The organism is Streptomyces sp. NPDC058000 (assembly GCF_042886435.1).
In the GTDB taxonomy this organism is placed as follows: domain Bacteria; phylum Actinomycetota; class Actinomycetes; order Streptomycetales; family Streptomycetaceae; genus Streptomyces.
Map to the genome: position 1 here is coordinate 1 of NZ_JBHVQS010000050.1, position 54,430 is coordinate 54,430.

The window sequence follows — 54,430 nt, forward strand, 5'->3', positions numbered from 1 at the left end:
GGGGGGGGGGCGCCCGCGGGGGGCCCGCCCCCCCCCCCCCCCCACGGCCCCGGCTCGAAGCTGCGCGTTCAGATGAGAGATCCGCGCTGACCGGCCGCCGGCCCGCCGGGCGGCGCCAGGTACTCAGGTACTCACCGGTCGCCGGGGGAGCGGGGAGGAGTACACCACGCTCGTGGTCACCTCGCCCAGCGCGCCGATCCGGCCCGACACCTCCTCCAGGTGCTTCATCGACCGCGCCGCGACCTTGAGGAACAGCGAGTTCTCGCCCGTGACGTGGTGTGCCTCCAAGATCTCCGGCGTCGCCGCCAGCAGGTCCCGGAACGGCTGACCGGTCGCCCCCGGCTGCCGCAGCCGGACGAACGCCAGCACCGGCAGCCCGACCCGCTCCGGATCGATCACCGCCGCGTACCCGGATATCACCCCGGACTCCTCCAGGCGCCGCACCCGCGCGGCGACCGCGCTCGGCGACATGTTCACCGACCGTGCCAGCTCGGCGTGGCCCACGCGCCCGTCGTGCTGGAGGACGTCGAGGATGCGCCGGTCGGCGTCGTCAGGGGAGTATCCGGTCATCCCCGCTGTCTAGCAGGGGAATCACCGGCAGAGCAAGGGTCCAGGGGTACCGGTTGTGACGGCCGCCGGGGCCGGGGCGGGGGCAGGTGTGCGGAGCCCACGACCCTCGCGGCCGGCCACCACGTGATCACCGGTGGCCGGCCCGTCCCGGACCCGCCGCCGCCGGAACGGGCCGGCGGCGGGTCCGGGACACCCCGGTCAGAGCGCCGAGAGTTCGGTCAGCAGATCGTCCAGGCCGAGCGAGCCCTGCGACAGCGCCGCCATGTGCCACGTCTTCAGGTCGAAGTTCGCGCCGTGCCGGGTCCGGGCGGCCTCCCGGCCCTGTAGCCAGACGCGCTCGCCGAGCTTGTAGCCGATCGCCTGGCCGGGGATGCCCTGGTAGCGGATGATCTCGCTCTCGACGAAGTCGGCCGGGCGGCTGCTGTGCTGCGCGAAGAACGCGTGTGCCAGCTGCGGCGTCCAGCGCTCACCCGGGTGGAACGGGGAGTCGGCCGGGATCTCCAGCTCCAGGTGCATGCCGATGTCGATGATGACGCGGACCGCGCGCATCATCTGCGCGTCGAGGTAGCCCAGCCGCCGCTCCGCGTTGGACAGGAAGCCCAGCTCGTCCATGAGGCGCTCGGCGTACAGCGCCCAGCCCTCGGCGTTGGCGCTCACCATGCCGACGGTCGTCTGGTAGCGCGAGAGCTGGTCGGCGACGTGCACCCACTGCGCCAGCTGGAGGTGGTGACCTGGTACCCCCTCGTGGTACCAGGTGGAGACCAGGTCGTACGCCGGGAAGCGGGTCTGGCCCATGGTCGGAAGCCAGGTGCGGCCGGGCCGGGAGAAGTCCAGCGACGGCTGGGTGTAGTACGGCGCCGCGGCGCTGCCCGGCGGGGCGATCTTGGACTCCACGCGGCGGACCCGCTCGGCGAGGTCGAAGTGGGTGCCGTCCAGGGTGTCGATGGCCTCGTCCATCAGCGACTGGAGCCACTGCCGGGTCTCCTCGACGCCCTCGATCGCCTCACCGTGCTCGTCGCACCAGGCCAGCGCCTCCCACGGCGTCTTGGCGCCGGGCAGCACCTTCTCGGCCTCGGCCTCCATCTCGGCCAGCAGACGGTGGAATTCGGACCAGCCGTACGCGTACGCCTCTTCGGGGTCGAGGTCGGAGCCGTTGTAGTAGCGGGCGAGCCGGGCGTACCGCTCGCGGCCCACCACGTCCGGCGCGCCCTCGACCGCCGGCGCGTAGACGTCCCGGAACCAGTCGCGCAGCTCCACCAGGGCGCCGGTGGCGGCCGTGGCGGCCTCGTCCAGCTCGGTGCGCAGCGCGTTCGGGCCGGGCGCGGTGAACTCGGCGAACCAGCTGCGGTCGGTGCCGATCCACTCGCCCAACTGGCCGATGACGGTGGCGACCTGGAGCGGCCCGCCGGGGAGCTGCTTGTCCAGGCCGGCCTGGAGAGCCGCGCGGTAGCCGGTCAGCGTGGCCGGTACCGCGCGCAGCCGCTGGGCGATCGCCGCCCAGTCGTCCTCGGTGTCGGCGGGGGTGAGGGTGAAGGCTTCCCGTACGGCGTGCAGCGGCGAACCGAGGTTGCTGACCGCGCGCAGTCCCTCGCCGGCGTCGTGCACCGCGAGTTCCGCGGTGAGCCGTTCGCGCAGCAGCCGTGCGCAGACCTGCTCGGCCGTGCTGTCCGCGCCCGGCCGGGCCTCGGCCTCGGCGAGCCTGTCCAGGGTGGTGCGGGCGAGCTGTGCCACCGCTTCCTGGCCTGTGGGGGAGAGGTCGGGGAGCCTGCCGGAACTCTCGGCGGCGCCGAGGAAGGTGCCGATGATCGGATCCAGTTCGACGAGGGCGTCGACGTAGGCGTCGGCGACCTGGCGGGGCAGCGGACCGCCCGCGGGAGTAGTGGTGTTGGACATGCGGGCCATCCTCGTACGGATGGGCCCGCCGCGTCACCATCATTCCGGCGAACGATCCTGTCGCGTCCGGGGCCCGGGCGCTCCGGTGCCGGGGGCCTCAGCCGTGGCGGGAGCCGTCCCGCAGGCGGATCGCCGTACGGTCCTCCCGGTGGGCCGGGGTGCCCGTCGGGCGCGCCGTGATCACCAGCGTGCCCTCCTCGATCTGGTAGTCGAGCGGCAGACCCAGGCCGCGCATCGCCGCCACCATGCCGGTGTTGGACGCCTGGGTGATGGCGTAGACGCTCTCGCAACGGGTCTCGGCGGCCATCGCGACCAGCCGCCGCAGCAGCTCCGCGCCGATGCCGCGCTGTTGCCAGGAGTCCTCGACCAGCAGTGCCACCTCGGTCTCGTCGCCGTCCCACAGCAGATGGCCCAGGGCCACCAGCCGCCCGGAGGCGGTCTCCACGGCCAGTGTGCGGCCGAACCGCGGGCTGAGCAGGTGCCCGAGGTAGCGGTCGGCGTCCCCGACCGGGCCGTGGTAGCGCTGCGCCAACGTCCGGTCCGAGCACCGCTCGTGCATCGCGCGGGCGGCGGCCAGATCGCCGGTGCCGGCGCGGCGGACCGTGATCTCGTTGCCCTCGGGCAGCGTGAGCACGTCACGCCGCGGCGGCACGCGCTGGCCGAGCCGGGTGTCCAGCTCGACCAGCGCGCGGACCCGGGCGAACTCGGTGGGGGTGAACGGCACCTGCGGCCTTTCGATGGTGAGCGAGCCCCCGGAAGGGTCGCGGAACTTCATGGTGTGCTCCTCCAGCACGCCCTCGGCGGGCACCTCTTCGGCCAGCGGCTGGCCGGTCAGTGACCGCGCGGGCACCGAGTGGATGGTGCAGCGCCCCAGCAACTGCCGCAGTGCCAGGGGGAGTTCGGCGGAGTCCAGGGCGGTGCGGGTGGCCATGCCCAGCATCCGGGTCGGCGCGTCGACCAGGTCGTGCGCGTCGGCCCGCTCCAGCCAACTGTGCGTGCCGCCCGCGCCGGCGACCGTACGGGTCAGCTCCGCGGGCGCCAGCCCGGCCGGCGCGCGCAGCAGGAACTCGTCGACCGTCCCCTTGGACAGCGGATGGGTCTGGAGGCTGAGGATGTCCACGCTCAGGGTGGCCAGTGCCGTGCACAGGGCGGCGAGGCTGCCCGGCTCGTCCCGGACGGTGGTCCGCATCCGCCACAGCACCGTCTCCCGGGCGCCGGCCGCGGGGGCCGGCGGTGCGGCGCCGGCGGCAGCGGTGTCCGTCGGTGGTGGGGCGTGTTCATGGCGGCGTGCCCACCAGACGTGGAAGCCCGCCGTGGCGAGCAGGGCGACCGCGCCGGCGCACAGCAGCACCGGCCCGGAGGGGCCGTGGGCGATCGTGTTGGCGACGGCGTCGGCCACCGCCACGGCGGTGAACAGGGCGGCGAGCTCGACGACGTCCCGGCGCCAGTGGTGGCGCCGGGCGGAACGGGCGGAGGTGGCTTCAGTCATGCAGACAGCCTCGCCGACGGGTGTTGCCTGGTCGCCAACACCTTGTGTCGGACGGGTAAAAGGCGCAATCGACGCATTGGCCTCTACTGTCCTACCCGTCCCGGTTGCAACGTCTTCGTGAACAAGACCTCTCCGCCCTCCTGGCGCAGCCGCACCGTCAGCTCCCCGCTTCCCCCGTCGATGTCGACCTCGCCGAAGTACTGCGGACTTTCCGCCGGGGAGACGTTCGCACGGTCCGGCGCCTTGAGGAACGGCTGCTCCGGCCCGAAGGTTCCATCCAGTTTCACGGCCGGGAAACCACCCGCGCTCAGCGGCCCGGAGACGAACTCCCAGAACGGCTCGAAGTCCTTGAACGCCGCCCGCTCGGGCGCGTAGTGCTGCGCCGAGGTGTAGTGGACGTCCGCGGTCAGCCAGAGGGTGCCGGTGATCCGCTGGTGCTTGATATGCCGCAGCAGCTCGGCGATCTGCAACTCCCGCCCCAGGGGCGCGCCCGGATCCCCCTGGGCCACGGCCTCGAAGTTCGCCGGGCCGTCCGTGACGACCAGCCCCAGCGGCATGTCCGAGGCGATCACCTTCCACACCGCCTGCGAGCGCGACAGCTCCCGCTTGAGCCAACGCAGCTGCTCGGCGCCCAGGATGCCCTGCGGGTCGTCGGTCTGCCGGTCGGGGGAGTTGGCGTTGCGGTAGCGGCGCATGTCCAGTACGAAGACGTCGAGCAGCGGGCCGTGCCGCAGGACGCGGTACACCCGGCCTCCCCCACCGTCCGGGCGGAGCGTGCGGATCGGGAAGTACTCACGGAAGGCGCGCAGCGCCCGCGCCGAGAGCACGTCGACGTCCTTGACGCGGTACCGGTCGTCGTCCAGCAGCTGGCCCGGGTACCAGTTGTTGTGCACCTCGTGGTCGTCCCACTGGGTGATCGTCGGAACCTGGGAGTTGAACCGGCGCAGGTTCTCGTCCAGGAGGTTGTAGCGGAACGCGCCCCGGAACTCCGCCAGCGTCTCGGCGACCTTGGACTTCTCCTGGGTCGTCACGTTCCGCCAGATCCGGCCGTCCGGGAGGGTCACCCGCTCCGGGATCGGGTTGTCGGCGTAGATGTTGTCGCCGCTGCACACGAAGAAGTCCGGATTCCGGCGCCGCATGTCCTCGAAGACCCGGTAGCCGCCGCGCTCGGGGTTGATGCCCCAGCCCTGCCCGGCCAGATCCCCCGACCACAGGAAACGGATGTCCTTGCGCCGGTCGGGTGCCGTGCGGAACGTGCCGGTCACCGGCTCGCCGGCGCGCTCCGGATGGTCGGGGTCGGCCAGCAGCACCCGGTAGTGGATCTGCTCCCCGGCCGGCAGCCCGTGCAGCGTGGTCACCCCGGTGAAGTCCGTACCGGGCCCGAGCAACGGCCCGTGCCAGGTACGGGCGTTGCGGAACGACTCGGTGGCGGCGGTCTGCACCACCATCCGGGCCGGCCGGTCGGACCGCGTCCACACCAGGCCGGACGACGCGGTCACGTCACCGGCCTGCACCCCCCAGTCGGCGCGCGGCCGCCCGCCGTGCACCAGGGCCGGGGCGGCCGCCGCCGGCGCGGCCCCGGCCGCCGCGGGCAGCGCCAACGCCGCGGACCCCGCCGCCGCGCCCTGAAGGACCGCCCGCCGTCCCACGCCGCCGCCGGAACCCTGCGTCATCTCGCACCTCCGTGATGCGTCCGATCTGGTCACGCCCCGTTCGTATCGCCGCCCGATGCCGGGCGGGCGAACTCCCGGTGAACAGCGGTCGGATGGGTCGTGGACCGGGACCAGGGTCGCAGGACCAAGGACCGATCGCCAGGAACCGGCCCGGACGTCTACGGTCCGGTAACGCGCCGCCGCCCGGCGGCCCCCACGGAAGGCGACACCCATGCCGGCCCTCGGCTCCGCACACCTCCGCCTCGCCCGCCCGTCCCGCGACCTGGCCGCCGCCGGCCACTTCTGGCGGGACGGGCTCGGCCTGCGCGAACTCCACCGCCACACCTCGGAGGCGGGCGAGCACTCCCTCCTGATGGTGGGATGGCCGGACGCCACCTGGCACCTGGAACTGACCCACGACCCGTCGGGCACGCTCCGCCCGTCCCCCACACCGGACGACCTCCTCGTCGTCTACCTGGGCGAGCCGGTCCCGGACGACCTCGTCGCCCGGCTGGAGCGCTGCGGCGGCTCCCGCGTCCCGGCTCACAACCCCTACTGGGACGAGTGGGGCGTCACCATCGAGGACCCCGACGGCTACCGGCTGGTCCTCTGCACCCGCGACTGGAACAACGCGCGAGCCCTGGGAACTTCCTGAACTCCCGCTCCTGAACGGCACGTTGAAGGGGCGGGGGTGGGGCCGGCACCGGCGACCACGGGGTCGCGCAGTGGGGCGGCAGCCTGTTGGTCGGCGTCGGAGTGGCCCTCGGGCCGGGCGTGCTCCGCCGGGGCACCGGACGAGCCCCGGCCGCGGGCACCGAACGCCCCGCAGCCGAGGAACCCCGCCAGCCGGCCGCACCGCGGGGCTGGCCCTACCGCACCGGACGACACGAGCCGACACGAGCCGACACGAGACGGAGGCAACACCCCGGGAACGCTCCGCCGATGCCGTTCCCGCTGGACAACGCACCATGCGCCCGCTGGGATGGGACGGTGCTGACCGATCCCGCCACCGAGGTCTTCGAGGCCCACCGTCCGCTGCTCCACGGCGTCGCCTACCGGATGCTGGGCCGGGCGGCCGACGCCGAGGACGTGGTCCAGGACGCCTGGCTGCGCTGGTCGGCCGCCGACCGGGCCGAGGTCCGCGAACCGCGCGCCTATCTGGTCCGGATCACCACCCGGCTCGCCATCGACCGGCTCCGGCAGGTCCAGTCGCGCCGCGAGTCCTACGTCGGGCCCTGGCTGCCGGAACCGCTCGCCACCGACGTCCTGGCACCCGGTCAGCCCGCCCCGGACACCGCCGAACAGGCAGTGTTCGCAGAGACCGTCACCCTCGCCGTCCTCGTCGTCATGGAGGCACTGTCCCCGTTGGAGCGCGCCGTGTTCGTACTGCGCGAGGCGTTCGGCTACCCGTACGCGGAGATCGCCGCGGGGCTGGAGCGCAGCGAGGCCGCGGTGCGCCAACTGGCGGGCCGGGCCCGGCGCCACGTGGAGGAGGGCCGCCCCCGGTTCGACGTCGATCCGGACCGGCAGCGCGAGCTGACCGAGCGATTCCTGTCCGCTGCCGCCGGGGGCGACCTGGACGGGCTGCTGAACCTCCTCGCGGCGGACGCCCGGCTGGTCGGGGACAGCGGCGGCAAGGCCAAGGCCCCGCTGCGGATCATCGAGTCCGCCGACAAGATCGCCCGGTTCCTCATCGGCGTCGTCCGGACCGTCCCGGCCGACACGGAGCTCCGCTTCGTCGAACTCAACGGCGGTATCGCGCTGCTGGTCCTCGCGGGCGGCTGCCCGGACTCGGTCTTCCAACTCGGTATCCGGGAGGGCCGGATCCAGACGGTCTACATCGTCCGCAACCCCGACAAGCTGGCGTCACTGGCCGATTAGGGCCGATCCGGTGGATCAGCCGCGGACCGTCCCGAGCCGGACCGCGGCCCGCAGGCCGCTGCGCGGGCTGGCCAGCACCGGCACGGCTGCGCCGGTGCCGAGCGGCCCGTGGTCCGAGAACCGTTCCGCGGCGGGTGCCATGGACGCCTGGGCCAGGACCAGGGCGTCGGCCCCGCCGGCGTCCCGCTCCCGCCGCACCGCGTCGGTGACCGCCGCCAGACTGCCCTCCTGGTCGCCGGCCTGGAACCGCTCCCAGGCGTCCGGAACGAGCACGGTACGCACCTGAACGGCGCGCCCGGCCCGGCGGGCCTCGTCGGCGATCAGCTCCGTGGTGGGCGCCAGGGTGCTCTCCACCGTGGCGAGGACCGTGATCCGGGGGCCGGCGGCGACGGCCTCCGCGGCCATCGGCCGGTCCACCCGCAGCACCGGCACGCCCAGCGCCGTCCCGGCCGCCTCGGCCACCGTGCCCAGTGTCGAGCAGGTGCACAGCACCGCCCGCGCCCCGGCGTGCACCAACGCGCCGAGCGCCTCGGCGACCTCCTCCGCGATCCCGTCGGGCCCGGTCTCCCGCGCCGCGGCCAGGAGTTCCGGCCGTACCAGATGCCGCAGCGGCAGCCCGGGGGCCTCCGCGTCGCGGAGCGCATCGAAGACGGGGACGTGAACTGGCGAAGTGTGCAGGAGAGCGAGCATGACCAGGAGGGTAACGGGCGCCCGACGGGTGACGGTGGCCGGGTGACGCCGCGGTGGGCGGGCGAAACGGTGCGGGATTGGTCTTGACCAAGGGTGGGGGTGGTCATATCGTCGGGATACTGCAACAACCTTTAATAAAGAAGCGCTCATTATGAGGGCCCGCCTGCGGGCCCGCGGCTTTGGGGGGTGGGGACCACGCAGCTCGAAACGGCTCCGGAGCCCAAGTACTGGCATCTCAAGACGGTGCTCAGCGATGCGCTGGACACCGAGTTCAGGGTCGGCGAGATCCTGCCCAACGAGCGGGACTTGGCCGCGCGGTTCGGCGTCGCCCGGGCCACGCTCCGGCAGGCGCTCGAACAGCTCGAACTGGAGGGCAGGCTCCAGCGCCGCCGCGGTGTCGGCACCACCGTCGCCCCGCCCCGGGTCGGCGTCGCCGTCGACCCCGCGCGCCACACCTGGCCCGGTGCCGCCGGCGACGACTGGCAGCCGGTCGCCGCCAGCGAGACCGACGCGGTCCCCGCCGCGGTGGCCCGCCTGCTGGAGTCCGCCCCCGGCGAGGCGGTCCACGTCGTGCGCCGCAGCCGGGTCTCGGCGGGCCAGCCGGTCGCCGCCGAACTCCTCTACGTCCGGGCCGACACGCTCCCCGACTCCGTCGACGAGGAAACCGTCGACCCGGGCGTCCGCGCCCGGGCCGTGCTCCGCGCCCTCCAGGCGCTCGACCTGGACGGCCAGGACCGCACCGTCGAGTTGGGTTCGGCCCGCGCCGAGGACGCCAGGCAACTGGACCGACTGCCGGGCTCGCCCGTGCTCGTCGTCACCACCCGTTACGTCTCCCAGGGCCGGGCCGCGGCCGTCGCGGTCTCCACCTACCGCGCCGACACCTGCCGGCTCACCTTCGGGGAGCGCGCGGCGGAGCCGGTGCTCGCCGGCTGACGAACGGGCCTCTACGGACGGGCCCGCACCGGGGCACTCCCGGTGCGGGCCCGTTGCCGTCCTGATGCCAGGCCCGGGGCGCGCGGTTCACCGCCGCCCCGTCACCGTCCCCTCCACCGCGAAGAGTTCGCCCTCCACGTGGTCCAGGGCCAGCCGCAGCGCGCCGGTGGTGATCGCGGCCGGGCCCAGCCGCGACAGCACGACCTCCGGCGGGCGCAGACAGTAACGGGCCAGCTCCCGGCGCAGCGGCGGGAGGACACCCGCCAGGCCCGACGCCCAGCCGCCGATCACCACCAGCTCCGGATCGAGGGCCAGCACCAGCGCGGCGACGTCGTGCACCAGCCGCCGGATGAAGCGGTCCACCGCCTCCCGCGCCTGCGCGTCCCCGTCCCGGGCCGCCGCGAACACCGTCGCCACCTGCGCCTCGTCCAGCGGGTTCAGCGGCTCCCCGGTCGTCGACAGCAGCGTCTCCGGCGTCGCCTCCCGGCCCAACAGGTGCAGGGCGCCGATCTCCCCGGCCGCACCGCCGAATCCGCGGTGCAGCCGCCCGCCGATCAGCGACCCGGCCCCCGGGCTCAGCCCCGCCAGGACGAACACCACATCGCCGGAACCGGTCGCCGCGCCCTGCCAGTGCTCGGCCACCGCCGCCGCGTTGGCGTCGTTCTCCACCAGCACCGGGCAGCGGAACGACCGTCGCAGCCGCTCCCCGAGCGGCAGTCCGGTCCAGCCGGGCAGTGCGGTGCACAGCCGTACGGTGCCGTCGGCCTCCACGATGCCCGGACCGGCCGCCCCGACCGCCCGCAGCGAACTGCGGGCCACGCCCGCCCGGCGCAACAGGTCGGCCACCAAGGCCCGGACCCGCTCCAGCCGTTCGTCGGCCGGCGCGGTCTCCGTCACGTCACGCTGCGCCGAGTCCAGTACCCGCCCGCTGAGGTCGGACAGCAGCGCCGCGACCCGGTGCGGCCCGATCTCGATGCCCAGCAGGTGCCCCGCCTCGGTACGGAAGCGGAACCGGCGGGCCGGCCGCCCCTGGCGCCGGGTCTCGCCCTCCTCGGCGGGGGCCTCGGCCACCAGCCCGGTCTCGACGAGCCCCTCGATCACGCCCTCGACGGTCGGCCGGGACAGGCCGGTCACCTGGACGAGATCGGTGAGCGTGGGGGAGTCCGCGGCGCGCAGCGCGTGCAGCACGACCGCGGAGTTGATCCGTCGCAGCAGGGAGGGGTCCCCGCCGGTGAGCCGACTCAAGGTCCGTCTCCTCGCCTCGCCTGTCTGGCGGATCGTAGCCGGTCAGCGGGTGTGCGGCGAGCCCCGAGGACCCCGCGGACGCCGGACCCCGGCGGCCTCGCGACGGTGGTGCGGACCGCGCGGACGGCCAATTGTCAGACCCCGGCGGTTTACTGACGGTATGACGACAGAACCGAACCGCAGCACACGGACACCGCCGATGTCCCCGATGCGCCCGACGACCCCGATGCGCCGGACGCCCCCGACGACCCGGACGCCTCCGATCGCGCCGGCGGCCCCCGCGCCGCAGGGGCCCGCGCCGCCCGGTGGACCGCCCGCCGCGCTCGCCCTGCTCGACGCCTTACGGGCCCGCGCCTTCCCGGAGCGCAGGGAGCACACCACGGTCGGCACCAGCGGGCCGGGCTTCCACGTGGCGCGGCTGTGGACGAGCGGCCCGCTCTGGGACGCGGATCCGGCGGACGCCGCGGCGGCCCGCGAACAGTGCGTGGACGAACTCGCCGCGCTGGTCGCGGTGGCGTCCTTACGGTGGGGCGAACCCGTCGTCCACGATCTGGCGGACGCGCTGGACCGGAGCGCACAGGGGCTGCCCGTCCCGCCGCCGCTGGACCTGCTGTGCGGGCTGGTGCCGCGGGTGTACGCCTGGTCGGTCGGTGCCCGCTGGATCGCGGTCGGCGCCGGGCCGCTGGACCCCGGGCAGCCGTGCCAGGTGCTGGCGGCCATAGCGCAGGGCCCGCTGCCGGGGGCCGGATAGCCGTGCCGTCGGTAGCCGGCCGCCGATGGGCTCGGGCGCGTCGCGGTCCGCCGCGCTGCGCCGCCCGCGGTCCGTCAGGACTCGCTGAAGGCCGCGGTGCGCAGCCGCCCGTACTCCTCCGCCATGGTCTCCAGCGTCCAATGGGCGTTCAGGCCGCTGGGGTTGGGCAGCGCCCAGATGCGGGTGGTGCCCAGAGTGCGCTCCTGCGGGCCGATCGCGGCGTGCTTGTCGTCGAAGGCGACGCGGTAGGCGGTGACGCCGGCGACCGCCAGCCAGCGGGGCCGCAGCCGGGCCACCTTCTCGGCCAGCAGCCGGCCGCCCTCGCGGTACTCCTCCGCGGTGAGCTCGTCGGCCCGGGCGGTCGGCCGGGCCACGACGTTGGTGATGCCCAGCCCGTGGTCGAGCAGTTCGTCCTGCTCGGCGGGGCGGAGCTGCCGGGGGGTGAAGCCGGCGGCGTGCAGGACGGGCCAGAAGCGGTTGCCGGGCCGGGCGAAGTGGTGCCCGGTGGCCGCCGTCATCAGTCCGGGGTTGATACCGCAGAGGAGCACCCGCAGCCCGCTCGTGACCACGTCCGGGACGACGCGGTCACGAGCGGCCTCCAGTTCCTCGGGGGTGAAGCGCACGTCAGCCCCGGGTCAGAGGATCGCGCCGGGGGCGTAGGCGGCGGCCTCGGGGTGCTGCTTGGCGATCTCCTCGATCCGGGCGACCACCGCCGCCACCTGGTCGCCGGCCGCACCGGTGAAGGACAGCTTGTCCGCCATCAGGGCATCCAGCTGGGCCTTGTCCAGCGGGATGCGGTGGTCGGCGGCCAGCTTGTCCAGCAGCTCGTTGCGCTCCGCGCCCTGCTCGCGCATGGCCAGGGCCGAGGCGACCGCGTTCTCCTTGATCGCCTCGTGGGCCTCCTCGCGGCCCACCCCGGCCCGCACCGCGCCCATCAGGACCTTGGTCGTGGCGAGGAAGGGCAGGTAGCGGTCGAGCTCGCGGGCGACCACGGCGGGGAAGGCGCCGAACTCGTCGAGCACCGTCAGGAAGGTCTCCAACAGGCCGTCCAGCGCGAAGAACGCGTCCGGCAGCGCGACCCGGCGGACCACCGAGCACGAGACGTCGCCCTCGTTCCACTGGTCGCCGGCCAGCTCGCCGGTCATCGAGGCGTAGCCGCGCAGGATCACCATCAGGCCGTTGACGCGCTCGCAGGAGCGGGTGTTCATCTTGTGCGGCATCGCCGACGAGCCGACCTGGCCGGGCTTGAAGCCCTCGGTGACCAGCTCGTGGCCGGCCATCAGGCGGATCGTCTTGGCCAGCGACGAGGGCGCGGCGGCCAGCTGCACCAGCGAGGTCACCACCTCGTAGTCCAGCGACCGGGGGTAGACCTGGCCGACGGAGGTGAACGCCTGCCCGAAGCCGAGGTGGGTGGCGATCCGCTGCTCCAGCTCGGCGAGCTTCCCGGCGTCCCCGCCGAGCAGGTCGAGCATGTCCTGGGCGGTGCCGACCGGGCCCTTGATACCGCGCAGCGGGTAGCGGGCGAGCAGCTCCTCGGCCCGCGCGAAGGCGACCAGCAGCTCGTCGGCGGCGGTCGCGAAGCGCTTGCCGAGGGTGGTGGCCTGCGCGGCGACGTTGTGCGAGCGGCCGGCCATGACCAGCTCGGAGTGCTGGGCGGCCAGCGAGCCCAGGCGGGCCAGTACGGCGACCGCGCGGTCCCGCACCAGTTCCAGCGACAGCCGGACCTGGAGCTGCTCGACGTTCTCGGTCAGATCGCGGGAGGTCATGCCCTTGTGGATCTGCTCGTGCCCGGCCAGGGCGTTGAACTCCTCGATCCGGGCCTTGACGTCGTGCCGGGTGACCTTCTCCCGCTCGGCGATCGAGGCCAGGTCGACGGTGTCCAGCACCCGCTCGTAGTCGGCCAGTGCCTGCTCGGGGACGGCCACACCCAGGTCCTTCTGGGCGCGCAGAACCGCCAGCCACAGCTTCCGCTCCAGCTTGACCTTGTACTCGGGGGACCACAGCACGGCCAGCTCCGCGGAGGCGTAGCGGCCGGCAAGGACATTGGGGATGCGAGGCTTCGCAGACACAGCAGTCACGTGGTGAGAGTCTACTGGCGGTTTGCGCAGGCCAGCGCCCCGGTCCCGGCTGTGCTTTCCTACAGTCGCCGGGTCCGGCGCGAGCGCGCGCCGCCGGGCACGCTCCGGCCCGCGCCGTCAGTCCTCGTCGTCCTCCGCCCGGCGCTCGCCCTCCGCCTGGGACGGCTGGGTGCGCATCGTCTGGGGGTGCCGCGGCTCGGCCGGGTCCATGTCCTCTTCCAGTCGCTCGCCCTCGGCCTGCGACGGAGTCGTGTACTCGTCGTACTGGCTCATGGTCGCCTCCGTACGAATCGGAACGTATATCGACAAAACGAGCGTAACGCCTGGATCGACCGGCGGCCCGGGCCGTGCCCACTCCACCGTGCTACCCCGGTACGCCCCCGCCCGCCGCGTGCCCTAGCCTGCAACGCCGTGCACGGGGCGGCGCGGGGCCCGTCACGCTGTCAACCAGGGGGATGCGTCATGCGTTTGGCGACCACACTGCTCTTGCTCGGTGCCCTGTTCGGGGTCGTGCCGACCGCGGTCGCCCATGCGGCGCCCTCGGATCGCCCGGTCTCGTACGCGGCGTTCGGGCGGAGCGGGGGCAGCGGTAGTCACGGCAGCCACAGCGGTTTCGGCGGCGGCGCCAGCAGGGGAGGGTCCTCCCGCGGCCGCACGAGTTCCGGCTGGCACCGTCACACCGGCACGAACGGCAGCTCCCGCCACGGGATGAAGCCGTGGGAGGTGATCCTCGTGCTGATCGTCTTCGTCGGCTTCTTCGGTTACCTCGGCCACCTCGGCGTCAAGAAGGTGCGCAGGCTCCTCGGGTAGGGCGCCCGGCGGCCCGACCTTCCCGGCGCGGGGGGCCGCAGCCGGGGCGGGCCGAGGATCACACCCCCACCGCTCGCCAGTCGGTCACCGGGCCGGGGTCGGCGTGGTCCGCAGGGCTTATCCAGAAGGCTTTGCCCAGGTCGGCGCTGAACTGGGCACCCGTCCGGCCGTCCCCCGAGGAGCGTCCGGTGAGCCGGCGGCCGATCCACGGCACCAGGTGCTCGCGGGCGAACCGCAGGTCGGCGGTCCGCCGGTCCGCCCAGCGGGGTGGGGCCGCGGGTGGCAGCGGTGCGTCCCAGTCCGAGGCGGCGGGCAGCCCCAGGGCCTGCCAGACCGCCTCGGCGACCCGGCGGTGCCCCTCGGCGTTCAGATGCAGCCGGTCGTCGGCCCACATCCGCGGATCGGCCAGCGCCTCGGAGGCGTAGAGGTCCACGACCAAGGCGCCGTGCCGGGCGGCCAGTTCGTCGATCCGCGCGAAGAGCTGCTCCATCCGCGGCCGGAACCGCTCCAGTACCGGCCCGCGGCGGCCCGGGCTGCGCATCAGCACCAGCTGCCCGCCGCCGCGCGCCAGGAGTTCCGCGCAGTCCGTGAGGCGTGCGCACACCTGCGCCACGTCGCACTTGGGACGCAGTACGTCGTTGAGCCCGCCGACCAGCGTCACCAGGTCCGCGCCCATGGAGGCGGCCGGGCCGCACTGCTCGTCGGCGATCTGGTCGATGAGCTTGCCGCGCACGGCGAGGTTGGCGTACCGGAAGCCGGGCGGGCCCGCCGTGGTGGTGGGCTCCCCGGCCGGCTGCTGCGGGAGGGCCGCGAGCCGGGCGGCGAGCAGGTCCGCCCAGCCCCGGTAGGAGCCGTCCGGGAGGCCGTCCGACATGCCTTCGGTGAAGCTGTCGCCGACCGCGACGAAACTGGTGTATGGCGCATTCATCTCCATGGCGCGGTGATCCTATCCCGCGGTGTACGGTCGACAGCGGCCGGAGTGCGGGCCACCCAGAGGTGCGGAAAGGCAGAGGTGGGCGTGGGATGAGTCCTCGGCGGAGCGCGGATCCCGAGGCGGCGACGTTCACCGAACGGGCTCGTCGGCAGCAGCTGATCGACTGCACCATCGACCTGATCTCCACCCGCGGCTACCCGGCCACCTCGCTGTCCGCGATCGCCGAGCGGGCCGGGGTCTCCAAGGCCGCGGTGCTCTACCACTTCTCCTCGAAGGACAACCTCACCCGCGCCGCGCTGACCCAGGTGCTGGACCAGTTCGGCGGTTACGTCCGGGAACGGGTCGAGCGGGCCCCGGACCCGCTGGCCGCCGTCGTCGCCTACGTCCACGCGATGATCGGCTACCAGCGGGACAACCGCCGCCAGGTCCGGGTGATCACCGAAATGCTGCTCGACGACGACGGCGGCACCCGCCTGAAGACGCCCGGGTCGCACGACACCTACGACCGCTGGCAGGCCCTCGCCGCGCTCCTGACGGAGGGTCAGCAGGCAGGTGTGCTGCGGGAGTTCGACCCGCGCACGGTGGCGCTGGCGATCGGCGGCGCGATCGACGGGGTGATCGGGCACTGGCTGGCCCACCCGGACCTCGATCTGGACGCCGCCGCCGCCGAGTTGGAGACCTTCACCCTCAGCGCCGTGGCGCGCCGGGAGTGACCTTGGCGAAGTCCGGGGTCGGCTCGGGCCGGATGCCGATGCCACCGAGGTAGCCGGTGACGGTCCGCAGCGCCGGCACCCGCCGCAGCAGTCTCATCGGCACCGGCAGTCGGTCCCCGTGCAGCGTGCCGTCGAGCGCGGAGCGGATCATGGCGTGCTCGCCCTCCTGCGACTTCTGGACCACCGCCATCGGCCACGCCCGGCGCCGTTGGACCCGGGCCAGGTCGTCGCTGCCGACCGTGCCGCGGCGCAGGGGTGCGGCCAGGAGCCGGGCGGCGGCCACCGCGTCCTGGAGGGCGAGGTTGACGCCGACCCCGCCGACCGGCGACATGGTGTGCGCGGCGTCGCCCAGGCACAGCAGACCGGGCCGGTGCCAGCGCCGTAGCCGCCCGAACGTGACCTCCAGCAGTTTGACCTCGTCCCAGGAGCCGATGGTGCCGGTGACCTCGTCGTCCCAGCCGAACAGCGCGCCCAGCCGGTCCCGCAGCCACTGGATGTCGTGGCGGCGCATGGCGGCGTCCTGGCCCTTGCCGATCAGGTAGGAGGTCTGGAAGTACGTGCCGCGGTCCATGGTGACCGCGGCCTGGCCGCCGCCGAACCGGCCGAAGACCCGGCCGCCCTTGAGGGCGTCGGACGGCGCGTCCACCCGGATCTGCCAGACGTCCATCGGAACGTCGAAGTACCGCTGCCGCATCCCGGCCGCCGCGCGGATCGGCGAGTCCCGGCCGTCGCAGGCGACGGTCAGGTCCGCGGCCAGCTCCCCGGGCTCGCCGTGCTCGTCGACATAGCGCACCCCGGTCACCCGGCCGCCCTCGGTGCGCAGCCCGGTGGCCCGGGTGCGCATGCGCAGGGTGAACGAGGGCTCCTCGGCGGCCGCGCGGGCGATCAGGTTGAGGAAGTCCCACTGCGGGACCATGGCGAAGTACTTGTGCCGGCCGGGGATGCGCCGCATGTCGGCCAGCACCACGGTGGTGCCGCCGATCTGGGCGCGCATCTCCTCCAGCTTCGGGAACGGCAGCCGGGCGAACTCCTCGCCGAGGCCGAGGTCGTCCAGCAGGTTCAGGGTGGACGGGTGGACGGTGTCGCCGCGGAAGTCGCGCAGGAAGTCCCCGTGCTTCTCCAGGACGGTCACCTCGATGCCGGCCCTGGCCAGCAGGAGCCCGAGCATCATGCCGGCCGGGCCGCCGCCCACCACGCAGCATGTCGTGCGGTCCGTGGTCTTCATGGGTTTGCCCCCTCGTCGCGTGCGCGTACGGATGCGTGACCGGGGCGCCGCGGTGCTGCACACACGCGACTGACCGATCGGTTAGCAATCTAACCGATCGGTCAGTGAGGGGTTTTTGCGGGGTGCCTCCGGGGGCCGGCGACGCGAGGTCGCCACCGGCCCCCGGCGGGCACGACGATCAGGCCGCGGGCTGTTGCAGCACCAGCTCCCGCAGGACGTCCTCCATGGTCACCAGTCCGGCCAGCCGGCCGTCGTCACCGATCACCGCGGCCAGGTGCGTACGCGAGCCGCGCATCGCGGTCAGCACGTCGTCCATCGGGGTCGCCGCCCGGACCCGGGCGATCGGGCGCAGCGCCGACACCGGGAACGGCGCGGTCCGCGGGGCGGCGTCCAACGCGTCCTTGACGTGCAGGTAGCCGAGGATGCGCCGGGTGTCGTCGACGACCGGGAACCGCGAGAACCCGGACTCGGCGGCCAGATGCTCCAGCTCCTCCGGGGTGGTCCCCATCCGCGCCGAGACCACCTCGCCCACCGGGAGCACCACATCGCGCACCGGACGGCGGCCCAGCTCCAGGGCGTCCCGGAGCCGCTCCTGGGCCCGCTCGTCGAGCAGCCCGGCGGCCCGCGAGTCCTCGACCATCTGGGCCAGCTGGGCGTCCGAGAAGGTGGCCGCCACCTCGTCCCTGGTCTCCACCCGCAGCAACGCGAGCAGGCCGTTGGCCAGCGCGTTGATGGCGAAGATCACCGGACGCAGCGCCCGGGTCAGCGCCACCAGCGGCGGGCCCAGCAGCAGCGCGGTGCGGACCGGCTCGGCCAGCGCCACGTTCTTCGGGACCATCTCGCCGAAGAGCATGTGCAGATAGGTCGCCACGGCCAGCGCGATCACGAACGAGATCGGGTGGATCAGCGCGTCCGGGATCGACACCGCGTCGAACACCGGCTCAAGGAGGTGCGCGATGGCCGGTTCGGCGACCGCACCCAGCACCAGCGTGCACAGCGTGATGCCCAGCTGCGCCGCGGCCAGCAGCGCCGAAACGTGCTGCAGACCCCACAGCACGCTGCTCGCCCGGCGGTTCCCGGCCTCCACGTACGGCTCGATCTGGCTGCGGCGCACCGAGATCAGCGCGAACTCGGCGCCCACGAAGAAGGCGTTGACGACCAGCGTCAGCAGACCCACGAACAGTTGGAGCGCGGTCATCGGCCGACCTCCTGGGCGTCCGGGGTGCCGGCCGGCGGGGCGTGCAGCAGCACCCGCGCCGCACGGTGGCCGGAGGCGTCGAGCACGTCCATCGTCCAGCCCGCCACCTCCACGCAGTCGCCGCCCTCCGGGATCCGCCCCAGCTCGGTGGCGATCAGCCCGGCCAGGGTCTCGTACGGGCCGTCCGGCAGCCGCAGCCCGATCCGTGCCAGCTGGTCGGCGCGGGCCGCGCCGTCGGCCTGGTAGACCGCCCGCCCGTCCGCGTCGGTGCCGGCCGGGGCCAGGTCCGGGATCTCCAGCGGGTCGTGTTCGTCGCGGACCTCGCCGACCACCTCCTCGACGATGTCCTCCAGCGTGGCGACCCCGGCCGTGCCGCCGTACTCGTCGATGACCACGGCCATCGTCCGCCGGCCGGACAGGCGGTCCAGCAGCCGGTCCACGGTCAGCGTCTCGGGAACCAGCAGCGGCTCGCGCAGCAGCTCGGAGACCGGACGACGGGGCCGCAGATGGGCCGGAACGGCCAGCACGTCCTTGATGTGCGCCACACCGACGACGCTGTCGAGGTTGCCGCGGTAGACCGGGAAGCGGGACAGTCCGGTGGCCCGGGTCGCGTTGGCGACGTCCTCGGCGGTGGACTGCACCTCCAGGGCCACCACCTGCACCCGCGGGGTCATCACGTTCTCCGCGGTCAGATCGGCGAGGTTGAGCGTCCGGACGAACAGCTCGGCGGTGTCGGCCTCCAGGGCGCCCTCCTTGGCGGAGTGCCGGGCCAGCGCCACCAACTCCTGCGGGCCGCGGGCCGACGCCAGCTCCTCGGCCGGCTCCAGGCCCAGCCGGCGCACGGTCCGGTTGGCGGTGTTGTTCAGATGGGTGATCAGCGGTTTGAAGGCGGCGCTGAATCCGCGCTGGGCGGTGGCGACCCGCTTGGCGATGGCCAGCGGGCTGGAGATCGCCCAGTTCTTGGGGACCAGCTCGCCGATGACCATCAGGACGACGGTGGAGATCGCGGCTCCCAGGACCAGCGCCACCGAGTCCGCGGCGGACCGTGGCAGCCCGATCGCGGTCAGCGGACCGTCCAGCAGGGTCGCGATGGCCGGCTTGGAGAGCATGCCGATGATCAGGCCCGTCACGGTGATGCCGAGTTGGGCGCCGGACAGCTGGAAGGTCAGGCCGCGGACCGCCTTGAGGGCGCTGTCCGCGCCGCGCTCGCCGCGGGCGGCGGCGCGCTCCAGGTCGCCGCGTTCGACCGTCGTCAGCGAGAACTCCGCCGCGACGCAGACGCCGCAGGCCAGGGTCAGCAGGAGTGCCACGGCCAGCAGGAGCAGGTCGGTCATCGGTTCACCTCCGTCCCATGGTCGGACACGTTCGGGAGGTTCGCGCCCCGTCGACGGGACGCACGACAACGACAACTAGGAGGCTCGTCCATGGCCGGACGCTCACACACCTTTCGTAGGGGAAGGAGTTCCGGGAGTCGGCGCTCCCGGACGTCCATGGTAAAGGATCGGCAAAGTCCGCGGGTGGGGGAGTGCCGTGGCAGGGGGAGAGGAAGCGGCGGAGCCCGCCCCCTGGTGCGGGGACGGGCTCCTCATGGCCGGTACGGGACTCAGGCGTCCAGCGGTTTGACCCAGCGGCTCCACTGCGGCTCCGGCGCGTACCCGGCCGCCCGCCACGCGTGGTGCGCCGAGGCGTTGCGGTCCAGCACCATCGCGTCCCCCCGCCGCCCGCCGAGCGCGCGGAACCGCTCCTCGGCCGCCGCCAGCAGGGCACCGCCGATCCCGCGCCGGCGGTGGTCCGGATGGACCGCCAGCCGGTACAGATGGCACCGCCAGCCGTCGAAGCCGGCGATCACCGTGCCCACCAGCTCCCCGTCGTGCTCGGCCAGCAGCAGTGCCTCGGGGTCGCGGGCCACCAGGCGCGCCACGCCGTCGGTGTCGTCGCTGATGCTGGTGCCCTCCGCGGACACCTTCCAGAAGGCCAGGACGGCGTCGAGATCGGCCGGGCCCCCGGCCCGGATGTGGAGATCAGTCATGGTCGGATCCCATCACCGGGCCCGGCGCCCTGTCGATGCCGTTTCGCGCTGCGGACCGGCGGCCGGCCCTTGGGTCAGCTGCCCTTGAGCTCCTCGATGACCGGTGCGAACGCCTCCAGGGACGGATCCAGGACGGTGACGTACGAGAAGCCGTACCGTTCCCGGCGTTCCCGCAGCTGTTCGGCCATCTGCGCCGGCGTACCGATCAGCACCGTCGGCACCTCCAGTGCCTGGTCCTCGTCCACCCCGACGCCGCGTGCGGCGAACTCCCGGGCGGCAGCCCGCCGGTCGTCGGTCACCAGCACCTGCTGGACGAGGATGTTCAGCTCGGCCGGCGCCGCGCGGTCCGCGGCGTACTCCTGGTACGCGGCCACCGACGCGGCCACCTTCTCGGCCGGCAGCAGCTCCAGCGTCCCCTCCGGCTTGCCCGGCGCCTGCCGCCCGCCGGTGAACGCCGCGATATCCGCGTGCCGCGCCGCCAGCCGCAGCATCCGCGGGCCGTTGCCGCCGATCAGCAGCGGCGGGCGGGGCCGCTGTACGGCCTTCGGCAGGTGCTCGGGGTCGCCGAGCAGCCGGTCCAGCTCCGTGATCGTGCGCTCCAGGTGGTCCACCCGCTGACCGGGCGTCCCGAAGGGCAGCCCGGCCGCGTCGTGTTCGGCCTTGACGTACCCGGTGCCCAGGCCCAGCTCCAGTCGTCCGCCGGTGAGCGCGTCGGTGGTGGCCACCTCGCGGGCCAGCAGGGCTGGGTTCCAGAAGCCGGCGTTCAGGACGAAGGTGCCCACCCGCGGGCGCTCGGTCGCCTCCGCCGCGGCCACCAGCGCGGGGAACGGCGACGGCCACCCCAGGTGGTCCGGCACGAGCACGACGTCGTAGCCCAACTCCTCGGCGCGGCGGCACTTCTCGCGCCAGGCAGTACCGGTGTCGAGGGTGAGCATGTTGACACCGAAGCGGAACGGATGCGGCATGAGGCCCCCTGGAGACGTGGTCACCGCCGACGCGGACGACCGACAACGGGTATGCAACCACGATCGGTTCGACGCCGTACGTGAGGGAGTCCCGGACCGCGGCGGGCGGCACCGGGACTCCCGGGTCGGGAGCCCGCGGCCCGGTCAGACCGAGACGGTCAGCTCCTCGTACACCAGGGTCACCGATTCCTCGGCGGTTGCGTCGCCCGTCCCGTCCACCGGGGCCTCCCATGCGGTCGGGAGGGCGCCGGCGAGGTGGTAGCGGCGCAACGGGGTGCGGTCGGCGGCGTAGTGGACCACCGTCACCGCCTGCCGGGACCGGTCGGCGCCCCGTTCGACCAGGCATCTGATGAGCCAGTCGGTGAAGGCGGCGCTCTGGTCCGGGCCGCGCACGATGGTGACCTCGCCGGGCCGCCCCACGCCGTCGGCGAGCGGGTCCCCGCCGGGCGGTGCGGTGTCGAACGCCGGGCCGGACACCGAGCGGACCGTTTCCACCTGGAACGCACCGAGTTCGACGGTGACCGCCGCCGGGTGCCAGGCGTCGGGAGTCTCTTCGATGGGCATGGTCCTCCTCCGTGCACAAGGACGGGGCCGGCCGGCCCCGTGCCGGTAGCCCGACCGCTGCCCGAGCAGGTCCGGGCGCATTCCGGGGCTCGCTCGAACGGCGGCAGGAAGAACGATTCGGCTCGCCCGAACGGCGCTGTGCCCCGCCGGCGACCCGATAGGAACCGGCTATCGGCCGCATTCGCAAGCTGTGGATGGTGCCCGGCCGCGCCCTGGGCCAGCCTGGCGGCAACCAGACGTGCGACGAAGGGGCAGGACATGACCGACGTTCCGCAGCGGCAACCCGTGGCAGCGCACCATCTGCTGAACTTCATCGACGGCCGCTGGGCCCCCGCCGCATCGGGGCGTACCCGGACCAACCGCAACCCGGCCGATCTCCGCGACGACATCGGGGAGTTCGCCGAGTCCGACGGCGCGGACGCGGAGCGGGCGGTGGCCGCGGCGGCGACCGCACTGCCCGCTTGGCGGGCGCTGGGACCGATCCGGCGGGCCGCCCACCTCACCGCCCTCGGCCGCCAACTCGCCGACCGGGAAGAGGAGTTCGCCGCCGCCATCACCCGCGAACAGGGCAAGCTGCGGGCCGAGGCGCGGGCCGAGGTGGCGCGCGCCCGCGCGGTGCTGGAGTTCACCGCCGGCCAGGCCCGGCTCCTCGGCGGGGTCACCGCGCCCGCCGAGGAGGACCGCACCTTCGCCTACACCTTCCGCCGCCCCCTGGGCGTCGTCGGACTCGTCTCGCCCTGGAACTTCCCGCTCGCCATCCCGGTCTGGAAGGTCGCCCCGGCCCTGCTCTCCGGCTGCACCGCCGTACTGAAACCCTCCCCGCTGACCCCGCTGACCGCCGCACTGTTGACCGACGCGGCACAGCGGGCCGGGGTCCCCGACGGTGTGCTCAACCTCGTCCAGGGGGACGCGGCAGCCGGCGCGGCCCTGGTCGCGGACCCTCGGGTCGCCGGCATCAGCTTCACCGGCTCGCTCGCCGTGGGCACCGCCATCCACACCGCCGGCGCGCCCCGCCTGCTGCGCACCCAGCTCGAACTCGGCGGCAAGAACGCGGTGATCGTGCTGGCCGACGCCGATCTGGACCGGGCCGTGGACGCGGTGCTGCACGGCGCTTTCGGGCAGGCCGGGCAGCGGTGCAGCGCCACCAGCCGCGCGGTGGTCGACCGCCGGGTCCGGGACGCGTTCCTGGAGCGGCTGGTGACCCGGGTCGCGGCGCTGCGGGTCGGCCCCGGTGACGACCCGGACTCCGAGGTCTGCCCGGTCGTCGACCCGGTCCGGATGCGGGCCGCGCTGGACGCCGTCGCGGGTGCCCGGCGGGACGGCGGGACGGTCCTGTGCGGCGGCGGCCCGGCCGCCCGGCCCGGCCTGCCGGAGGGTTGCTACGTCCAGCCGACCGTCATCCGGGACATGCCCTGGGACAGCGAACTGGCCCAGGAGGAGGTCTTCGGCCCGGTTCTCGCGGTGGTGGACGCGGACGGCTTCGACGACGCGATGCGGATCGCCAACTCCGTCAGGTACGGGATGTCCGGCACCGTCTTCACCGCCTCCCAGGCCCGCGCCTTCGAGGCCGTGGACCGCTTCGAGGCGGGCATGCTGCACGTCAACCGGCCGGGCGTGGGGGCCTATGCGCACCTGCCGCACGTCGGCGCCAAGGCGTCCCAGTACGGCCCGCCCGAATGCTCCCCGCAGGTCTGGGACTTCTACACCGAGTGGCACTCGGCCTGCATCCGCTACTGACCGCCCCGGCGCAGACCACGGCCCCGGCCGCCGCACCCGCGGCAGCCGGGGCCGGAGACCGGGCGCCTAGCGTCCCAGCACCTCCTCCGCCAGCCCGAACGACAGCGTCATCCCGGCGCCCCCCACGCCGTTGACCACCGTCACCCCGGGCTCCGGATCGGCCACCAGCTCGGTGCGGCCGTCCCGCAGCGACGGGTAGCAGCCGGTCCAGCGCTCGGTGATCCGCGGGTCCGGGATCCGCGCGAACTCCCGCAGCGAGCCGAGGATCGCCTGGTTGACCTCCTCACTGGCGAACGGGTCGTGGGTGGCCGCGTACGCATGGCTGTCGCCGATCGTCAGCCGGCCGTCCGCGGTCTGGGACAGCAGCACGTGGATGCCGTGCTCCCGGTGGAACGGCAGCTCCGCACGCATCCGGGCGTCCAGTGCCGCGCGGGCCGTGCAGTCCTCGAACGCCGCGTAGTGCAGCAGGGTCAGCCCGCCGCACAGCATCGGCCCGAGCCGCCAGCCGTCCGGCTGCGCCCCCGTCCGCAGCATCTGGAGCTTGCAGCGCACCAGCCCGCTCTCCCGGAACACCTCCGGATAGAGGGTGGCGAAGTCGTTGCCGCTGCACACCACGATCCGGTCGGCCCGCCACTCGCCGTCGGTGGTGGACAGCCGCGGCGCCGCGATCCCGCGCACCGTCGTACCGAAGCGGACGTCCACGCCGTACTCCTCGGCCAGGTGGGCCGCGACCGCGGGTACCGCCCGCCGGGGGTCGACATTGACCTCGGTGGGGCTCCACATCGCGCCGAGCAGCCCCTCGGCGCGCACCGCGGGTCCGCGCCGCGCCGCCTCCGCCGCGGTGATCATCGTCGTGCCGTGCTCCCGGGCGGCCGGGGTGGTCGCCACGAACTCCTCCAGGACGGCGAGTTCGTCGGGCCGGTGCGCCAGGTGCAGCGAACCGGCCGGCTCCGCCCACATCCCGGTCTTCGCACTGAGCTCCAGCCAGATCTCCCGGCTGCGCAGCGCCCGTTGGTAGACCGCACCGCGCTGCTGGCCGACCGCCCAGATCATCCCGAAGTTGCGGATCGAGGCGCCGACCGCGTAGGTGTCCCGCTCGAAGAGGACGACCCGGTCGCCGCGCCGGGCGGCGGCCAGCGCGTGCGCCAGGCCGACGATCCCGCCGCCGACGACCGCGGTGTCGGCGGCGCGGACCGGGCCGGCGCCGCGGACGGTGGTCGGGCCGATGGTGGGCGCGGTGGTGGGGTCGGGCGTGCGGTGCGTGGGGTGCGTCATGGGGTTGCCTCTCTGGGGACGGGGTGGGTCACGAGGAGGTGCCATGCGGGTGCCGGAGCAGCATCGCTGATGCGTCGTCAGGATGCGGTGGCCGGGCGGCGGTTCCAGTGGGGGAGCAGCAGCAGACCGGCCAGGAGTGCGGCGGCGGCGAAGCCGTGGAAGAGGGCGGTGCCGGAGAGGAAGCCGGGCAGCAGCCCGCCGAGCACCGCGCCGATCGAGCCGCAGCCGTTGACCACGCCGGCCGCGGTGCCGGCGCCGCCGGCGCTGCCGAAGTCGACCGCGGCGACGCACGAGATCATCGCGTCCGCGGCGTAGACGGCGAGCCCGATCACCGCCAGCACGGCGATCATCACGGCCGCGCTGCCGGTCGCGGTCAACGGCATGAACAGCGCCAGTGCCCCGGTCAGTACGGCCAGCGCCAGCACACAGGGCGGCATCCGGCGGGACCGGAAGACGGTGTCGGAGAGCCAGCCGATCAGCATCGGCGCCAGCACCCCGGCCACTCCGAAGGAGATCGGGATGACCGTGGCGCCGACCTTGCCGACCGCCGGCAGCCGGTGGCTGACGAGCACCGGGCCCCACAGCAGGATCGCGTACCGGGCCGGTTTGAGCAGGAAGTAGGCGGCGCCGAGGGTGAGCACCATCCGGTCCTTGAGCGCTTCGCGGTAGAGCGCGAGCGGCGCCCGGCGCGGGGCCACCGGCGGGGCGGCTGCGTGCGCGGCGGAACCGGGGACGGGGACGAGGTTGGGGCCGGGGCCGGGGACGGTGTCGGTGTCGGTACCGGGGGCCGGCCCGGGCCCGGAGTCGCGTTCCGGGGCGTCCGATCCGGCGCCGTCCGGCGGGGTGTCGCGCTGGAAGACCAGGAACACCACCAGTACCACCGCCAGCGTGGCCGCCCCGACCACGAAGGCGGCGTGCCAGTCGTCGAAGACCTGGTACGCCCACCAGCCCAGGAAGGGCGGCGCGGCCAGGCCCCCGAAGGCGTAATTGGTGCTCCACAGGCCGAGCACCCGCCCGCGGGTGCGCACCGGGAAGAAGTTCCCCATGTTCTTGCAGAGCGGCGCCCAGCCCGCCGACTGCGCGAGCCCCTGGACGGCCATCGCCCCGCCGAACACCAGCAGGGCGCTGCTCATCCCCATCGTGCAGGACGCGGCGATGGCGCCGAGCATGCCCACGGTCACCACCACCCGCGGCCCGAACCGGTCGGCCCACATCCCCCACAGGAACTGGCCGACGGCGTACGCCGCGAGGTAGACCGCGTCGATCACCCCGAGGACCTGCTCGGTGAGCACGCCGTGCACCGCCGGGTCGTCCAGGATTCCCAGTTTGGCGACCGCGAACGCCTGGCGGACGAAGTAGAAGCCCGCGTAGGCGAGCCAGGTGACGGCGAAGATCTGCCGCCGCCAGCGGAGCGCGGTGCGGAGCGCGGTGCGGGTGGTTTTCGGGGGGACGGGCGGCTCGGGCGGAACGGGCTGCGGTGCGAGGTCGGCCATGGCGGTGTCCTGTCCTCGACGTGAACTGCGGGGTGTGGAGCGGGAGTTGGGGGGCTGGGAGGGGGGGGAGGGTCGGTGGAGGTGGGCACGGCGGGGCCCCGGCGCGTGCCTCGGCGGCGCGCCGGGGCCGGGAGAGGAGAGGGAGAGGGGAGGGGCGGTCAGATGGTCGGCGGCCGTCCGGCGGCGAGGGCGGTGCCGATCCAGTAGCTGTCGAAGTTCCGCAGTCGGTGCCCGTCCGGCAGCGGTCCGACGGGCGCGTTGACCAGGAACGGGACCCGTTGCTCGGTCAGCCCGCCGTGCGAGCGCAGCGGTTCGGTGAAGCCGCTCAGGTCGTGCCGGGCCGGGGTGGTGCCCAGCGCCGTGTTCCGCTCGGCGAGCACGACCAGCTCGCCGATCCGGTCGCCCGGCAACTCGAACCGTTCGCACGCCGCGGCCCGGGTCAGCACCGAGTCCACCCCGTCCAGCGCGGCCAGCCCGGCGGTCAGCGAAGCGGTGTCCGCCGGACCGGTCCTCGGCGGGAGGTGCACCGTGGCGTACGAGCCCAGCGCGCCGTGATGGACCGTGTACGGGTCGGTGATCGGCAGCACCACCCGGGCCTGCCCCGCGCCCAGCCGACGGTCCAACTCGTCCTGGAGGAACACCACTTGAGCCCGGCCCGCGCCGTCGCTCTTGGCGTTCATCCCGTGGTCGGCGGTGACCACCAGCACCGCGCCGAGCGCGTCCAGCCGCGCGAAGTAGCCGTCGAGCATGGCGTAGAAGTCGTTTGCGACCGGCGAACCGGGGGCGTGTTTGTGCTGGATGTAGTCGCTCAGCGAGAGGTACATCAGGTCCGGCCGCTCCCGTTCCAGTACGTCCACGCCCGCGGCCAGCACCAGTTCGCTCAGCTCCGCGCTGTAGACCGGCGGCAGTTCCCTGTCGGTGCGCTCCAGCACCTTGTCGATGCCGTGTTCCGCCTCGGTGGCGCGGTCGGCCTGCTCGGCGGAGAAGCAGATGCCGTTGACCAGACCGTGGCCCAGCAGTCGGCGCAACTTGTCCTTGGCGGTGATCACCGCGACCCGCGCGCCGCGTGCGGAGAAGACGGCGAACAGCGTCGGGGCGCGCAGCAGCGCCGGGTCGTTCATCATGACCTCGCTGTCCGAGGCCGGGTCGTAGAAGTAGTTGCCGCAGATCCCGTGCACCGAGGGCGGTGCGCCGGTGGCGATCGAGAGGTTGTTGGGATTGGTGAAGGACGGCATCGTGCAGTCGGCGCGCAGATCGCTGCCGCGCCGCAGCATCCCCTCCAGGAACGGCATCCGGCCGTCGGCGAGGGCCCGTTCGTGGTAGGCGTCCTCGCTGCCGTCGACGCACACCACCACGACCGGCCGGGCCGGCCAGGCGTAGTCGCGGCCGTTCACGGTCAGCTGCTGGGCACCGGCTTCCTTCATCTGCGGATCCACCCCTGAGGTCGGTCGACTGGGACGGCGGTCGGTGCCGCCCCACCCCTCATGGGTAGCACCGCCGCTCAGCGCCGCAGAACCACCGAAAACGCTATGCGCGCCATAGCCCCGCGCACCGCGCCGCCGGTCACCGCCGGGCGGTCCGGGCCCGCGCCCCGTCCTGCGCGGCGCCCGTGCCCGCCGCTTCCTCCTCGGCGGCGGCCTCCGCGTCGAGACCGCCCCAGATCTCGCCGGACAGCGTCACCGCGGTCGCGGTGTCGCCGGCCGCGCAGGCGTCGATCAGCGTGTCGTGGCGGGCGGCGGAGGCGCGCGCCGCGGTGCTGGAGAAGCGGCGGCGTTCCAGTCGCCGCAGCAGCGGGGTGTACCGGCGCACGGTCTCGGCCAGCGCCTCGTTGCCGCACGCCTCGATCGGTACGGCGTGCAGGGCGTCGTCGGCGGCGACCGCGGCGGCGGGGTCCTCGGCGTCCAGGGCCCGGACGAAGGCGGCGTTGGCCGCCCGCATCCGCGCCAGGTCCTCCCCGGTCAGACGGGGGACCGCGGTGCGGACCGCGAGGGCGTGCATGGCTTGCACGACGGCGAGCGCGTCCCGGATCTCCTGGGCCACGACCGGGGCGACCCGGGTGTAGCTCTGCGGTTTGGAGACCACCAGCCGCTCGGCGGTGAGGCGGGCCAGCGCCTGCCGTACGGGGGCGCGGGAGAGGCCCAGCCGCTCGGCGAGCTCGCCGTCGTGGAGCTTCTGTCCGGGTGGCAGCTCGCCGGAGACGATCGCTTCCAGCAATGCGTCGTACGCCTCGTCGCGCAGCAGCCTTCTCGGCACCGGTTCCAGAGCGGTCACCCCCCGATCCTAAGCGGCCGCACCCGGCCGCCGGCACCGGACTCCCAGGCACTAACATTTCAGATGTCAGTTTCCCGATCCGATCCCCTCGGCTCGGGAAACCCCAGGTCAGTCCGATCGAACGACGTCCTGTAACGGTGTTACGGAAGGGAGAGCCGTGCCGATATCCGCCCGCGGCGCACGGAGCGGCGTCGTCCTCCCCATGGGCCTCGGCGTCCTCGCCGCCGCCTGCTTCGCCACCACCTTCGTGCTCAACCGCATGATGAGCGTGGCCGGCGGCTCCTGGATGTGGAGCGCGAGCCTGCGCTACCTGCTCATGACCGTCCCGCTGCTCGCCCTGGTCGCGCTGCGCGGCGGGATCCCCGCCGTGCTGCGCAGCCTGCGGGCCCGACCGGGAGTCTGGCTGCTCTGGTCGACGATCGGCTTCGGGCTCTTCTACGCGCCGCTGACCTGGGCCGGGGAGCACGGCGCCGGATGGCTGGTGGCCGCCACCTGGCAGCTGGTGATCGTCGCCGGCATCGCCCTCGGCGCGTTGGGGGGCGGCCGGGTCCCGCTGCGCACCCTCGGCGTCTCCGTGCTGATCGTGGTGGGCGTCGTCCTCACCCAGTTCGGGCACGCCGGCGGCATCACGGTCGCGGACACGCTGCGGGTGGTGCTGCCGGTCCTCGTCGCCGCCGTCGCCTACCCCCTCGGCAACCGCCGGCTGCTCGGCCTCGACGGCCTGGACGGGGTGCAGCGGACGCTCGCCATGACGCTGGGGTCGCTCCCGCTCTGGCTGGCGCTGGCCGGTACCGCCGCGGCCACCCAAGGCCCGCCGTCCGGCGGCCAGTTGACGCAGTCGCTGATCGTCGCGCTGCTCTCCGGCGTGGTGGCCACCACCCTCTTCTTCCGCGCCACCGACCGGGTGCGGCACCACCCCGCCGCACTGGGCGCGGTCGAGGCGACCCAGGCCGCCGAGGTGCCGTTCACCCTGCTCGGCGAGGCGCTGCTGACCGGCGTCGCGGCGCCCGCACTATCCGGTTGGACCGGCCTGGCGCTGATCGTCGCCGGGCTGTGCGCGCATGCGCTGGGTCACGTACCCCGCGACGGAGACCGCCAACAGGAGCCCGACGGTGCCCAGGGTGAACGTCTCGAAGGTGAGCCGGGAGACGCCCCACTCCGCCCGGAAGCGGTACGGGATCCCGATCGCCGCTTCCAGGGTGCCGGGGAACAGCGCCACCCATGAGCCGAGCAGGATCCAGGCGTAGACCAGCAGCGCCGCCACCGTGAAGCCCCGGGTGCCGAACGGGACCTCGTAGGGCCGGGGCACCTCGCGGTGCCGCAGCCGGAGCGCCAACAGCGCGGGGATCACCGCGAGGTACGACAGCAGCAGGGTGGTGATCGCCACGGACAGCACCGCGCCGAAGGCGGCCGCGGCGTCACCGTGCACCAGGTGCATGGCGGCGACCATGAAGGCGGTGGCGGTCACCCCGGAGAGCAGGTTCATCCGGACCGGGGTGCCCAGCCGCGGATGGAAGGCCCCCAGCGCCGGGGTGAAGAAACCGCCGTCGGCCGCCGCCATCGCCTGCATCCGGTCGGCGACGATCATCCAGGCGCTGCCCTGGGTCAGCAGCGCCACCGCGAACAGCACCGCCACGCAGGTCAGCAGCGGCTCGCGCCAACTCCCGTAGACCCCGAAGACCAGTTCCGCGGCGTCCATGAAGCCGCCGATCCCGGTGACCCGGCCCGGCGGTGCGGCCGACAGGATCGCCGCCACCGGCAGCAGGTAGCAGCCGGTGGCGATGGCGCCGGACACCCCGATCGCCACCGGCACGTCGTGCTGCGGATCGAGCATCTCGTCGCCCGCCGCGTTGGGCGCCTCGAAGCCGACGTAGGCGAAGAGCAGCACCGGCACCAACGCCAGGAACCCGGCGGCGGTCGGCGTGAAGTGCGCCTCCGCCAGCCCGCGGAAGCCGTGCTGGACGCCGTAGGCCACCGCCGTGGCGGTGAAGAAGGCCAGCGCCAGGACCTTGACCGCGGCACCCGCCGTGGTGATCCACTTGCCGCGGCGCAGCGAGATCACCGCGGTGAGGATGGCGGCCCAGATGAAGACCAGCTTGAAGGCGTAGTCGGCGACGGTCCCGGCACCGAGCGGGAAGACGAAGCCGTTCCACGCCTGGGCGGCCAGGAACGCCAGCGAACCGCCGAGCCACACCGGATTGGTGACCCAGTAGAACATCGTCGTCAGCACGGCCGGCAGCCGCCCGAACGCCACCTCCACCCACACGTACGGGCCGCCCTCCTGCGGGAAGGCGGCGCCGGTCTCGGCGAACAGCAGGGCGTACGGCAGCAGGAACACCACCGCGAGCACCGCGATCCAGACGACCGCCTGCCCGCCGCCCGCCGCGATCTGCCCGATCACGTCGAACGAGACCACCGCGGCGACGCCCATCGCCATGATGTCGAACCGGCGCAGACTGCGCCGCAGATGCGGGACGGGGGCGGGGACGGACACGGCGGCGCTCCTCCGGGGGCGGGACGGCCGGCCGGTCCGGCCGGTCCGGCGGATCACATCGTGCGCTGCGCGGCCCGGCCGACCGGTGGCGGCGCGGCGGGCGGACCGCGCCGGTCGCCCCGATGGCCCGGGCCCGGCGCCTCCGGCCCGGCGGGTGCCCGGCGCCCCTGTCCACGACGGGCTTCCCCCGCTAGGGTCGGCTGAGTATTCGATCATGGCGCTTCCCCACGGCGCCCAACGCGCCGTGCGCCGAGGGAGGGCTGTGGAACTCAACCTCCACCGACTGTGGATCTTCATGCAGGTGGTCGAGCACCAGGGCTTCTCCGCCGCGGCCCAGAAGCTCTACATGAGTCAGCCCTCGGTCTCCAACCAGGTGCGCCGGCTCGAACAGTCCCTCCGGGTCACCCTCATCGACCGCTCCGGCACCCGCGCCCGACCCACCGCCGAGGGCGAGGTGCTCGCCGCGTACGGCAAGCGGGTCTTCCTGCTCGCCGAGGAGGCGGTGGCCGCCGTCCAGCAGGTCAGCGGGCTGGTCACCGGGCGCCTTCTGGTCGGCGGCTCGACGACCGTCGGCACCTACCTGCTGCCCGCCCTCCTCGCCCGCTACCAGCAGCGCCACCCCGCCATCGACTGCGACGTCTTCGTCGGCAACTACGAGGCCGTCCAGGCACGGCTGCTCGGCGGCGGCATCGGCATCGCGGTGGTGGCCGGCACCCCGCTCGGCGACCGCCTGGTCGTGGAGTCCGTCCTCGACGAACACCTCGTCCTGATCGCCGCCCCCGGCCACCCGCTGATCGGCCGTGCCACCGTCACCCCGGACGACCTGGCCGCCACCGGCACCCGCTTCCTGCTCCGCGAACCGGGCTCGCAGACCCGCGCGCTCCAGGAACGGGTGCTGGCCGACTGGGGGCTGGGCGCCACCCCGCGCGCCGACATCTGGGGTCCCGAGGCGGTCAAGCAGTGCGTCGCGGCCGGCATGGGCCTGGCCCTGATCTCCGAACACGCCGTCGTCGACGAACTGCGCGCCGGCACCCTCGCCGCGCTGCCCGTCACCCCGGCCCCGCAGCCCCGCCCGATCAGCCTCGTGCGCCGCCGGGACCGGCTGCTGTCCCCCGCGGAACGGGCGTTCCTGGAGGTGCTGCGCGGCGTGCGGCACTGGCCGGGTAAGTCCGACGAGGCCCCGGACGGCGCCGCCCGGCACACCGACGACGGCCCTTGCCGGTGCTAGCGGATCCGCGCTAGCGTGGAGGGGTGGCGAAAACCCAGTTGAACGTCCGGGTGGACGAAGCCACCGCCGAAGCGGCGCGGGAGCGCGCCCTCCAGCGGGGAGTCAGCGTGAACCGCTACATCGAAGAACTCGTCCTCAAGGACGCCGGCGAAGTCGGCCAGACCTTCGTCGAGGCCGCCGCGGACTTCATGAAGCAGTACGAGCGGGTCTTCGCCGAGGAGTTCGGCCTCGACCCGGGCCCGGACCGCCTCTGCCCCGCCCCCGACCAGGCGGACGCCCACCACCCGGAAGGACAGCCGGGCCCAACGTGACACTGCGCATCGATCTCGCCTGGCTCCTCCTGATCGCCGAACAACACACGCCCGGAGACCCACAGGTCACCGACTGGGGCGCCCTGATGGCCGCGGTCGGCCGCCACGAAGCGGAGATATTCGGCGTCCCCGTCTACCCCGAGCCGCAGGACCGCGCCGCCGCCCTGCTCCAACTGCTGCTCCACGTACCGGCGTTGGAGCGCTCCAACGCCATGTTCGCGACCGCCGTCGCCTACGGCTTCCTCGTCGCCAGCGGTCTGAAGGTCGCCACCTCACCCGAGCAGGTCCGCGATCTGGCCCGCATGGTCAAGGACGGCACCACCGACGTCCGCGCCATCGCCGACGAACTCCGCACCTGGACGGTCTGACCCGAGCCGCCGCCGTTCAGGCCGCGCGCCGCGCGACGGTGATGATCTCCGGCGCGTCCGGGGTACACGGCCGCCGGTCCCAGTGCCCGTACTGCGCCTCGACCGCCAACCCCGCCGCGGTCAGCCACCCCGCCAGCACCGCCGCGTCAGGGAACCGCAGGGCGGCCCGGCTCACCTGGGGCACCGGCCACATGGGCCCCTCGAACGTCTCGGAGAACCGGACGAGGTCCCCGGTCACCGGCAACTCCACCCGATGGGAGACACGCGCCGTACGGCCGTCGGGACCGGCCACCTCCACCGCGTGCTCCGGCGTCCACCGCTCCCACGGCCGTACCAGGGGATTGCGGGTCTCGAAGACGAACCGGCCGCCGTCGCGCAGCGCCGACCGAATCGCCGCCAGGGCGGCGCGCACCTCCGCGTCGCCGGTGAGGGCCTGGAAGGCGTGGCCGGTCATCACCACCAGGTCGAAACGGGATCCGGGGCCGCGGCCGGTGACTTCCGGGGCGCCGGCCGCCGCCGCGTCGGCCGCGAACCACTCGATGGGCAGGTCGGTGCGGCGGCGGGCCCGGCGGAGCATCCCCGGTGACGGGTCGAGCCCGCAGAGCCGGCCGGGGTGGCCCGCCTCCCGGGCCCGGTGCAGCAGGGTGCCGGTGCCGCAGCCGACATCGAGGACGGCGTCCGCGGCCAACACCAGCGCCAGGTAGAAGTCGTTGTCGGGTCCCCAGGGGTTGAGCACGTCGTAGCACTCGGCGAGGCCGTCGTCCGTGGGCTCGTGATCCACCATCGCGCCAGTATCGGCCCGGCGCCCCGCTCCGGCGAGGGGATTACGGGGCGGTGGCGGCCGGTTCGGCAGCGGCGTCCCGCGGGGCGAAGGCGCCCGAGCCGCCCAGTTCCGGTGCCAGCCAGTCGGGGGCGGCGGCGCGGAAGGCGGGCGCCGGCAGGGCACCGGAGCCCTCCGGGACCAGGCCGAGGAGCGGGGCGCCCGCGGCCTCCGGCAGGTCATCGAGGTTGCAGCGGGCCGCGAGGTCGGGTTCGGCCGGCCAACTGCCGACGACGACGCCGGGACAGGCAAGGCCGTGCGAGCGCAGCGCCAGCGCGGTCAGTGCCGTGGTGTTGAGGGTGCCGAGGCCGGCCTGGACGACGACCAGGACCGGGGCGCCGGCCATCCGCGCGGCGTCGGCGAGGGTGTTCCCGTCACCGTCGAAGCGGACCAGCAGCCCGCCGGCGCCCTCGACCAGCACCAGGTCGTGCGAGGCGGCCAGCTTCGCCGCGGCCTCGGCGATCTCCTGCGGGCGCACCGGCGGCAGACCGGCCCGCCGAGCCGCCGTCTCGGGCGCCAACGGCTCGGGGAACCGGGCGAGTTCGGAGACGGTGACCGCACCGGCCAGCCGCCCGACCTCCGCCGCGTCGCCCGGTTCGTCCGCGGTGAGGCCGGTCTGGGCGGCCTTGAGGACGGCCACCGAGCGGCCCTGGCGGAGCGTCGCCGCGGCGATCGCGGCCGTGGTCACGGTCTTGCCGATCTCGGTACCGGTACCGGTCACGAACAGCACCGACATGGGGTGTGCCTCCGAACTCTTCGCTGGTGGTGGTAGGGGCGGGGGACGGACCGGAGCACCGGCCGACCGCCCCCGCCCGAGACGGCGTGTTCAGCCCTCGCGGGCGGCCGCGTGCACCGCGGCGCAGATCCGCGCCACGTCCTCGTCGCCGGTGATGTACGGCGGCATGGTGTAGATCAGGTCCCGGAACGGACGCAGCCAGACACCCTCCCGGACGGCGGCCCGGGTCGCGGCCGCCATGTCCACCGGATGGTCGAGCTGGACCACGCCGATCGCGCCCAGGACGCGCACCTCACGCACCCCGGGGAGCTCCGCGGCGGGCGCCAGCCCCGCCCGGAGCCCGGCCTCGATCCGTTTGACCTCCTGCGCCCAGTCCTGGGACAGCAGCAGCTCGATGGACGCCTCGGCGACGGCGGCGGCCAGCGGATTGCCCATGAAGGTGGGGCCGTGCGCCAGCACCGGCAGATCGCCGCGGGAGATCCCCTCGGCCACCTCCGCGGTGCACAGCGTCGCCGCGAGAGTGAGGTAACCGCCGGTCAGGGCCTTGCCCACGCACATCACGTCCGGTGCGACGCCGGCGTGCCCGGCCGCGAAGAGGGTGCCGGTACGGCCGAAGCCGGTGGCGATCTCGTCGAAGACCAGCAGTACGCCGTGGGCGTCGCAGGCTTCCCGGAGCACCCGCAGATAGCCGGGGGAGTGGAAGGACATCCCGCCTGCACCCTGCACCACCGGCTCCACGATCACCGCCGCCAGCTCGTCGGCGTGCCGGCCGATCAGCTCCCGCAGCTGCGCCGCGTAGGCCGGGTCCGGCGGGGCGTCGAAGCCGGCCGGCGGCGCGTCGGCGAAGATCTGCCGGGGCAGCACGCCCTGCCAGAAGTGGTGCATCCCGCCGTCCGGATCGCAGACCGACATCGGCTGCCAGGTGTCGCCGTGGTAGCCGCCGCGCCAGGTCAGCAGCCGCTGTTTGCCGGGCTTGCCCCGCGAACGCCAGTACTGGAGGCACATCTTGACCGCCACCTCGACCGACACCGAACCGGAGTCGGCGAGGAAGACGTGCCGGAGCGGCTCGGGGGTGATGTCCACCAGCCGCTTGGCGAGCCGTACCGCGGGCTCGTGGGTGAGCCCGCCGAACATCACGTGGCTCATCCGCTCCAACTGGCCGCGGGCCGCGTCGTTGAGCACCGGGTGGTTGTAGCCGTGCACCGCCGACCACCAGGACGACATCCCGTCCACCAGCTCGGAGCGCCCCTCGGCCGGCCGGCCCAGCCGCAGCCGGACGCCGCTGGCCGACTCGACCAGCAGCGGCTCGCCCCGGCCGGGCATCGGCCCGTACGGGTGCCAGACGTGCTGCCGGTCGAGCGCCAGCAGGTCATCGGGGGTGAGCGGCTCAGGCATTGGGCGGCAGGTCGGTGCCGGTGCCGCGGCGGCGCACCGCGACCAGATCGCGTCGGGCGTCCTCGGCGGGGGCCGGAACGACGGCCTCCGAGGACGTAACGGGCTCGGTGTCCGTGGCCGCTGCCGCGTCCCTGCGGTGCTTCGGCAGCGTGGTGGTGTCCGTACCCTCCACCTCGAACCCGGCGTCCGCGATCATCGCCAGGTCGTCCTTGCCGGCCTGGCCCTCGCTGGTCAGGTAGTCGCCCAGGAAGATGGAGTTGACCAGGTGCAGGGCGAGCGGCTGCAGGCTGCGCAGATGCACCTCGCGGCCGCCGGCCAGCCGGACCTCCACGTCCGGGCAGACGAACCGGACCATCGCCAGGATGCGCAGGCAGCGCTGCGGGGTGAGGTTCCACTCCTTGGCCAGCGGAGTGCCCTCGAACGGGATCAGGAAGTTGACCGGCACCGAGTCCGGGTCCAGCTCGCGCAGCGCGAAGACCACGTCGACCAGGTCGGCGTCGCTCTCGCCCATGCCTGCGATCAGCCCGGAGCAGGCGGACATCCCCGCCGCCTGGGCCTGCTGGACGGTGTCCACCCGGTCGGAGAAGTCGTGCGTGGTGCAGATGTCGCCGTAGGTGGCTTCCGAGGTGTTGAGGTTGTGGTTGTAGGCGTCGGCACCCGCCGCGCGCAGGCGCTCCGCCTGGCCGTCGTTCAGCAGCCCCAGGCAGGCGCAGACCTCGATGCCCTCGTTCTGCTCCTTGATGGTGGCGATGGTCTCCGAGACCCGGTCCACGTCCTTGTCGGTGGGGCCCCGGCCGCTGGCGACCAGGCAGACCCGCTTGGCGCCGCCGGCCACCCCGGCCGCGGCCGCCTTGGAGGCGTCATCGGGCTTGATCCAGGTGTACTTGAGGATCTCCGCCTTCGAGCCCAGCCGCTGGGAGCAGTACGAGCAGTCCTCCGGGCACAGGCCCGACTTGAGGTTGACGAGGTAGTTGAGCTTGACCCGCCGCCCGAACCATTCGCGGCGCACCTTCCCCGCCGCGGCCACCACATCGAGCAGTTCGTCGTCGGACGTCGCCAGCACGGCGAGCGCCTCGTCACGGGTCGGCACCTCGCGCCGCAGTCCCTTGTCCACCAGTGTGTTCAGCAGGTCCATGGCGATGATCCTGACGTACGGCCCGGCCCCCGGCCAAGGAGGATTCCCACAATGCCCGGCGATCGGGGTGTGTGCATCACCACACCGTCTCCGTGCGGAACGACCGCTAACGTCTATCGACAGCCCACAATCGAGGCCCCGCAGCCCCGTTGCCGGGACCCGTTCGCCGGGCCGCGGCCGGGCTCGTTCCCGACGCCCACCGACGAAGGACGCCGATGCTGCCGGACCACGCCCCACCGCTGCTGTGCGACGCCCCCGCCGGGCCGCCCGCCGCGGTCCCCCGGCCGGCGTCCGGCGCCGCGTTCGACTGGATCGACGCCGCCCGCGCCGAACGCCACCGCGCCGGCCTGGTCCGTACCCTGCGACCCCGGCCTGCCGACTCCCCCCTGCTCGACCTGGCCGGCAACGACTATCTCGGACTGGCCCGGCACCCCGAGGTGACGCGCGGCGCGGCCGAGGCCGCCGACCGCTGGGGCGCCGGCGCGACTGGTTCGCGACTGGTCACCGGCAGCACCGAACTCCACGCCCAACTGGAGCGCGAACTCGCCGAGTTCTGCGGCTTCGAGGCGGCCCTGGTGCTCTCCTCCGGGTACACCGCCAACCTCGCCGCGGTCACGGCGCTCACCGCCCCCGGCACCCTGGTCGTCTCCGACGCCGGCAACCATGCCTCCCTCATCGACGGCTGCCGGCTCTCCCGGGCCCGCACCGAGGTGGTCCCGCACGCCGATCCGGCGGCCGTCCGCGCCGCGCTGGCCGGGCACCGCGGCAGGGCGCTGGCGCTCACCGACTCGGTCTTCTCGGTCGACGGTGACGCCGCGCCGCTGCCCGCGCTCGCCGACGCCTGCCGGACCCGGGACGCCGCGCTGCTGGTCGACGACGCGCACGGGCTGGGCGTGCTCGGCGACGGGGGCCGCGGTGCGCTGCGGGCCGCCGGGCTGGCCGGGGACGCCGACGTGGTGGCGACCGTGACGCTCTCCAAGTCCCTCGGCGCACAGGGCGGTGCGGTGCTCGGCCCGGCCCGGGTCATCGAGCACCTGGTCAACACCGCCCGCTCGTTCATCTTCGACACCGGGCTGGCTCCGGCGGCGACCGGCGGTGCGCTCGCCGCCCTGCGGCTGCTGCGCCGGGAACCGCACCGTCCCGAACGGGTCCGGCAGGTGGCGCGGGAACTGCACGCCCGGCTGACCGCGGCGGGCCTGACCGCGGTCCGCCCGGACGCCGCGGTGATCTCCGTGCGTGCCCCCTCCCCGGAGGCGGCGGTCCGCTGGGCCGCGGACTGCCGGGCGGCCGGGCTCGCGGTCGGATGCTTCCGTCCGCCGTCCGTGCCCGACGGGATCTCCCGGCTGCGGCTCACCGCCCGAGCTGATCTGACGGATGCTCAGATCAGTACCGCGGCCGGCGTCATCGTGGCGACCGCCCCGGTGGCCTGAAGTCGTCACCCGGCACCGGCGGCGTCGCGGAAATGAGGGCCGCGGCGCCGCATCGTGCGCCCCATACACCCCAAACGCCGTCTGCCGCAGCACTGTTCACCGCATCGAGCGAGAGAATCGCGACAGAACTCCGTATATGTTGGGCGATTGCTCACCACACCGGCAGCATGGGTGGCAGTCTGGCGCACGGTACACAACCGAGGCCGTCGGCACCCCGGCCGGCATCCCGGCTGTCCGGCGGGCCGGAGCCGCGCCTCGGTGGGAAAGGGACGGCGTCGTCATGGCAGACCACCAGGAATCCACCCGCACTCTGCCGAGCCTCCCCGACTCGGTCGCCGCCGCCCGCGGACACGTCCGGGACGTCCTCGCCCAATGGGGCCTGCCGCCCGGGTCGGCCGACGCCGACGACCTCCTGCTGATCGTCTCCGAACTCGCCACCAACGCCGTCCTGCACACCCGCGGCCGGTCCCCGGCCTTCACCGTCGAGCTCCGCCTGGAGTGCGAGGAACAGCTGTGCCTGGGCATCACCGACGGCCATCCGCGCCCGCCGCGCCGGCTGCCCGCCGCGGTCCAACAGGACAACGGCCGGGGGCTGGTCATCATCCGCTCCCTGGCCGCCGAACACGGCGGCCGGCTCTGGGTCGAGCCCGTCGCGGCCGGCGGCAAGACGGTCTGGGTCACGGTGCCGTGGCCCCCGTCCGCCCCGTGCCGGGCGGCCAGCCCCTCGGGCCTGTCCGGTGGATCGGGATCGGGATCGGAGAGGCCCTAGCCGCGCTCCCCGGGCGGCACCAGTAGCGCCTCCGCCCCGACCGGCCGGAACCCGGCCGCCAGTAGGGCCCGCACGCTGCGCGCATTGCCCGGGGCCACCTGGGCCCACAGCAGCTCACCCGCCGGGACCAGATGCCGCGCGGCCCGGGCCAGCTCCCGTCCCAGACCGCGTCCCTGGGCGGCGCCGTCGACCTCCACGGCGAGCTCCCAACGGCCGGCCACTCCGCGGCCGACCACGACCGTCCCGCCGTCGGCGGTCGTCCAGGCCCGCACCGCGTCGCGGTGCCGGCGGGCCCGGGCGGTGCGGGGGTGGTCGGGGTCCGTGGACCGGGTCAGCTCCAGGGGCGGCGGACCGGGGAGCGCCTCGGCGACCGTCAGCAGGTCGATGTTGTTGACCTCGCGGTCGAGCCGGGCGGTGAGCGCTCCCAGGAACGGTGGGTTGAGCGGCGCCGCGAGGTCACCGGGCGGTATGCGCTCGTGCACCCACGCCGCCGGCACATCGGCGAACACCACGGCATGGGCGGTGAAGGACACCACCCCGGCATCGCGCGGGGACGGCGCGGGCAGCACCGTCACCGAGCCGTCGGCGGGCGGGAAGCTCCCGCGCGCCGCTGCCGCCAGCAGTCTGCTCAGCTCCGAGGTCATACCGCCAAGTTACCCAAGGGCACTGACAATTGAGCGGGGACCGCGGAGCCGCAGGTCAGCGCACCCGCCCGTACCAGACGGCGCGGCTCCAGATCCGCTCCAGCCGCACCACGGTGCCGGCCTTGGGCGCATGCCAGATCCGGTCGTCGCCGGCGTAGATGCCGACGTGGTAAATCCCGCTGCCGGAATGGAAGAAGACCAGATCGCCGTCCCTTCGGGAGGAGCGCGCGACATGCTCGGTGCGGCGGTACTGCTGTGCCGCGGTGCGCGGCAGGGCCCGCCCGGCGCGCCGGTACGAGTAGAGCGTCAGCCCCGAGCAGTCGAAGCTGTCCGGCCCCTGAGCCCCCCACTTGTACGGGGCGCCTTGCTTGGAGGCGGCGATCCGTAGGGCCTTGACGGGGATGGACGCTAATTCGGCCTCCGCGGCCGCGCCCGGGGCGGGTGTGGGGCCGCCCAGGGCGACCAGGGTGAGGGCAGAGACGGTGCCGGCACGCACCAGGAGGTGCGGCATCTGCATGCGCATGGTCATGCGCAACCCTTCGTCAGCCGGTGATCCGGATGACGGCGGGAGCAGCTGTCCGTCCGGACCGCCCCGTCGCTGTGGCGGGGGCTTGTCGTCGAAGGGATCGTCACGCACCCCCCACCCGATTTCCGAGCTGAAAATGCAGTGTGTGATATTGGTCACGTTTGGGCTGGATGAGTGGTGTTGTTCCATGCGTGGCGGTATCGGCTGTAATGGCGAGGCCGGGACCAGCGCCGAAACCCAAGGGGGGCGGGAAACTCCGCTGACCCGCGCAATTCCTCGCCCCCTTACCGCAGCCGCGCACATTACGCCGTATGTGCACTCCGAAGCCGTACGTGTCCCGGGTGTGCGGCGCGTCCGCCCTCGCAACGCGCCCCGCGCCGGGGGCCGTACGGCTCCGTGGGCACCTCCGGGGAGTCGGGTCAGACGCTCTCCTGCGGCGGTACGGTCACCTGCCGCGCCCGGCGCTCCCCGTCCAGGACCCGCAGCGCCCGAACCAGGGTCTCGGTGTGCAGTTCGCTCTCCCCGCGGTCGTGCATCAAGGTCAGCGCGTCCCGCAGCTCAGCGGACTTGCGAACGAGGGCCTGGGCCGCGCGCAGTCCGCTGTACGTCGTGGCGCCGCGGGCCGGGTTGATCCGGCCCAGCAGGTCCAGGACCTCCAGATAGCTGTCGATCAGCCGCCCCTCGGCCCGGGTCAGGGCGGGCAGCGGCGGCAGTTCGGGCGGTAGCACCTCGCCTCACCGCCCTAGAGGCTGCGGGGAGGTCCGCTTGCGGCCGCGGGTGAGCCCGTCGATCAGGCCGTACTCCTGGGCGGCGGGCGCGTCGAAGAAGGTGTCCCGCTCGATGTCCGCGGCGATCCGCTCTTGGGGCTGCCCGGTGTGCTCGGCCAGCATCTCCTCCAGTTTGTTGCGGGTGCGCAGCATCTCCTCCGCCTGGATCCGCAGGTCGTCGGTCTGGCCCTGGGCCGGTTCGTCGAGCGACGGCTGATGGATCACCATCCGTGCGTGCGGGAGCGCCAGCCGCTTCCCCGGGGCGCCGGCGGCCAGCAGGACCGCGGCGGCCGAGGCCGCCTGGCCCAGGCAGATGGTCTCCACGTCGCACGAGACGTAGCGCATCGTGTCGTAGATCGCGCACATCGCGGTGAACGAGCCGCCGGGCGAGTTGATGTAGAGCGAGATGTCCTGGTCAGGCGCGGCGTGTTCGAGGTGGACGAGTTGCGCCATCACGTCGTTGGCGGAGGCGTCGTCGATGGCCGTTCCCAGGAAGACGATCCGCTCGCTGAGCAGCTTGGAGTAGGGGTCCATAGTCCGGGTCCCGTAGCTGGTGCGCTCGGTGAACTCCGGCAGGACATAGCGCGCCGTCGGTTGCAGCATGACTGCTCCCTTCCTCTGTGAAAAATGTACAGGACGTACATCCCGTTGGAATGGGAGCAGATTCTAGTGATCAACTGCAAGTCCCAGGTCAGAGGCCATTTTTACTGTTCGCCGAGGGCGGACATCTCACAAATCTCTCTACGAACCTTCGTTTGGATCGCCGGGCGGACCAGGGGAAAATGCCTGCGATGTGAAGTTCGGCCGGGTAGATGATTGCGGTCTTCTCGTAGCGGGTGGCGATGCCTCGCCCCTGCTCGATGACCGGGTCCACGAGGGTCTGCATGGCCGAAGTTGGATGCTCATGCGCTCGTGGCCATGGGCAGTGTCGTGTGTGGCCTCAGGACATAGAGGACATGCCATGCGTTGCTGCTCGACCTTGTCACGGTGCTGCGGCAGATCGTCTGGATGCGCTTTGCCCAGGGCGAGGTGGCCTGGGCGCAGGTGGCCCTCCTCGTCGGCGTGACCGTGGCACTCGGCACCGTCTTCGGGCTCAACTTCACGATCGGTCACCTGCGGGCCGCGCGCGAGCAGGTCAAGCTCGGGCTACCGCATCCAGTCGCTGGACAGCGAACTCGCCGGCGCCCGCATGGCGCTGCGTGCCGCCGGCATCCGGGCCGAACTGCCCGCCGCGACCGAGACTGTGCGCGCCGAGCTGCGCGAGGCGTTCACGGACCTGCCCCCGGCGGCGGGTTCCGGGTCGTCGCCCGCGGGCCGGACCCGGCGATCCCCCTCGCACCGTCGCAGGAGGCCGAGCCGACACGATCCGTATCCCGCTGGCCGACGGCCAAGCACTCGTACGCGGCGCCCTCACAGCCGTGCTCCGCCTCGAACCCGACATCGACGTGGTCGCCGAAATCGGCACCGGCACCGAGGTGCTGGCCGCCGCGCAGCGGATCACGCCCGACATCGCGCTGCTCGACGTACAGATGCCCGGCAGGCACGGTCTGACCGTCGCCGCCGACCTCCAACGGGCCCTGCCCGGCTGCCGCACCATCGTCTGCACGACCTTCAGCCGACCCGGCTACCTCTGGCGGGCGATGTCCGCGGGCGCGGCCGGCTACGTCGTGAAGGACTCCCCGCCCGAACAACTGGTCGACGCGATCCGCCGCGTTCACACCGGCCTGCGCTTCGTGGATCCGGCCCTCGCCGCGGAAGCACTGGCCGCTGGCGCGAGCCCGCTGACCGGGCGCGAGGCGGATGTGCTGCGCGTCGCCGCCGAGGGCGGCACCGTGGCGGACATCGCCAGGGCGCTGCGGCTGTCCCAGGGCACCGTGCGCAACCACCTGTCGTCGGCGATCGGCAAGATGCAGGCCCGCACCCGCGCCGAGGCGGCCCGGCTCGCGGAGGCCAACGGCTGGTTGTGATCACCACGCGCCCAGCAGGCACTGGTCGCCAGACATACTCCCAACGGAGAGGGGCGGTGGTGAGGGCGGCGGGCTGCGGAAGTCCGTTCTGGAGGCGGTGGGCATGAAGCGCCGCGGTGGACGATGTGAGAGCACGTGTCGATCCCGGCTGGGCTGACGGTTGAGCTGAGCCATGAGCTCGCGGTGGGTGGCGCGGGCGGCAGTGAGCTCGTCTCCCTGATCCTGGAGTTTGAGCTCCAGGTCGACGACGTGCTGTTCGAAGGGGGTGATCAGGGCCTTGAACTGCTCGGTACTCATCCACTGCGCGCCGCCTGACCCGACCCCAAACCTCAGTCCTGTCACAAGCTCCGGGTGACCTCGTCGCCCGGGGCTTCGTCGTGTTCCGGGTGGATCAGCCCGGCGTTGGTGGCAGCGACAACCGACGGGCCGCGGCTTTGGCGCGCACGACGAGAACGGCCCCGGTGACGCCCCGTACGTTGTGCCGACCAGGCCCGAACGGAGAATGGAGCCCAGGATGACCGAACTGATCCCGTCGGAAATCACACGGTCGGCGCCCGGGGCGGGCAGACGCAGGCTCGGCGTGCTGCCCCTGGTCGGAATCTTCTTCTTCACGGTGTCCGGAGGCCCCTTCGGGCTCGAAGCCTCACTCTCCAACGCCGGTCCGGGCATGACCCTGCTAATGATCGTCCTGGTGCCGGTGGTCTTCGGCGTGCCGAACGCGCTGGTGGCAGCGGAGTTGAGTGCCGCGATACCGGTCGACGGCGGCTACTACTACTGGACGAAGATCGCGCTCGGCAGAGGTGCGGCATTCGTGTTCGGGGCCTGGAATTCGATCGGGTCGGTGCTGAACCTTGCCCTCTACCCGTTCCTGCTGGTCGACTACTTGGCCACCTGGGTCCCGGACATCGCCCGCGGGAAGAGGCTGGTGATCGTGGACCTGTTCCACGGCGGTTTCGTCGTGGACCTGCACTGGATCGTCACCGTCGCCCTCATCGTCCCGATGGCGTACCTGAACTACCGCGGCTCCAAGGCGGTGAGCGGGTACTCGGTCGGGATGATGCTGCTGATCCTCGCACCATTCGCGGTGCTGACGGTCCTCGGCATCTGGCATGCGGTCGGCAACGGAATCAACGTGCTCTCGCCCTTCATGGTGCCGGGGGAGAGCGTCCACTCGTCGGTGGCCGGCGCGCTCAGCGTGATCGTGTGGCTCCACCTCGGCTTCGACGGCCCGAGCACCGTGCTGGGCGAGGTCGCCGACGCACACCGGACCTACACCCGGGCCCTGGTCATCTCGGTTCCGCTGATCATCGCCGCCTACCTGCTGCCCACCATCGCCGCCATCGGCAGCGGGCTGCACCGGGGTTCGCCCGCCGACTGGGTTCAGGGCGACTTCATCGTGGTCGGCGACGCCCTGGGCGGAATCTGGCTGAAGGTGCTGATCTCCCTGGGATCGGTGCTCTCCCTGGTGGGGCTGTTCATGGCGATCCTACTGACGAGCACCCGGGTTCCGCGGGCGCTCGCCGCGGACGCGTACCTGCCGCGCTGGATGGCCCGGGACAGCAGACGGTTCAACACGCCGGTGGGTGCACTGCTGACGAGCACCACCGTCGTCGTCGTGCTCTCTGCCGTCGACTTCAGCGCGATCCTGCGGGCCACGGTGCTGCTCACCCTGGCCTCGATCCTGCTGGAATTCGTGGCCTTCCTGGTCCTCCGCTGGAGGTATCCACAGATGGTCCGGCCGGTTCGGGTCCCCGGCGGCTGGCCCGGCGCGGTCCTGGTCGTCGCGCTGCCCACAGCGATGATCATGTACCTGGCGTGGAGTACGGCCGTCAACGAGGCCGCGACGTTCGGCACGAGTCTCGCGGTGGCGCTGCTGGCCGTGCTGCTGTACCCGCTGTGCCGACGGTTCGTCAAAGGCGACCGGCCGGACGCGGAGATCGACTCCTCCCAGGTCGAGCTGGGTCCGGACCGGTTCGCGGGATTCGGTTCGCGGAAGGCGGGCGTCTGATGGATGTGCAACGGGTGCTCTCTGGGCTTGCGGAGCGGTTGCGGACCTGGTGGCCGGTGCCGGGAATCGCGATCAGCGTCGTCGATGCGACCGGCGAGTCCGCGTGCGTCACCGCAGGCTTCGCGAACGCGGAGTCCGGGGCGCCGGTCTCCCGTCACACGCGGTTCGAGATCGGTTCCGTCAGCAAGACCTTCACCGCCTTCCTGCTCGGCATACTGGCGGACGAGGGGAAGGTGGACCTCGACGCGGCGGTCGCCGACCACCTGCCCTGGTTCGCCCCGAACGACGGCTCCCGCGCGATCACCGTCCGGCACCTCCTGCAGCACACCTCCGGCCTGGTGGCCGGGGCCGACGCACTGCCCGATGCCGCCGCACGCGGCTACGCGCTGCGCGATGCGAGGACCTGGGCCGAACCAGGTGAGCTGTTCCACTACTCCAACGAGGGCTACAACCTGCTGGGGTTGATCGTCGAGCAGGTGACGGGGGAATCGCTGGCGGACGCCATGGCCGAACGGCTGCTGCGGCCCCTGGGCATGCGCGACTCGGCGGCGCGGATCACTCACGAGGACATCGCCGAACTCGCCACCGGGTACCGGTTCCTGCGCGACGACCGCCCGCCGCTGCCGTCGGCCCCGCTCGCGCCGGCCGGCTTCTTCGAGTATTCGGCGGCCGATGGGAACGTGCTGGCAACCGCTTCCGATCTGGGGCGGTTCGCCCGCATGCTGCTGGGCCGGGGCACCATGGACGGCACCAGGATCATCGGGCCGGAGTCGTTCCGACAGATCGTCACGGTGCCTGCGGACACGGTCAGTTCCGGCTACGCGCTCGGCGTGGACGTGGAAGTGATCCACGGCCGCACCTGGCTGACGCACGCCGGCGGGATGGTCGGATACCGCTCGTACCTCGCCGTCGACATCGACGGCGGGCACGGTGTCGCCGTGCTGACCAACGCACCCGGGGAGTGCCAGATCATCGACCGCTTCGCCCGCCATCTACTCGCCGTCGTCCAGGGAGCCCCGGCGGACCCGGCGCTGTTCGACCCGGAGCGGATCCCCGACGCCCAGCGCTACGTCGGGATCCACGGCACGACGCCGCGTCAGATCCGCGTCGAGGCCACGCGGGACGACCGCCTCTCGCTCACCTCGGAAGGGGTGACCGGCAGGCTGTACGACGCGGGGGACGGGCGGCTGGTGTGCGATCACCCAGGATGGTCCGCCTACCACCACTCTCTGGACGGACGCTGGCTCTATGGACCCGAGTCACTGGGCCCCAGCCCCTCCGCGCCGACCGCTCCCCCGCACGCACTCGCGGGTCACTACCGGAGCTACACCCCCTGGTATCCCAGCTTCAGCATCGTGCAGCGGGCGGGACGACTGCACATGATCGCCGCGACCGGTGTGGAAGCGCCCTGCGACGAACCGGAACTCGTCCCGTTCGACGACGGGACGTTCCGCATCGGAGCCGACCCCCGGCTGCCGGAGCGCCTGACGTCCGGCCCCGCCCTGGACGGCGCGGTGCTCTGGGTCGACCTGGACGGGTGTCGCTACACGCGCTCGTTCCGGGATCAGCCGGAGCCTTGGGAAGCGCCTGTCCGCAGCTCGCGCACCCGGAGCTGAAGGTGCACGAGCAGCATGGCGTCGGCATCGGTGAAGTCCAGCCCGGAGACCTCGCGGATACGGCGCAGCCGGTAGCGCATGGTGTTGGGGTGGATGTGCAGGGCCTCCGCCGCGGTGTCGGTGGCTCCCGCGGCGGCGAGATAGGCGGCCAGGGTCGCCGCCAGCGGACCGTCCTGGCCCTCTTCCTGGCGCAGCCGGTGCAGCGCGCCGCAGGCGTCCGGCAGGCCGAGCGACTCAGTCGCGTCGGCGAGGTGCAGCAGCAGAACCGCCAGTGCCATGTCTTCCACGGTGCGTACGGCCGGTCCGTGGCCGGCCGGATGCCGCAGCGCCCGCAGCGCGGCGTCCGCCTGCGCCCGCACGTCGGCGATCCGGCCCATCGATCCGGCCGGGCCGCCGACGGCGACCACGTAGTCACCGGCCAGTGGGGTCCGCGCGAGGAAGTCGCGGGCCAGGGCGGCGGCCGACTCCAGGGCCGTGGCGTGTTCCGGAGGCCAGCCGGCCAGTACGTACACCACTCCGGTGCCCGCCACCAGGGCTGAACGGGGGTGCACGGCAGCCAGGAAGTACTCCAGCGTGTCCGCGAACCGGCGTAGCCCGGCGGCGTCCAGCGCGTCGGGGCCCGACGCGTCTGATCCTGTGCGGCCGGCCAGCCGCGGGGCCGCGGCCAGGACGCAGACCGGGCCGGAGCCCAGCTGCAGCCGGCTCGCCTCCACAGGATCGGCCGCCCCGCCGAGTACCGCGGCGGCCAGCTCGCCGCGCTGGCGGCGGGCGTAGCTGGTCTCCGTGCGCAGGCCGACCAGCTGCAGCGCGACCACGGGCGCGAATTCGCGCAGCCGGGCTGTGGCCGCCTCGTCGAGCGGACCGGTGACGGCGGCCCAGATGTAGCCGAGGACGTCCGAACCGGCCCGGACCGCGATGGCCACCCTTGCCAGCTGATCCGCCCCGGTCGCCTCCATGTACACCGGTTCGGTGCTGGCATGGAGCCGCTCGAACTCCTGACGCTCGCGCTGTTCGGCGAGCGTCCGCTGGTGCACGGCCCGCCCCAGGATGCTCTCGATCCGCTCGGAGTCGGTCCGGTCCTGCCCCTCCGACCAGGCGACCAGCGCGGAGAAGCGGTCCTCGATGGTGACCGGGGCGCCGACGGCCTCATAGACCGCGTTCGCCAGGGCGAACAGCTCCGCGCCGCTGCCGGCCGAGCGCACGCGCGTCCTCGCGTACTCGAGCAGCTGCTCACGGACAGTCGTCGCCACGTGCATCCAGGACGCGCCCTGGTTGACCTCGATGATCGCCGGCTTGTCGTCGGCCGACGGCGGCACGGGGGCCTTCACCGCCAGCACCTCCGCGCCAGCCTGCGACATGGCCGCGGTCAGCTCGCGCAGCTCGGCCTCCGTGGTCACGCCCACCCCCAGCACCACGCACCCGGGTCCGAGCTGTGCCGGCGCACCCGGGGCATGGATGGCGATGTCGGTGAGCGGCCCGCCGCTGCCGGTCCCCTCCTGAACCAGGCGCAGCAGCGCCGGGCCGATGTTGTCCACGAGCTGACGGACGGGCAGGTGCCCCCGAGCGCCGGACTCCCGCATGGTGCACCCCTGACTCGCAGGATTGTTGTGGGCGTCAAGTCTGGGAGACCCGTATTGACGATGTCAACGATGATCCGGAGTGACCGTAGCGGGAGGATGGCAGGGGAGCGGGATGGATCAGTGGCACAAGGAGCGCGGATGGCGACGACGCAGACGCAGGCAGGCCGGGAACTGCTGGGGCTGTTCCCGCCCGGGACCACCCGGGACGGGAGCGGCGGACTGGTGATCGGCGGCGTACCGGCGGCCGAACTCGCCGAGTCCTACGGCACTCCCGCGCTGATCCTCGACGAGGCGTCGGTCCGCGCCCGCGCCCGCCGGTACGCCGACGGCCTGGCCGCCCGTTGGCCGAACTCCCGCGCCGTCTTCGCCTCCAAGGCGTTCCCCTGCACCGCCGTCATCCGGCTGCTCGCGGAGGAGGGCCTCGGCATCGACGTGGCCGGCGGCGGCGAGCTGACCCTCGCCCTCGCCGCAGGCGCGGACCCGGCCGGCCTGGTCGTCCACGGCAACGCCAAGACCGAGGAGGAGCTGCGCCTCGCCGTCGAGGCCGGCGCCGGCACGGTCGTCGTCGACAACTTCGAAGACATCGACCGGCTGGAGAAGATCCTCGCCGACACCGCGGCGGAGCAGGGAGTACTGGTCCGGATCACCCCCGGCATCTGCCCCGACACCCACGAGGCCGTGTCCACCGGCCAGAACGGCTCCAAGTTCGGTCTGCCCCTGCCGCAGGCCCGGGCGGCGATCGCGCGGCTGCGCGGCAGCGACCGGCTGCGGCTGGACGGCGTCCACGTGCACGTCGGGTCGCAGATCCTGGACCTCGTACCCTTCGCGCAGGCCGTCGAGGCGGTCGCCGAACTCGGCGATTTCGCCGTCTACGACGTGGGCGGCGGCCTCGGCTCCCGCTACACCTACGCCGACCAACCGCCCGCGGTGGAGGCGTACCTCGACGCCGTCACCGACGTCGCCCGACGCCTGCTGCCCGCTGACGCCCGCATCCTCATCGAGCCGGGCCGCTCGATGGTCGCCGAGTCCGGCGTCTCGCTGTACCGGGTCGTCTCCGTCAAGCGCGGCGGAGGCCACACCTTCGTCGCCGTCGACGGCGGCATGGGCGACAACCTCGAAGTCTCCCTGTACCAGCAGCGCTTCGAGGCCGCCGTCGCCGGCCGCCCGACCGGCGGGGGCGAGCTGTGCCGCCTGGTGGGCCGGCACTGCGAGTCCGGCGACATCCTCAGCGCCGGCGTCCCGCTGGAGGACCCACGCGTCGGGGACCTGATCGCCGTGCCGGTCACCGGCGCCTACACCTATGCGCTGAGCAACAACTACAACGGCGCGCGTCGCCCGCCGGTGGTCTTCGTCCGCGACGGCGCGCACCGCGCCGTGGTACGCCGCGAGACCTACGCCGACCTGATGCGCCGGGATCTGCCATAGCGGCGCAGCCGGCCGAGCCGGGCTTAGAAGCCGTAGTCGTACCGATAGTGGTGTTCGTGGGTTCGAGGTTGGGACTTAGCCGGGTGATGTCCGGCCTGTGCGAGCATGAGGACCGGCCTCCTGCACAGCTCGTGGGCATGGCAGCCCGAGCAGACCAGGAGGCCCTGGTGCCGCAGCCTTTCGTGCCCGTTCCGGGCGAGTCCAACTCAGGTTCCGGGTGGTGACAGGCTTGCCCTGATCCTGGGGATCGTCAAGCACACCGACGACATGACCGGGTTCGTGGTGCTGCCGAAGCGAGGGGTGGCAGAGCGCACGTTCGCATGGCTGATGAACTCCTTTCGCCTGATGCGCGATTACGAAACCCTGCCCGCTTCCAGCGAGGCGATGATCCGGTGGTCGATGGTCACGCGGATGAGCCGTCGTCTGGCGCGGCCGCGGGCCGCCGGCCGGCACTGAATGCCCCGATGCCTCCGGAAGGAGCCACCCACGCTCCGCCAGGCGCCTGGCCTTCGAGCGCACTCCCCTCGACCTTCGCAGGCGTCGTGTCCAGACCCGTCAAGAGGTGCCCCGACGGGCCGGTGCGCCGGTTGACCCATCCAGTCCGAGATCGGTTATCCGGTCACCCCGTCCTCGCGCCAGGCCTATGAATGGCTCGCCCAAGACGGGTGCTGCGGCTGGTCACTTCTGTCTCAGTGACGCGGCGGCGGTGACGAGCGCGGTGACGTGGTTGCGGTGGTCGTGTTCGCGACGGGCGATGACGATCCGGCTCGGGCCTGCGTTGGGGACGGGTACGCACACGATGCCCGGGGGCGCCGGCGTGATGAGCGAGCGGGGCACGACGGCAACGACACGGCCGATCCTGACCAGCGCGACGAGTGCGGCGCCATCGGCGATCTCGGGGCCGTTCCCGGCGTCGGGAACACCTGGCCACCGCGGGAAGACCTCGTCGTCGAGCTCGGCCGGGTCGATGCTGTCGCGGGCGGCGAGCCGGTGCCCTTCTGGGAGGACGGCCACGCGGTCCTCAACGTGGAGCGTCTCTGCGGCGAACCCCGTGAGGTCGTCGAAGGAAGCGTAGAGCAGGGCCGCGTCGGCGCGGCCGTCGCGGAGATGGTCGGTCCGGTCGGTGGCACCGCTGAAGAGGATGTCGACCTGCCGGGCGCAGGGGTGCTGAGCGTAGGCGGCGAGGATTCCGGAGAGCAGGTTTGCGTCCCCGCCGGGTTTGATCACGAATCTGAGCGGTGCGTCGCCGGCAGCGCGCTGTGCGTTCTGCACGGCGATCGTCATCGCGTTCAGCGCATGCCGGCCGTGTTCCAGCAGAGCGGCGCCAGCGGATGTCAGCGCGACGCTGCGGCTGGTGCGGTCGAACAACTGCACGCGGAGCCGTGACTCGATGCGCTGAATGGACTTCGACAGGGCGGGCTGCGCGATGGAGAGCCTGGCGGCAGCGCGGCCGAAGTGGAGTTCCTCGGCGGCGGCGACGAAGTATCGCAGCTCTCTAATTTCCAACAGATCCATTCCCATAGGTTATTGAACAAGGCGCGACGGGTCTTGGACGCGACCGGCGATTCGGTGGTCACATGGGGACATGATCAACCACACACTGTTCGTTCAGTTCACCGAACCGATTCCCGACAGCGACCTGGACCAGTACCTGACGGATGTCGAAACGGCAGCGAAGAACACCGGCTCGCTCCTGACATTCGCCGCGCAGCGCCACATCCGAGTACCCGGCGAGGAGCAGATCCCGGCGTTCATCGCCACCGCCGTCATCCAACTCGGCGTCGCCGACCTGGAGGCGCTGGGGAACCTCTTCGCCTCGCCGGAAGTCGAGGCGGTGTTCGACACCTGGCGGACCCGCTACCCATACAAGGCGGCATGGGCGAACCACGAGACGCTCGCGTGAGCGACTTCACCGGCAAGGTCGGCCTGGTCACCGGGTCCGGCAGCGGGATCGGACGCGCCATCGCGTCCGGTCTCGCCCGCCGCGGCGCAGCGGTGGCGGTCCTCGACCTGGACGAGGCCGCAGCGCACGAGACCGCCGAAGCGATCACCGCGGCAGGCGGCCGCACGATCGCCGTCCCGGTCGACATCGCCGACGAGGACTCCGTCCGCTCGGCGATCCGCACGACCGTAACGGCGTTCGGACGGCTGGACCTGGCGGTCAACAACGCCGGCGTCCCCTCCAGTGGCCGGGAACTGACCGAGATGACGGCACCGGAGTGGGAGCGCGTGCTGCGGATCAACCTGACCGGCACGTTCTTCTGCGTCAAGCACGAGATCCCGGAGCTGCGCCGGGCAGGAGGCGGGGCGATCGTCAACATCGCCTCCGGCGGCGGCCTGTACGCCATCCCGCGCTCTCCCGCGTACGTGGCCGGCAAGCACGGTGTCATCGGGCTGACGAAGGCCGCCGCCGTCGACTACGCCCCTGACGGCATCCGTGTCAACGCCCTCGCTCCCGGAATGACCCGCACCGCGAAACTGGACCAGGTCGCCGAGGGCACCGGCATGATCGCGCAGCACGAAGCGCTTACCCCGCTCGGCCGTCTCGCCACCCCGGACGAGATCGCCGACGCCGCGATCTGGCTGTGCTCAGGCGAGTCTGCCTACATCACCGGCACCACACTGTCGGCCGACGGCGGACGCCGAGCCTGACCGCAGGAGCAGGAGCAGGAGGAGTAAGAACAGGAGGATCGGACATGCAGCGCCTGTCGGTTCTCGGAGCGGTCCGCAGGCGAACCGTGGCCGCTCGGCCAGGACGCTCGCGCCCGGTTGGGCGGCGCGGTGCGTGTGCTGTTGGGCGTGCCCGGCATGGAGGGTACGTCGGACGCGGCCCGACTGGCGGTGCCGCGCAGTTGTATCGGGAGGTGGCGGCCAGGGCCCGTGGGCCCGTGAGCGGGAGTGCGAACGGGTCCGCGCCTGGCAGGCAGTCGTCGTAGCACGTTCCGGAGCAGCGGCCGCGCGGCCCGGGGCAACGACGATGTTCCCGGTCCGCGCCGCGGGTCAGACGCTGCGGCCAGTCCCACGGCCTCAGCGTCATGAGAGCCACGGACGACCAGGGCGAAGCCCCCGCCGAGGACGCGATCAACGTCCCGCCGCTGCAACCTCGTTCCGTCTGAGACCATCGATCGGCGCTGATACGACTGCTGGTCTCAGACGGTCCACCACCAAGCGACACTCGGGTAGGGCAGCGGCCGGGGTGACGTCTGCGTGGTGTCCGTGACGGTCAGGGCCCCGCCGGGGACACCGTGGCGTTGATAGCGGGGGGCCTGCTGCCCCAGGGTGAGGTTGGCGCGCACGAAGTTCCGCACCAGCGCCGCGTAGGCCTGAGCGCTGGGACGAACGCCCGAACCGTCGACCGTGATCCTTCGGCCCGCTCCTGTCACTTCGGCAGATCGGCGGAGAGGAAGGGAGAAAGGAGCGCGAACAATGCGTCGGGGCGGTCGAGGGGGATGATGTGACCGCAGTCCTGGAGATGGTGTCCGACCAGGTCATCGGTGATGGGACGGAGTTGGCGTTCGAGCCCGGTGCCGACGGGGTGAGAGCCGACGGCCATGGTGGGCATGGTCAGCCGAGCCGTCGCGACGGCGTCCTGGACCTGCTGCGCGCTGGTGGGCAGGGCCCGGTAGTAGGAGAACGCGCAGCGAAGGGCCTCGCTCCCGGTGTACGCGTGGACGAAGGCTGCACGGACCTCGTCGGGTACTCCTCGCCCGAGCGTCCCCGAGTCGAGGAACCAGTCGATGTACGGGGCCTCGTTGCCGGCCAGGACGGTCTCAGCGAGGCCGGGGACGGCGTGGAAGCCGAACCACCACGGGGCGCCGCCCGCGACGACGTGCTCTGCTCCGGGCAGACGGCCGAGCAGTGCTTCCATCACGACCAGGCGCCGGACAAGGCCGGGCCGGCGCAGCGCGAGCAGGATGGCGGGGGCGGTGCCCGCGTCGATGCCGACCACCGCTGCCGAGGGCTCGCCGAGTGCGTCGAGCAGCCCTTCGGCGTCGGCGGCGAGGGTGCCTGCGTCGTAACCCTCGGCGGCACGTGCACTGGCACCGAAGCCTCGCAGGTCCGGGGCGATGACCCGGTACCGCCCGGCCAGCCGGCCCATGATGCCGCTCCAGAGTTCCCAGGTGTGCGGGAAGCCGTGCAGCAGGAGAACTGCAGGTCCGTCTCCCGCGATGGCGACGTTGAGTTGGACGCCGTTCGTCACGATGCGGCGCAGGTGGTGTGCGGTGGTTACGGGCATGATGGCTCCTCCGGTTGGTTACCATTGGTGACCACAGAACGGTAGGTAACTGTCCGGCCGCTTCCAAGACGGCACTTTCAGGGAAGGTGGTGAGCCACAGGTGACCACCAGAGGAGCCCGAGCCGCCGGTCGTGGGGTACGCGGCGATCTGTTCGATCCCCACTGCCCGACGCGGCAGTTGCTGGACCGCATCGGTACGAAGTGGACGTCCATGGCCGTCAAGACGCTCGCCGATGCCGCACCGGACGAGGTGCGCTTCGCGGAGCTGAGACGCCGGATGCCCGGCGTTTCGCAGAAGATGCTGTCCGTGACACTGCGAAGCCTGACCAGCGACGGGCTGGTGTCGCGCCGGGTCGAACCGACCACGCCACCACGGGTCTTCTACCGACTCACCGGACTCGGGCTGTCCCTGGAAGCCGCGCTTGCGGGGCTGCGGACCTGGGCGGAGGAGCACATGGCCGAGATCGACCGTGCCAACGAAGCCAACGCAGCCAACGGCCAGGAGGCCGATGAGGGATAGGCAGGCCGGTTCCGTGCGAAGCACTCCAAGTCCCTGAAGCCTCCGTCGAAGGCGCCTA

The 54,430-nt window shown here is 73.0% G+C and carries 54 protein-coding genes and 1 pseudogene; 22 read left to right on the forward strand and 33 right to left on the reverse strand.

Translation table 11 applies throughout. The features are described 5' to 3' along the window. Positions 1-123 precede the first annotated feature (123 nt). The 4 genes from ACFVT2_RS32920 to ACFVT2_RS32935 form a co-directional block, all read right to left on the reverse strand. The gene (locus tag ACFVT2_RS32920) at positions 124-570 is read right to left on the reverse strand and encodes an Lrp/AsnC family transcriptional regulator (RefSeq protein WP_390023895.1); all 447 of its coding nucleotides are present in this window, start codon (positions 568-570) and stop codon (positions 124-126) included. Positions 571-768: 198 nt separating this feature from the next. Continuing rightward, positions 769-2,463 (reverse strand): DUF885 domain-containing protein, encoded by a 1,695-nt coding sequence (locus tag ACFVT2_RS32925; RefSeq protein WP_390023896.1) that lies wholly within the window; start codon positions 2,461-2,463, stop codon positions 769-771. Positions 2,464-2,560: 97 nt separating this feature from the next. Continuing rightward, the gene (locus tag ACFVT2_RS32930; protein WP_390023898.1) at positions 2,561-3,952 is read right to left on the reverse strand and encodes a GNAT family N-acetyltransferase; all 1,392 of its coding nucleotides are present in this window, start codon (positions 3,950-3,952) and stop codon (positions 2,561-2,563) included. An 83-nt stretch (positions 3,953-4,035) separates the two neighbouring features. Next, positions 4,036-5,625 (reverse strand): alkaline phosphatase D family protein, encoded by a 1,590-nt coding sequence (locus ACFVT2_RS32935; protein ID WP_390023900.1) that lies wholly within the window; start codon positions 5,623-5,625, stop codon positions 4,036-4,038. Between the two features lie 211 nt (positions 5,626-5,836). Between ACFVT2_RS32935 and ACFVT2_RS32940 the strand changes: the two genes are divergently transcribed. Further along, positions 5,837-6,259, forward strand: a complete 423-nt coding sequence (locus ACFVT2_RS32940) for a VOC family protein (RefSeq protein WP_390023902.1) — start codon at positions 5,837-5,839, stop codon at positions 6,257-6,259. 335 nt (positions 6,260-6,594) lie between these two features. Continuing rightward, the gene (locus tag ACFVT2_RS32945) at positions 6,595-7,485 is read left to right on the forward strand and encodes an RNA polymerase sigma-70 factor (protein ID WP_390024006.1); all 891 of its coding nucleotides are present in this window, start codon (positions 6,595-6,597) and stop codon (positions 7,483-7,485) included. Positions 7,486-7,500: 15 nt separating this feature from the next. Here the strand turns inward: ACFVT2_RS32945 and ACFVT2_RS32950 are convergent, their stop codons facing one another. Beyond that, positions 7,501-8,175, reverse strand: coding sequence for an aspartate/glutamate racemase family protein (locus tag ACFVT2_RS32950; protein WP_390023904.1), 675 nt, complete (start codon positions 8,173-8,175; stop codon positions 7,501-7,503). 186 nt (positions 8,176-8,361) lie between these two features. Here ACFVT2_RS32950 and ACFVT2_RS32955 point away from each other — a divergent pair, with 186 nt between their 5' ends. After that, positions 8,362-9,108: a GntR family transcriptional regulator gene (locus tag ACFVT2_RS32955; RefSeq protein WP_390023906.1), complete on the forward strand. Its 747-nt coding sequence runs from the start codon at positions 8,362-8,364 to the stop codon at positions 9,106-9,108. A gap of 87 nt (positions 9,109-9,195) precedes the next feature. Here ACFVT2_RS32955 and ACFVT2_RS32960 read toward each other — a convergent pair whose 3' ends face one another. Next, positions 9,196-10,353, reverse strand: coding sequence for an ROK family transcriptional regulator (locus ACFVT2_RS32960; RefSeq protein ID WP_390023907.1), 1,158 nt, complete (start codon positions 10,351-10,353; stop codon positions 9,196-9,198). Positions 10,354-10,513: 160 nt separating this feature from the next. Between ACFVT2_RS32960 and ACFVT2_RS32965 the strand changes: the two genes are divergently transcribed. Beyond that, on the forward strand, positions 10,514-11,104 hold the full coding sequence (locus ACFVT2_RS32965) for a hypothetical protein (protein ID WP_390023909.1): 591 nt from the start codon (positions 10,514-10,516) through the stop codon (positions 11,102-11,104). Positions 11,105-11,178: 74 nt separating this feature from the next. Here the strand turns inward: ACFVT2_RS32965 and mug are convergent, their stop codons facing one another. The 3 genes from mug to ACFVT2_RS32980 form a co-directional block, all read right to left on the reverse strand. After that, positions 11,179-11,727 (reverse strand): G/U mismatch-specific DNA glycosylase, encoded by a 549-nt coding sequence (gene mug, locus ACFVT2_RS32970; RefSeq protein WP_390023911.1) that lies wholly within the window; start codon positions 11,725-11,727, stop codon positions 11,179-11,181. A 12-nt stretch (positions 11,728-11,739) separates the two neighbouring features. Continuing rightward, positions 11,740-13,173: an adenylosuccinate lyase gene (gene purB / locus ACFVT2_RS32975; RefSeq protein WP_390024008.1), complete on the reverse strand. Its 1,434-nt coding sequence runs from the start codon at positions 13,171-13,173 to the stop codon at positions 11,740-11,742. A 126-nt stretch (positions 13,174-13,299) separates the two neighbouring features. Continuing rightward, entirely contained in the window at positions 13,300-13,455 is a 156-nt protein-coding gene (locus ACFVT2_RS32980) for a hypothetical protein (protein ID WP_180985843.1), read from the reverse strand. Positions 13,456-13,644: 189 nt separating this feature from the next. On the opposite strand from ACFVT2_RS32980, the gene ACFVT2_RS32985 reads away from it, so the two are divergent. Then, positions 13,645-13,992 (forward strand): hypothetical protein, encoded by a 348-nt coding sequence (locus tag ACFVT2_RS32985; RefSeq protein WP_390023913.1) that lies wholly within the window; start codon positions 13,645-13,647, stop codon positions 13,990-13,992. A 58-nt stretch (positions 13,993-14,050) separates the two neighbouring features. On the opposite strand, the gene ACFVT2_RS32990 is transcribed toward ACFVT2_RS32985, so the two are convergent. Beyond that, a complete protein-coding gene (locus ACFVT2_RS32990; protein ID WP_390023915.1) occupies positions 14,051-14,926 on the reverse strand; it encodes an SGNH/GDSL hydrolase family protein in 876 nt (291 codons plus the stop codon). Between the two features lie 89 nt (positions 14,927-15,015). On the opposite strand from ACFVT2_RS32990, the gene ACFVT2_RS32995 reads away from it, so the two are divergent. Further along, a complete protein-coding gene (locus ACFVT2_RS32995) occupies positions 15,016-15,639 on the forward strand; it encodes a TetR/AcrR family transcriptional regulator (RefSeq protein ID WP_390023917.1) in 624 nt (207 codons plus the stop codon). Here ACFVT2_RS32995 and ACFVT2_RS33000 read toward each other — a convergent pair. From ACFVT2_RS33000 to ACFVT2_RS33025, 6 genes are all read right to left on the reverse strand, one after another. Beyond that, positions 15,614-16,864, reverse strand: a complete 1,251-nt coding sequence (locus ACFVT2_RS33000; RefSeq protein ID WP_390023919.1) for an FAD-dependent oxidoreductase — start codon at positions 16,862-16,864, stop codon at positions 15,614-15,616. The genes ACFVT2_RS32995 and ACFVT2_RS33000 overlap by 26 nt on opposite strands. 178 nt (positions 16,865-17,042) lie before the next feature. Beyond that, the gene (locus ACFVT2_RS33005) at positions 17,043-18,062 is read right to left on the reverse strand and encodes a hemolysin family protein (RefSeq protein ID WP_390023921.1); all 1,020 of its coding nucleotides are present in this window, start codon (positions 18,060-18,062) and stop codon (positions 17,043-17,045) included. Continuing rightward, the gene (locus ACFVT2_RS33010) at positions 18,059-19,396 is read right to left on the reverse strand and encodes a hemolysin family protein (RefSeq protein ID WP_390023923.1); all 1,338 of its coding nucleotides are present in this window, start codon (positions 19,394-19,396) and stop codon (positions 18,059-18,061) included. Before ACFVT2_RS33010 ends, ACFVT2_RS33005 begins: the two co-directional genes overlap by 4 nt. A gap of 269 nt (positions 19,397-19,665) precedes the next feature. Then, positions 19,666-20,091, reverse strand: coding sequence for a GNAT family N-acetyltransferase (locus ACFVT2_RS33015; protein ID WP_390023925.1), 426 nt, complete (start codon positions 20,089-20,091; stop codon positions 19,666-19,668). Between the two features lie 74 nt (positions 20,092-20,165). After that, the gene (locus tag ACFVT2_RS33020) at positions 20,166-21,056 is read right to left on the reverse strand and encodes an LLM class F420-dependent oxidoreductase (RefSeq protein ID WP_390023927.1); all 891 of its coding nucleotides are present in this window, start codon (positions 21,054-21,056) and stop codon (positions 20,166-20,168) included. Positions 21,057-21,200: 144 nt separating this feature from the next. Then, positions 21,201-21,620, reverse strand: coding sequence for a phage tail protein (locus ACFVT2_RS33025; protein WP_390023929.1), 420 nt, complete (start codon positions 21,618-21,620; stop codon positions 21,201-21,203). Positions 21,621-21,878: 258 nt separating this feature from the next. On the opposite strand from ACFVT2_RS33025, the gene ACFVT2_RS33030 reads away from it, so the two are divergent. Beyond that, a complete protein-coding gene (locus tag ACFVT2_RS33030) occupies positions 21,879-23,357 on the forward strand; it encodes an aldehyde dehydrogenase family protein (RefSeq protein WP_390023931.1) in 1,479 nt (492 codons plus the stop codon). A 66-nt stretch (positions 23,358-23,423) separates the two neighbouring features. Here ACFVT2_RS33030 and ACFVT2_RS33035 read toward each other — a convergent pair whose 3' ends face one another. From ACFVT2_RS33035 to ACFVT2_RS33050, 4 genes are all read right to left on the reverse strand, one after another. After that, positions 23,424-24,632, reverse strand: coding sequence for a TIGR03364 family FAD-dependent oxidoreductase (locus tag ACFVT2_RS33035; protein WP_390023932.1), 1,209 nt, complete (start codon positions 24,630-24,632; stop codon positions 23,424-23,426). A 77-nt stretch (positions 24,633-24,709) separates the two neighbouring features. Beyond that, entirely contained in the window at positions 24,710-26,125 is a 1,416-nt protein-coding gene (locus ACFVT2_RS33040; RefSeq protein WP_390023934.1) for an MFS transporter, read from the reverse strand. Positions 26,126-26,283: 158 nt separating this feature from the next. Beyond that, positions 26,284-27,549, reverse strand: a complete 1,266-nt coding sequence (gene phnA / locus ACFVT2_RS33045) for a phosphonoacetate hydrolase (protein ID WP_390023936.1) — start codon at positions 27,547-27,549, stop codon at positions 26,284-26,286. A 139-nt stretch (positions 27,550-27,688) separates the two neighbouring features. Continuing rightward, positions 27,689-28,396 (reverse strand): GntR family transcriptional regulator, encoded by a 708-nt coding sequence (locus tag ACFVT2_RS33050; RefSeq protein ID WP_390023938.1) that lies wholly within the window; start codon positions 28,394-28,396, stop codon positions 27,689-27,691. Positions 28,397-28,712: 316 nt separating this feature from the next. On the opposite strand from ACFVT2_RS33050, the pseudogene ACFVT2_RS33055 reads away from it, so the two are divergent. After that, positions 28,713-29,399, forward strand: a pseudogene (locus ACFVT2_RS33055) (multidrug resistance efflux transporter family protein); the annotation flags it as partial. A gap of 9 nt (positions 29,400-29,408) precedes the next feature. On the opposite strand, the gene ACFVT2_RS33060 reads toward ACFVT2_RS33055, so the two are convergent. Then, the gene (locus ACFVT2_RS33060; protein WP_390023940.1) at positions 29,409-30,890 is read right to left on the reverse strand and encodes an APC family permease; all 1,482 of its coding nucleotides are present in this window, start codon (positions 30,888-30,890) and stop codon (positions 29,409-29,411) included. Between the two features lie 262 nt (positions 30,891-31,152). Between ACFVT2_RS33060 and ACFVT2_RS33065 the strand changes: the two genes are divergently transcribed. The 3 genes from ACFVT2_RS33065 to ACFVT2_RS33075 are packed head-to-tail and all read left to right on the forward strand — an operon-like array spanning position 31,153 to position 32,797. After that, positions 31,153-32,118: a LysR family transcriptional regulator gene (locus ACFVT2_RS33065; protein WP_390023942.1), complete on the forward strand. Its 966-nt coding sequence runs from the start codon at positions 31,153-31,155 to the stop codon at positions 32,116-32,118. Positions 32,119-32,141: 23 nt separating this feature from the next. Next, positions 32,142-32,429 (forward strand): hypothetical protein, encoded by a 288-nt coding sequence (locus ACFVT2_RS33070; RefSeq protein WP_390023944.1) that lies wholly within the window; start codon positions 32,142-32,144, stop codon positions 32,427-32,429. Then, positions 32,426-32,797 (forward strand): fic family toxin-antitoxin system, toxin component, encoded by a 372-nt coding sequence (locus ACFVT2_RS33075; protein WP_390023946.1) that lies wholly within the window; start codon positions 32,426-32,428, stop codon positions 32,795-32,797. Before ACFVT2_RS33070 ends, ACFVT2_RS33075 begins: the two co-directional genes overlap by 4 nt. A 16-nt stretch (positions 32,798-32,813) precedes the next feature. Here the strand turns inward: ACFVT2_RS33075 and ACFVT2_RS33080 are convergent, their stop codons facing one another. The 4 genes from ACFVT2_RS33080 to bioB all read right to left on the reverse strand — a co-directional run bounded on the left by ACFVT2_RS33080 (position 32,814) and on the right by bioB (position 36,883). Then, positions 32,814-33,581: a class I SAM-dependent methyltransferase gene (locus tag ACFVT2_RS33080; protein WP_390023948.1), complete on the reverse strand. Its 768-nt coding sequence runs from the start codon at positions 33,579-33,581 to the stop codon at positions 32,814-32,816. 40 nt (positions 33,582-33,621) lie between these two features. Continuing rightward, positions 33,622-34,353 (reverse strand): dethiobiotin synthase, encoded by a 732-nt coding sequence (bioD, locus tag ACFVT2_RS33085; protein ID WP_390023950.1) that lies wholly within the window; start codon positions 34,351-34,353, stop codon positions 33,622-33,624. A gap of 90 nt (positions 34,354-34,443) precedes the next feature. Continuing rightward, positions 34,444-35,748 carry an adenosylmethionine--8-amino-7-oxononanoate transaminase gene (locus ACFVT2_RS33090; RefSeq protein WP_390023952.1) on the reverse strand — a complete coding sequence of 435 codons (1,305 nt, stop codon included), beginning with the start codon at positions 35,746-35,748 and terminating at the stop codon, positions 34,444-34,446. Beyond that, a complete protein-coding gene (gene bioB, locus ACFVT2_RS33095; RefSeq protein WP_390023953.1) occupies positions 35,741-36,883 on the reverse strand; it encodes a biotin synthase BioB in 1,143 nt (380 codons plus the stop codon). The genes ACFVT2_RS33090 and bioB overlap by 8 nt, the downstream gene beginning before the upstream one ends. A 215-nt stretch (positions 36,884-37,098) precedes the next feature. Between bioB and ACFVT2_RS33100 the strand changes: the two genes are divergently transcribed. Further along, complete coding sequence (locus tag ACFVT2_RS33100; RefSeq protein ID WP_390023955.1) at positions 37,099-38,313, forward strand: 8-amino-7-oxononanoate synthase; 1,215 nt, start codon at positions 37,099-37,101, stop codon at positions 38,311-38,313. A gap of 280 nt (positions 38,314-38,593) precedes the next feature. After that, positions 38,594-39,082: an ATP-binding protein gene (locus ACFVT2_RS33105; protein ID WP_390023957.1), complete on the forward strand. Its 489-nt coding sequence runs from the start codon at positions 38,594-38,596 to the stop codon at positions 39,080-39,082. Here the strand turns inward: ACFVT2_RS33105 and ACFVT2_RS33110 are convergent. From ACFVT2_RS33110 to ACFVT2_RS33125, 4 genes are all read right to left on the reverse strand, one after another. Continuing rightward, positions 39,079-39,726: a GNAT family N-acetyltransferase gene (locus tag ACFVT2_RS33110; RefSeq protein WP_390023959.1), complete on the reverse strand. Its 648-nt coding sequence runs from the start codon at positions 39,724-39,726 to the stop codon at positions 39,079-39,081. The genes ACFVT2_RS33105 and ACFVT2_RS33110 overlap by 4 nt on opposite strands. A 55-nt stretch (positions 39,727-39,781) precedes the next feature. Continuing rightward, entirely contained in the window at positions 39,782-40,255 is a 474-nt protein-coding gene (locus tag ACFVT2_RS33115; protein WP_390023960.1) for a C40 family peptidase, read from the reverse strand. Between the two features lie 416 nt (positions 40,256-40,671). Further along, a complete protein-coding gene (locus ACFVT2_RS33120; protein ID WP_390023962.1) occupies positions 40,672-40,980 on the reverse strand; it encodes a hypothetical protein in 309 nt (102 codons plus the stop codon). 6 nt (positions 40,981-40,986) lie between these two features. Then, entirely contained in the window at positions 40,987-41,622 is a 636-nt protein-coding gene (locus ACFVT2_RS33125; protein ID WP_390023964.1) for an ATP-dependent Clp protease proteolytic subunit, read from the reverse strand. A 761-nt stretch (positions 41,623-42,383) separates the two neighbouring features. On the opposite strand from ACFVT2_RS33125, the gene ACFVT2_RS33130 reads away from it, so the two are divergent. The 4 genes from ACFVT2_RS33130 (at position 42,384) to ACFVT2_RS33145 (ending at position 46,610) form a co-directional block, all read left to right on the forward strand. After that, entirely contained in the window at positions 42,384-42,986 is a 603-nt protein-coding gene (locus ACFVT2_RS33130; protein ID WP_390024010.1) for a response regulator, read from the forward strand. Positions 42,987-43,121: 135 nt separating this feature from the next. After that, positions 43,122-43,301 (forward strand): hypothetical protein, encoded by a 180-nt coding sequence (locus ACFVT2_RS33135; protein ID WP_390023966.1) that lies wholly within the window; start codon positions 43,122-43,124, stop codon positions 43,299-43,301. 199 nt (positions 43,302-43,500) lie between these two features. Next, positions 43,501-44,994, forward strand: a complete 1,494-nt coding sequence (locus ACFVT2_RS33140) for an APC family permease (RefSeq protein ID WP_390023968.1) — start codon at positions 43,501-43,503, stop codon at positions 44,992-44,994. Positions 44,995-45,008: 14 nt separating this feature from the next. Then, a complete protein-coding gene (locus ACFVT2_RS33145; protein WP_390023970.1) occupies positions 45,009-46,610 on the forward strand; it encodes a serine hydrolase domain-containing protein in 1,602 nt (533 codons plus the stop codon). On the opposite strand, the gene ACFVT2_RS33150 is transcribed toward ACFVT2_RS33145, so the two are convergent. Beyond that, on the reverse strand, positions 46,559-48,190 hold the full coding sequence (locus tag ACFVT2_RS33150; RefSeq protein ID WP_390023971.1) for a helix-turn-helix domain-containing protein: 1,632 nt from the start codon (positions 48,188-48,190) through the stop codon (positions 46,559-46,561). The genes ACFVT2_RS33145 and ACFVT2_RS33150 overlap by 52 nt on opposite strands. Positions 48,191-48,328: 138 nt before the next feature. On the opposite strand from ACFVT2_RS33150, the gene lysA reads away from it, so the two are divergent. After that, positions 48,329-49,615 (forward strand): diaminopimelate decarboxylase, encoded by a 1,287-nt coding sequence (lysA, locus tag ACFVT2_RS33155; RefSeq protein WP_390023973.1) that lies wholly within the window; start codon positions 48,329-48,331, stop codon positions 49,613-49,615. 267 nt (positions 49,616-49,882) lie between these two features. Then, the gene (locus ACFVT2_RS33160; RefSeq protein WP_390023975.1) at positions 49,883-50,071 is read left to right on the forward strand and encodes a hypothetical protein; all 189 of its coding nucleotides are present in this window, start codon (positions 49,883-49,885) and stop codon (positions 50,069-50,071) included. Between the two features lie 222 nt (positions 50,072-50,293). Here ACFVT2_RS33160 and ACFVT2_RS33165 read toward each other — a convergent pair whose 3' ends face one another. After that, positions 50,294-51,130, reverse strand: coding sequence for a LysR family transcriptional regulator (locus tag ACFVT2_RS33165; RefSeq protein ID WP_390023977.1), 837 nt, complete (start codon positions 51,128-51,130; stop codon positions 50,294-50,296). A 70-nt stretch (positions 51,131-51,200) separates the two neighbouring features. Between ACFVT2_RS33165 and ACFVT2_RS33170 the strand changes: the two genes are divergently transcribed. Next, positions 51,201-51,518 carry a hypothetical protein gene (locus ACFVT2_RS33170; protein WP_390023979.1) on the forward strand — a complete coding sequence of 106 codons (318 nt, stop codon included), beginning with the start codon at positions 51,201-51,203 and terminating at the stop codon, positions 51,516-51,518. Beyond that, positions 51,515-52,267, forward strand: coding sequence for an SDR family NAD(P)-dependent oxidoreductase (locus ACFVT2_RS33175; protein ID WP_390023981.1), 753 nt, complete (start codon positions 51,515-51,517; stop codon positions 52,265-52,267). Before ACFVT2_RS33170 ends, ACFVT2_RS33175 begins: the two co-directional genes overlap by 4 nt. Before the next feature lie 497 nt (positions 52,268-52,764). Here the strand turns inward: ACFVT2_RS33175 and ACFVT2_RS33180 are convergent, their stop codons facing one another. Next, positions 52,765-52,923: a hypothetical protein gene (locus ACFVT2_RS33180; protein ID WP_390023983.1), complete on the reverse strand. Its 159-nt coding sequence runs from the start codon at positions 52,921-52,923 to the stop codon at positions 52,765-52,767. Positions 52,924-52,994: 71 nt separating this feature from the next. After that, entirely contained in the window at positions 52,995-53,852 is an 858-nt protein-coding gene (locus tag ACFVT2_RS33185) for an alpha/beta fold hydrolase (RefSeq protein ID WP_390023985.1), read from the reverse strand. Positions 53,853-53,952: 100 nt separating this feature from the next. On the opposite strand from ACFVT2_RS33185, the gene ACFVT2_RS33190 reads away from it, so the two are divergent. Further along, complete coding sequence (locus tag ACFVT2_RS33190) at positions 53,953-54,372, forward strand: winged helix-turn-helix transcriptional regulator (protein ID WP_390023987.1); 420 nt, start codon at positions 53,953-53,955, stop codon at positions 54,370-54,372. Positions 54,373-54,430 lie beyond the last annotated feature (58 nt).

Excerpts from the sequence above, each read along its gene's own strand:
- ACFVT2_RS32920 (WP_390023895.1), bottom strand. The coding sequence starts at position 570 with ATGACCGGATACTCCCCTGACGACGCCGACCGGCGCATCCTCGACGTC.
- ACFVT2_RS32925 (WP_390023896.1), bottom strand. The coding sequence starts at position 2,463 with ATGTCCAACACCACTACTCCCGCGGGCGGTCCGCTGCCCCGCCAGGTC.
- ACFVT2_RS32930 (WP_390023898.1), bottom strand. The coding sequence starts at position 3,952 with ATGACTGAAGCCACCTCCGCCCGTTCCGCCCGGCGCCACCACTGGCGC.
- ACFVT2_RS32935 (WP_390023900.1), bottom strand. The coding sequence starts at position 5,625 with ATGACGCAGGGTTCCGGCGGCGGCGTGGGACGGCGGGCGGTCCTTCAG.
- ACFVT2_RS32940 (WP_390023902.1), top strand. The coding sequence starts at position 5,837 with ATGCCGGCCCTCGGCTCCGCACACCTCCGCCTCGCCCGCCCGTCCCGC.
- ACFVT2_RS32950 (WP_390023904.1), bottom strand. The coding sequence starts at position 8,175 with ATGCTCGCTCTCCTGCACACTTCGCCAGTTCACGTCCCCGTCTTCGAT.
- ACFVT2_RS32965 (WP_390023909.1), top strand. The coding sequence starts at position 10,514 with ATGACGACAGAACCGAACCGCAGCACACGGACACCGCCGATGTCCCCG.
- ACFVT2_RS32980 (WP_180985843.1), bottom strand. The coding sequence starts at position 13,455 with ATGAGCCAGTACGACGAGTACACGACTCCGTCGCAGGCCGAGGGCGAG.
- ACFVT2_RS32985 (WP_390023913.1), top strand. The coding sequence starts at position 13,645 with ATGCGTTTGGCGACCACACTGCTCTTGCTCGGTGCCCTGTTCGGGGTC.
- ACFVT2_RS32990 (WP_390023915.1), bottom strand. The coding sequence starts at position 14,926 with ATGGAGATGAATGCGCCATACACCAGTTTCGTCGCGGTCGGCGACAGC.
- ACFVT2_RS32995 (WP_390023917.1), top strand. The coding sequence starts at position 15,016 with ATGAGTCCTCGGCGGAGCGCGGATCCCGAGGCGGCGACGTTCACCGAA.
- ACFVT2_RS33000 (WP_390023919.1), bottom strand. The coding sequence starts at position 16,864 with ATGAAGACCACGGACCGCACGACATGCTGCGTGGTGGGCGGCGGCCCG.
- ACFVT2_RS33005 (WP_390023921.1), bottom strand. The coding sequence starts at position 18,062 with ATGACCGCGCTCCAACTGTTCGTGGGTCTGCTGACGCTGGTCGTCAAC.
- ACFVT2_RS33010 (WP_390023923.1), bottom strand. The coding sequence starts at position 19,396 with ATGACCGACCTGCTCCTGCTGGCCGTGGCACTCCTGCTGACCCTGGCC.
- ACFVT2_RS33015 (WP_390023925.1), bottom strand. The coding sequence starts at position 20,091 with ATGACTGATCTCCACATCCGGGCCGGGGGCCCGGCCGATCTCGACGCC.
- ACFVT2_RS33020 (WP_390023927.1), bottom strand. The coding sequence starts at position 21,056 with ATGCCGCATCCGTTCCGCTTCGGTGTCAACATGCTCACCCTCGACACC.
- ACFVT2_RS33025 (WP_390023929.1), bottom strand. The coding sequence starts at position 21,620 with ATGCCCATCGAAGAGACTCCCGACGCCTGGCACCCGGCGGCGGTCACC.
- ACFVT2_RS33030 (WP_390023931.1), top strand. The coding sequence starts at position 21,879 with ATGACCGACGTTCCGCAGCGGCAACCCGTGGCAGCGCACCATCTGCTG.
- ACFVT2_RS33035 (WP_390023932.1), bottom strand. The coding sequence starts at position 24,632 with ATGACGCACCCCACGCACCGCACGCCCGACCCCACCACCGCGCCCACC.
- ACFVT2_RS33040 (WP_390023934.1), bottom strand. The coding sequence starts at position 26,125 with ATGGCCGACCTCGCACCGCAGCCCGTTCCGCCCGAGCCGCCCGTCCCC.
- phnA (WP_390023936.1), bottom strand. The coding sequence starts at position 27,549 with ATGAAGGAAGCCGGTGCCCAGCAGCTGACCGTGAACGGCCGCGACTAC.
- ACFVT2_RS33080 (WP_390023948.1), bottom strand. The coding sequence starts at position 33,581 with ATGGTGGATCACGAGCCCACGGACGACGGCCTCGCCGAGTGCTACGAC.
- bioD (WP_390023950.1), bottom strand. The coding sequence starts at position 34,353 with ATGTCGGTGCTGTTCGTGACCGGTACCGGTACCGAGATCGGCAAGACC.
- ACFVT2_RS33090 (WP_390023952.1), bottom strand. The coding sequence starts at position 35,748 with ATGCCTGAGCCGCTCACCCCCGATGACCTGCTGGCGCTCGACCGGCAG.
- bioB (WP_390023953.1), bottom strand. The coding sequence starts at position 36,883 with ATGGACCTGCTGAACACACTGGTGGACAAGGGACTGCGGCGCGAGGTG.
- ACFVT2_RS33100 (WP_390023955.1), top strand. The coding sequence starts at position 37,099 with ATGCTGCCGGACCACGCCCCACCGCTGCTGTGCGACGCCCCCGCCGGG.
- ACFVT2_RS33105 (WP_390023957.1), top strand. The coding sequence starts at position 38,594 with ATGGCAGACCACCAGGAATCCACCCGCACTCTGCCGAGCCTCCCCGAC.
- ACFVT2_RS33110 (WP_390023959.1), bottom strand. The coding sequence starts at position 39,726 with ATGACCTCGGAGCTGAGCAGACTGCTGGCGGCAGCGGCGCGCGGGAGC.
- ACFVT2_RS33115 (WP_390023960.1), bottom strand. The coding sequence starts at position 40,255 with ATGACCATGCGCATGCAGATGCCGCACCTCCTGGTGCGTGCCGGCACC.
- ACFVT2_RS33125 (WP_390023964.1), bottom strand. The coding sequence starts at position 41,622 with ATGCTGCAACCGACGGCGCGCTATGTCCTGCCGGAGTTCACCGAGCGC.
- ACFVT2_RS33140 (WP_390023968.1), top strand. The coding sequence starts at position 43,501 with ATGACCGAACTGATCCCGTCGGAAATCACACGGTCGGCGCCCGGGGCG.
- ACFVT2_RS33150 (WP_390023971.1), bottom strand. The coding sequence starts at position 48,190 with ATGCGGGAGTCCGGCGCTCGGGGGCACCTGCCCGTCCGTCAGCTCGTG.
- lysA (WP_390023973.1), top strand. The coding sequence starts at position 48,329 with ATGGCGACGACGCAGACGCAGGCAGGCCGGGAACTGCTGGGGCTGTTC.
- ACFVT2_RS33160 (WP_390023975.1), top strand. The coding sequence starts at position 49,883 with ATGACCGGGTTCGTGGTGCTGCCGAAGCGAGGGGTGGCAGAGCGCACG.
- ACFVT2_RS33165 (WP_390023977.1), bottom strand. The coding sequence starts at position 51,130 with ATGGATCTGTTGGAAATTAGAGAGCTGCGATACTTCGTCGCCGCCGCC.
- ACFVT2_RS33170 (WP_390023979.1), top strand. The coding sequence starts at position 51,201 with ATGATCAACCACACACTGTTCGTTCAGTTCACCGAACCGATTCCCGAC.
- ACFVT2_RS33185 (WP_390023985.1), bottom strand. The coding sequence starts at position 53,852 with ATGCCCGTAACCACCGCACACCACCTGCGCCGCATCGTGACGAACGGC.